Origin of the sequence: Shewanella scandinavica (genome assembly GCF_031932065.1) — a bacterium.
GTDB lineage: Bacteria > Pseudomonadota > Gammaproteobacteria > Enterobacterales > Shewanellaceae > Shewanella > Shewanella baltica.
Genome location: NZ_JAUOES010000023.1, coordinates 1 through 57671, shown reverse-complemented (window position 1 = coordinate 57671; position 57671 = coordinate 1). Strand labels below are relative to the sequence as shown.

Here is a 57671-nt window from a genome sequence, read left to right as displayed (position 1 = left end):
CACGGATAATAACAAAGAATAAAGATAAATTGTGTCATTTTTATTAAAAACTTGACATTTATAGGGGAATTCGCGGGCGCTTTAAGACAGATTTGTTTCATATAAAAAATAAGCTGAATGACTGATTTCTATATATTTAGAGAATTAAAAATAAAAATGAAATAAATTAATTTAAATCGTTCAGTATAAATGACTTAGAAAACATTACAGAAAACAGTGATTGTTCCCATAAAAAAACAAGCATGGGCAATTTTCAATTTACCGCATGCTGCTTTTATCAGCAATTAGACTTCTCTACATTTCAAATCGCTGTAATAACCACTTAGAAATCTCTTTTAACTGTGCAGGGATCACTGAATGTGGCATAGGATAAGTCTGCCACACCACATTATAACCGCCCGTAATTAAGGCTTCTTTGGCTAATGTTCCAGCGGATAGTGGCACGACATCATCCTGTAGACCGTGTTGCTGTAATATGGGTGTATTACGATTCGCTGCGCTTAATTCAGCGGGTAATACATCGCCCGTAGGTAAATAGCAAGACAGCGCCATAATCCCTGCAAGTTGCTCGGGGAAACGCAGTCCAGAGAATAAACTCATGACTCCGCCCTGACTGAATCCTGCTAATACGATACGCTCGCTCGCAATACCCGCCGCGATTTGTTCGTTAATTAATGCAGCAACCCTTTTCTCCGACTCAAGCACGCCTTGCATATCAGCTCTGTCGTGCAAATCCATGCTTTTAATATCGTACCAAGCGCGCATGACGTAGCCGCCATTGATGGTCACGGCTTGCTCCGGTGCATGGGGGAAAATAAACCGGATAGCATGATCGGCAGGTAAGCCTAATGCAGGCACTACGGGGGCAAATCCGGCACCCGAATCCCCTAATCCATGTAACCAAATGACCACGGCTGTAGCAGGCGTCTTAGGTTCAACGACAATACGCTCAAGAGAAACTGACATTCTAAAAATTCCCAATTCGATATTAAACACTCATCAACTAAAAACTGATGATAAATCTATAAGTTAACCACTCTGCACAACGCAGGCGTACTTTATTCCGCATCCATTCCCAGCACATCTTGAATCGCCCGTAACTGGGCATTTGAGTCCAACACTAAGCTCCAACGCACACCGCCACCATCGGCGATTAACATAGGTGGCTGACGTCTCAAACCGATATCCTCAGCACTCGCTTGCAGCACGATACTGGCAACATTGAGCCGCACTTGCACTTCGAACTCAGTGACGATTAACTTACCCTGCGAAAAATCTAACACCATTTTGATAACCGCCCTATGTGAAAACGCCGACATCATAGCAAACTTGTGGTCTTTTACCGATGGCATTTCCTTGCCGGCATACGAGCCATTAAAGTTTGATTACATTTGAGCTAACAGTGAGATAACAAATCCAGTGGATTATCAGGTAAACTTTTGCCCTATATAGATAGAGCCGATAGAAAACCAAGCAGCATTGAGGCTGTTATCGGCCCAAACTCGAACTAAAATACTTCATCATTAGGCTGTTAAATAATGCTTTCACTTCGCCGTACTGTCCTGAGCAGCGCCCTACTTTTTGCGCTGCAACTCCTTCCTAGCACTGATGCCAATAGCGCTCCTAATACGTTAGCCACTGAACCGACTGCCACTGTTGTACAAGCACAGACGCAGCAGAACCAAGATGCACTGACCTACGCCAATTACACTGACGTCAGCGTGAGTCATGTTGAACTAGCCCTTGCCGTCGATTTTAAGCAAAACCGCTTATCCGGTGAAGCCATCCTCGATTTGGCTTGGCATAAGGCGGGGAAACAACTCATCTTAGATACTCGAGATCTGACGATTAACAGTGTGAGTGCTTTGAATACAAAAGGGAAATGGCAAAGCGTGCCCTTCACCTTAGCCAAAGCGGACACTGTAAAAGGCGCGGCGCTGACCATCAAACTTGCCGATGAAGATACCCAAAAAGTTAAAATCAATTACCACACGTCGAATAATCCATCCGGTATTCAATGGTTAACTCCAGAGCAAACCCAAGGTAAACAGTTACCTTTTATGTTCAGTCAGAGTCAGGCGATTCATGCTCGCAGCTGGATCCCACTGCAAGATACCCCAGCCGTACGCCAAACCTATAGCGCGACGATAACTGCCGATAAAGCCATTACAGTGGTCATGAGTGCCGATCGTAAAACCCTGTCGAGCACGCAGACCCTATTCACTATGCCGCAGGCGATCCCAGCTTATTTAATCGCCATTGCAGCCGGGCATTTAAAGTTCGCCCCTTTAGACAACATCTCAGGCATTTGGGCTGAGCCAGAAATCCTCGACAAAGCCAACAAGGAATTTGCCGACACGCCGGAGATGATCAAAATCGCCGCTAAACGTTACGGCGATTACCGTTGGGGACGTTATGACTTGCTTATTTTGCCGCCAAGCTTCCCCTTCGGCGGGATGGAAAATCCACGGCTTTCGTTTATTACGCCAACAGTGATCGCGGGTGATAAAAGTTTAGTGAGTCTAATTGCCCATGAACTTGCCCACTCGTGGTCGGGTAACTTGGTGACCAACGCCACTTGGCGCGATCTCTGGCTTAATGAAGGTTTTACGACCTATGTAGAGAATCGCATTATGGAAGATCTCTACGGCCGCGACCGAGCGCTGATGGAGCAAACCATCGGCTATTCAGAGCTGCTTGCCGAGCTTGCAGAACTCACGCCTAGCGATTCAGTGTTGCATGTGGATCTTGGAAAGCGCTCACCCGACGAGGCCTTCAGCGGTGTCCCTTATGTGAAAGGCCAGTTGTTTTTACTCTTTTTAGAGCAAAAATTTGGCCGCGAGCGCTTCGATGCCTTTGTAAAAAACTACTTCAATCATTTTGCATTTCAAAGCATTACCACGGCGCAGTTCCGTGAGTATTTATCTTTGAATCTATTAAACAAATACCCCAATGTGGTCAGTGTGGCTGAAGTGGACACTTGGATTGAAGGGCAAGGTTTGCCATCATTTTTGGTGCAGCCCAACTCCCACGCCTTCGATGATGTCGATGCCCAAAGCCAAACTTGGCTCGACGGTAAACTTAGCGCAAGCGAGTTGAAAACCAACACTTGGACAGTGCACCAGTGGTTAAGGTTTATCAACGAAATGCCAAGAGTCAATCTAGACCAAACCAAGCTTGCCGAGCTGGATAAGGCGTTCCATTTTACGGGCACAGGCAACAGTGAAATTGCTTTTGCATGGTATTCGCTCGCCCTAGACAACGGCTATTACGCGGTACTACCCGCATTAAAACAACACTTAACCCATATTGGCCGCATGCGCTTAATCGTGCCGTTATACCAAAAGCTTGCAAGCACAAATCAATACGATTGGGCCAAGAGCGTCTATCTTAAGGCTCGCAGCGGCTATCATCCACAAACCCAAGCAAGCCTAGATATGATGTTTGCCGACAAACCACTCGAGCATGAACATAGCCATTAGCCGTTAGCCATTAGCCGTTAGCCGTTAGCCGTTAGCCGTTAGCCATTAGCCGTTAGCCGTTAGCCATTAGCCGTTAGCCGTTAGCCGTTAGCCGTTAGCGCCATAAAAACAAAAAGCCCAAACCTAGGTTTGGGCTTTTGCTATTCAATCTTCTGCCTCGATTCATTCAACTCATACTGAACTTATATTCATCTCACATTGAGTCAGATAAAAGCCAAGTTCGAAGACGAGTCCGAAGCCTGAAAATTAGTGGTGATGACCACCAGCGCCATGGGCATGGCCGTGGGCGATTTCTTCATCACTCGCGTCACGGGCACCAACGACTTCGATATCAAATGTCAGTTCGCGGCCCGCTAATGGATGGTTGACATCCACAGTCGCCATAAACTTACCCACTTTAACGATAGTCACTTGGCGTTGACCTTGGTCAGTATTGACCACAGCAGTCATACCCGGTTTCCACGCAGTCGCGCCCAATAAGTGCTTAACCGACACACGTTGGTGCGCATCAGCATCCGCTACGCGCTCACCGTATGTTTCGGCAGCAGGTAAAGTCACAGTGAATTTTTCACCGATGGCTTTACCATTGATCGCGTTTTCTACACCAGGCATCATGTTGTCATGACCGTGTAAATAGGCAATCGGATCGCGACCTTCGTTCGTCTCAATCACTTCGCCTTTCTCGTCACGCAGTGTGTAGTTAAACTGCACAACCATATCGTCTTTAATGCTCATCGAATATCCTTTGATTTTCTTCGATTTCAATTGTGGGCCGAGCTTAACAAAACTGAGCTTTTCACTCCACTTTTTTATCCGGCCTAAAAGCGCTCAAAACCCGCGGCAAGCGCTCTTTTGCTACCGTAACTACAGTAACTAAAGTGATAGTCCTAAAGCGCTAAACACCTCTGGGCTTGGGAAGCCATCGGCAATCATCTGTTTGCTCCGTTGAAAGGCTTGCAATCCTGCCACAGAGTTACGCCCTAACACGCCATCTGGCTTGCCAACATCAAATCCGGCCTCATTCAGTTTTGCTTGCAATTGCTTAACTTGCTCGCGACTTAAGCGTGGCTGTTCTGGCGGGCTCACTGTCAAAGGTAAGCCACCATTAATGCGATCGGCGAGATGCCCCACTGTGATGGCATAATACTCGGAGCGATTCCAACGCATGATCACATTGAAGTTCTCATAGCCTAAAAAGGCAGGCCCTGTATGGCCTGCTGGCAAATACATCGCGGCTTGAATATCCACGGCGGGCAAAGGTTGACCATTCGCTTGCGTGACATTGAGCGCAGCCCACTCAGATAAGGCCAAGGGCTGCTTTGCCCCTAAATGGCTGTAACTAAAATCCTTTGGTAATAAGACTTCACGGCCCCAGCGTTCATTTCGCTGCCAGCCTAAGTGCTGTAAAAAGTTCGCGGCGGAAGTCAGCGCGTCAGTGGTGCTATTCCATAAATCGGCTTTACCATCGCCGTCACCGTCAACGGCATATTTGGCGTAGGCCGACGGCATAAATTGCGTGTGTCCCATGGCGCCAGCCCATGATCCCACCATCGTGTCATCATCAAACTGATACTTTTCTTTCAGCTTTAAGGCTTGCATCAATTCTATAGTGAAATAATTGCTACGGCGTGGCTCACAGGCCAAGGTCGCGAGCGAATTTAATACCGACATCTTGCCTTTATAGGAACCATAGTTAGTTTCAAGCCCCCAAAAAGACAAGATATATTGCGGCGGCACGCCATATTCTTTAGCTAGTTGATTGAGTAAAACGCTGTGTTTTTTCAGTAAGCGACGGCCTTCATTGACGCGCCATTCGGTGGCGCGCTTACTGAAATAATTATCGAAGGTCTGGCTGAATTCAGGTTGTTGCTGATCGAGCTCAATCACCCGAGGCACAAATTTCAAATTTGCAATGGTCGAGTTAATCGTCGCCTCTGACAGCCCTTCGGTGCGCGCCCGCGCTTGTAGCCCAGTCAAACAACTCGGAAATGCCTCGGCATTCGCTTGTACGCTAGCACTGATATCGGGCATTGGGTTGGCTTCTGCGGCTATGCCACTTGCGTTGCTACTGACTGCGTTAGCACTTGCGCTAGTGTTGGAACTGGCACTCGCCGCTGGCACGCTGGAACAGGCACTCAGACTGACACAGGCGGCAATACTCGCAAACAGATAAGTTAACCCTTTAATTTTAATCAAATCAACAACTCCAATATTTGATTTCACAACAATGACACAGTAATCACACTGCTGTGGCTAAACACGACAATCTTCCTTCTTCGAGAAGGCATTGCCCTAGAGAGATATTCACCTTGGCATAACGAGTTAAAGGTTCTACTACAAAAAAACCTTTAACGGCCAAGGGTATAGAAGACATGTTTCTCCCCCACGGAAAGCCTCTATCTGAGTCACACTTGAACAGTAAAGCACACTGCATCAAGGCTTATCATTGCCAATAATCCTGACCCATAGCGACACGTAACACAATCCTTATCGCCATAAATACCTTGTGGCACCGGCTTATTGCTCAGTTATCCAACACAAGAAAAATCTTAACAAAGAATCCCTTGGTATCGCAGCATGTTACCGTATAATGGATAAGTTAACAGCACACATCAAAGAGACCTATCATGACTGAAATCAATGCGGCTTTGGCTGGCTTTATCAAAAATGTAAAACAACATCAGACGCTTTGGGGTCTAATGGATGAAACTGGCGAAGGCTGGGTCGTTTGTGACTCTTCAGAATTTGAAGACACAGATGTGATGCCATTGTGGTCAAGTGAAGCCACTGCAAAATCCCATTGCAGCGACGAATGGCACGACTACCAACCCGTTGCTATTTCATTAGAAGAATTTCTGGAATATTGGGTGTCGGATCTCAACGACGATGGTGTGTTGATCGGTGTGGATTGGCAGACTGATGAAGATTGCCTTGAACTTGATCCTATTGTTTTAGCAAAAGATTTGGTTGATGTTGAAGAGGTTTAATCCCTTCAATATGCCATTAATGACATCAAGGACTGAGGTGCTCATTCCTTGATGTCTGCTATCCCGCTTATCGATATTCCCTTCGACCAACGTCATACCTGTTGGTTTTGCGGCGAACCGAGCAATCAACGCTTCGAATATATTGCCCACACACATACGCCACATCCTTCGTTAGCCGTGCCCGCCTGCAGCGAATGCTTACGATTAGCCAAACAACATCCTTTGAGCTCAATATGGGATTGTCGTATGGCCGTCAAAGATGCACTGATGCGCATTTATGCAAAACACCTCGCGATTGGGATTAATTGGACCGAAGAAGAACTTGCCGAGTCTGAATTTTCCTGCAAAGTGTTTGAAGGCTTTAAGAAAAGTGCTTGGATGATGTACCAGATTGCCCGCGACCGTATCAATGCACCCGGCTGGCCACTGGTATTAGAAGGCGAAGAAATTGACGACCAAGGTTATAACGCAGGTTTCGAATTTGATGGCGTGACCTTTAACTCAGTCAATGCTGCAATCCAGTACTACTCGACGCAATTCACCTTAGACCCGCAGTTTTTTGCCGAACTGGTGCGCCTCGTCGGCCGAGCAAGATTTAACTACGCCCTACGACTCGCCCGCATCCATATCGCCGCCGCCAAAGAAATGAAACGCCAAGTATTACAAGATGTAGAAGCCGAATTCGCCTCGTAATCGAGCGTTAAATAAAAAGGTAATTTGGTAGGATTTGCACAGAATCGATGGAAAGGTGACGATTGAATGGCTGATATTAAAAGTCTGATATAAACAGGCCATATTTAAAACAGTTATTAAAAGCAATTATTAAAAGCGCTGAGCCTACCGATGACCAACACAAGGCCAATCACCGATAGGTAGAATCTCAAGATGCTTAGTGATTGATTACTTGTCTTAATCTTTCTTGTACCACTTCCACGAGTAAATCCGGCTGGAATTTAGAAATAAACTTATCACAACCGACCTTCTCAACCATGGCATGGTTGAAACTGCCGCTCAGTGAAGTATTCAAGGTAATATATAGATCTGACATAGCTTTATCACCGCGAACTTCAGAGGTCAGTTTGTAGCCGTCCATCTCGGGCATTTCGGCATCGGTAATCATCATCAGTAATTCTTTAGACACTTGCTTACCTTCATCACGCCATTTCTGTAATAACGTCAGCGCCTGCAAGCCATCCGAGGCTTCAATGATTTCTATACCTAGTTGGCTTAAGGTTTCACGCACCTGACGCCTTGCGGTCGATGAATCGTCCACGATCAAGATTTTTCTGCCTGGCATTTCATGGACTAAGGTTTCATCGAGCACACCTTCAGAAAGCCTAATATCGTAGTGAATAATCTCAGCTAGCACTTTCTCTACATCGATAATCGACACTAGTTGCGATTTGCCTTGGTGCTCGATGCGGGTAATTGCCGTCAGATAATTATTGCGCCCCGCCGTTTTCGGCGGCGGCATGATATCGCTCCATGTCATGTTGATAATGTGCTCAACCTTGCCGACTAAGAAGCCCTGCACGCTGCGGTTATACTCTGTGATGATCATATTGGCATCATCATCCGGCGGTAAAGGTTTAAACCCAATCGCCGAACGTAAATCAATCACAGGGATAGAAATGCCGCGAATATTAGCAACACCATAAATATGAGGATGACTCCCAGGCATAGCATTAAGGGGAGGAAGCTTGACCACTTCTTTAACTTTAAAGACGTTGATGGCAAATAACTGCGTGGAATTAATGCTAAAGAGCAACAACTCGAGGCGGTTCTCACCCACGAGTTTGGTACGCTGATCTACGGTTGCAAGTACGTTTGCCATAATGCTGCTTCTCTACTCTTGAGGAAAATCCTTTCCTCACATGCGACGGATTAGCTCAAATTATAGCGGTAAACTCCCATGAAGAACCATGCCGTGAGTCTATTTTATCTAAAAATTACAACCACTCTCGCAAAAGCGCGAATATTCAACCCATTCAAAACGCATATTCAATTTAGGTCAGCGACACTGTCGCCTAACGCTGCACTTTCTGGGCAAGCACCATGCCCGCAAGATCCAAGGCATTTCTGTCGCAGATTATCTCAAACCCCGATTGACGCAGCACAAGTAACCACTCGCGGTGATTAAACCGATTTTGCTGTGGATGCTCAAATAAGCGTCGGCTTAATGGATTACAAATCGCCGCGCGATATAAATCCTCTATCACAAAGTAACCGTTTGGTTTCAGTACCCTTGCAACATCCTTAATGGCCGCCTGCCAATCTGGAATATGGTGGAATACGGCAAAATCAAACACCATATCAAACTCGCCATCGGCAAAGGGAAGACTAGAAGCATCGGCAACCGAGAAACTCAGCCCTTTTAAGCCCTGCGGCCGAGCTTGCCAACGGGACTGTGCCGCTGCAACCATTTCGGGGTCGATATCCACGGCCGTGATATGTCCTGCGCCAAAATGCTCGCGGATCAACTGAATACCATTACCAAACCCACAGCCGATTTCTAATGCACGCTCGCAGCGGGCCATAGGTTTAGGCATCATAGAAGTCAGTAAAGGCGCTTCGAGATGATTTTGTAGCCAAAAACGTATTGGATGCTGAACGAGCTTTTTTTCAAATGGATTTAATTTCATGCCATCCTCTAAATATGGGTAAACTATTGTTGAATAATTTTACTGATCGAACTGCCACTATGGTACGTAATGATAGGAACATAAGTTCACCAGAGGCCACGATGAAATTACCTCTTTTCCCACTACCCATTTGTTTATTGCCCGAAGGTTACACACAACTGCGGGTATTCGAACCTAGATATAAGCGTTTAGTCGCCGAATCGTTAAAGTCAGGCGAAGGATTCGGCTTATGTATGCTCGAAGAGGATGGTAAAACTATTCAGCCCATAGGCACCTTAGTGCATATTATTGATTTTGAAACCCTACCCGATGGCTTTTTAGGGATCAGTATTCAAGGTGCGCAGCGCTTTAAACTCAATGAAATCCGTGTCGAAGACGATGGATTAAAGCGCGGCGATGTTAGCTTTATCGACAATTGGCCTGCTGTACGTATTGCGACCGATGAGCGTTACTTGAGCCAAATGTTACAAAATATCATCAAGGAATATCCGCAACATCTCAAGCACTACCAAGCGGAACAGTTCGAGGATATTGCTTGGGTCTGCCAACGCTGGCTAGAAATATTACCCGTGCAAGCCTCCGAAAAGTACACCTGCATTAATGCCTTAGATCATATTATGACCCGAGACCTATTGAGAGCCGTGATAAAATAGCCCTGTGAATGATCCTTTATTTAAGCCAGTCCGTATTGATTGATAGTTTGACAGTAAAACTGGGCTCAGAAACGAATCAAGCCTCTCAATGTTGTCGTTACTGATGTCAACATCAGGACTAATGACTGGGATAAGAGCGAAAATAATGGAAAATATTCAATCACAAAGCAGGCAAAATCGGTATCATGGCCCTATCACGTCTCTGACTCATTCGGCTATGGATAACGACATTTCCGCTGTTAAAACCTGCGAGCCTCAAGCAGATGCTTTAATCACGTTCATGCTTCAAGTAGCAGATAAGCGTGATAGAGCCGCCTTTGGGCACTTATTCCAGCATTTTATGCCCAAGATCCGCGCCTTTGGTTTGCAAAGACTGAATCAACAAGGCTTAGCCATGGATTTAGTTCAAGAAACTATGACCAGCGTGTGGACTAAGGCCCACCTGTACAATGCTGAAAAAGGCTCAGTGACAACTTGGGTGTTTACCATAATGCGTAATCAGTGTTTCGATATGCTGAGACGAGTACAACACAATAAAGAAGATACCTTTGGCGATGATATTTGGCCATTGTGCGATGCAACCATGGCTCAAGACACACTCACTGATCATAAATTGACGGCGAAACTCCTCCAACATCTTGATGCCCTTCCCCTCGCGCAACGACAAGTCGTGCAAGGTATTTACATGCAAGAACTCACTCAACAAGAGTTAGCCGATGCCCTCAAGGTGCCAATAGGCACCATAAAGTCACGATTAAGACTCGGGCTAGAAAAGTTGAAAAGTTTCTTGGAGACACACAATGATTAAGCATCATCCCCAACCAGAATTACTCGTGAGCCATGCGAATGGGGACTTACCTTTGTCTATGGCCATCGCGGTATCAGCGCATTGCGCGTTATGTGAGACGTGTCGTGAGCAACTTGCCCTATTAACAGAGCAAGCCGCCAATTCAGCATTAAATCCAGATGGCGCTCATGCTCATGCTGCAAATCATACAGACCAAGAGTCGATTCACACTGCGCATATTGAGGCTGAAAACACTCAAGCTACTAATGTACCAGTGATGGATATTGACGCTATGCTGGCGCAAATCATGGCTCAACCTGCGGCAACGGATGTGCCTAGTAACGCTCCTCTGGATGTTCAAGTAAAACAACAGCATTACACAGTACCGTCGGTGTTTCGCCAGCATTTGGCCCGTCCTTGGCAAATCTTAGGCAAAGTCAGTCGCATGCGTTTTGATGTCGATGAAATGAACACCCGCGCGAGCTTATTACACATAGATGCGCAAGGTGAAATCCCCCAACATACCCATAAGGGCTATGAGTTAACCCTATTGTTAGCGGGAGCGTTTTCGGATCTTAACGGTGACTATGTGCCAGGTGATTTTATTGTGCTCGATAGCCAACATCACCACTCACCTAAAACCGTTGACGGTTGCTTATGCTACACAGTGTTAGATGCGCCGCTGCATTTTACCAAAGGCCTAAGCAAGTTGCTTAACCCCATAGGTGAACTGATTTATTAAGCCTGTAGCCAGTGCTTTAACATGACTTATTTACTCCGTTTTAAAATGAGTCCGCTGCTAAATTTTCAATTACTAAATTTTTAGTTACTAAATGACGGCCATTAATCCCATTGAAATAACCTATTTCAGTGGGATTTTTTATTCTATTTGCGTGAGTTTTTTATTCAATTTGCTAGCAGTAACAACATCCTATTCGCCTAAAAAGCCGCAATATGGACACTCTGCATTGCAGCTAGATACAAGATAAGGACATGTTCCATGCTAAGCTTCACTCTTTAAATCAAATGAATAGCCAGAAATAATTCACGTTAACTCAACATCAATCAACAAATAATCACATTGAATAAAAATTAAACTTGCATAAGCTACTTTTATTGATATACTACACGTCGTTTTGAGAAACACCTTGTTGTTTACCTTTTTAAAACCAGCCTGATCATTAGCAATCAGAGTTCGGTCCTCATAAAGAAAGCCTACTACAAGCAAAACCCCATAAGCTCAAGCATTCGATACCACTAAAATCATGTGGTTATGTCTGTGAACTTACTGTTCTCCACACTGTCATAGTATTGTCATTAAGCTATGGTCAACTGGCAGAATCAAGTTAGTCCATTGGCATAATCGACAGCATGTATTATTTATCGATTAAGCATCTCTTGATTAATGAATCAAAGATGGGGTAACCTCGATACTCAATAGAACGAATCTTTCGCAAATTGCTAAGGATATTTTATAGTTACAACTATCTCACCTATGGGTGAATTAACAAAAAGGAGTGTGGCATATGTCATACAAAATTAATGGACATGAAATTACAGTGAACTTCCCTGTAGATTCAATCTCAGTAAATAAAACCTCAATTGCTTTTACCGATCGTCAAGGTAAAAACAGACAGACTTTTTCAAAACGTACAGAAGCCATCAGCTTTATGAAATGGTTATTGTCCGCAAACAAATAAGTCAAAAAATAAATTAGACGATAAGTTAGAAATAAGTACTGTAATACCCCGTTTGCTCAAGTGTATTTAATCGGTTTCCATTCTCTTCGCAGTACCGAACACTTAAGTAAACTGATAGCCGAATGTCACGAACACGCTATCCTTTTTTACGTCATCATGACGAACACATTTGGTTCAGGCTGTATCTCTCTCACACAGATACCTGCCGAACCAAATGAGTCAAATCTAACTTAGATCACCTATTTCCACTGCAGCATCCGCTAATATTCGTTCCCATGAATACTGTTCAGCACCTCATCTATGCCAAAACCCAATACCCAAATCGCCATGCAAAGCTTGATAAGCCAGATCAAAGCGACAATTCCGCTCAATTTAGCGGAAGCACAACTGTGCCAAGGACAATGTTTAGGTTGTTCGAAAAAAATGCTTGAAATGCTCGATGCAGAAATCAGCTATTGGCAATATTCAGATGCGATACCCAGCCTAAAAGATTTAAAAAACCTCGAAAAGATAGGCCAACGTACCTATAAAATCCTTAAGCGAAACCAGTTGCTGCCTTAATCGCTTGTATTTGCATTTAACTATTGATGGGGCGTTTTACTTATACGACTGAACATAAATTCATAACTGAACTGAACTGAACTGAACTGACAATATGATCCTGATAGAAATCACATTGCCAGTTTTATCTTAGCTATTGTCTATAGCCGTTAAAAATTACAACTCTATAGGCTCAACGTCTGGACTCTGCCAACCTTGCGCGAATATCTGCCAAAGAATATTCAGTTAAGAGTTCACCATCGGCAAATACGGGGACAAACTCGCAATTGTTAACATCTTGCCAGCTCGCTTGATCTTTAAGATAAAATTGCCCTTGCTCATCTTTAAACACCGCAACCAGTCCCTTAGCTGATTTTTTAGTACCGTCATCGGTTTTAGGATCTTTAAATATTTCTCTGTCTTTACCATCAACTTTCGCAAAGGTCGCTTTCACCGCGTAACCGTCGGTATCTCGGGTCACGTGTTGATAGGTAAAACTGCCAATCCCAAACACAATATTGGTTGACGCAAAACCTTTGGCCTTTAAGCCGGCACAAATGGCTTCAGCCCGCTCAATGGTGATTGAATCGCCATAAATCAGTCCGACATGGCTATCGAGTAATTTGTAACCTTTGGCAGTTGTGCTGCCCCCAAAGACATCCCACAAACACTTGATAGCGCCTTTATACTCAGGGCTCCCCACAGCTGCTTGTGGATCACCACAAATGATCTTCACCGGACAACCCGTATCAGGCCTAAACACCACTTTGCCCTCACGCGCAAGAATACGGTCTTTTAAGGCAACGGTGAACTCTGTCATCACCTGCCAAAAATCCCAAGAATCAGAAACGATACTGACAATGCCGCTAGGATAAATATCTTCAATCAGACGGCGGAACGTCTCTAATTCATTCTCCATACCACCCGCACACATCACACTGTGCTCCGTTGCGGCCACACTGCCACCGACAAGTTCATGATCACTATCGGCACGGTAATATTGCTCAAGAAAATCAATCGCGGGAATGGTATCTGTACCCGTAAAACTGAGTAAATGGGCGGCGCCGCTCATTACCGCAGCCTCTGCACCATACATGCCGCGGAAACTAAAATCATGGCCCTGCCAATCAACAAATGCGATGTCACCATCGGTTTCTAGCGCGTAAGTCTCAAATATTTTGCGGTATTGCAGCGCGGTTGTGGCACTGGTACACATACCCCACACATTCGCGGAAAGGATGGTTTCGAGGTAATTGGTCAACCAAAAGAACCGCTCATCGGTATTGTACAAAACCAAGCAAGGCACTTTTAGTGGATACACTGAGCCTTCAGGTAATGCCATGATTTTTATTGGTAAATAACCTAAATCATGCAACTCCTCAATATGCTGAGTACCGACATTATTTGGCCCGAGATAGTTATTGATACGGCGGGAGAATTGGCGAATGACCTGATCTTTGGGTTGTTGAAAGAAATCACGGTTCCAACTGTCGATCAAGAAATGCTTGATAAAATACTGCAAGCCAAAAAACACCATTTGGTCTGTATAACCACGACGGGATTTACGGGCGGTCAAGTTACTAAAAATCACTTGAGTATTATCGGGATACTGACGACGGTGGTCGACTTTGTAACCATCAATGGCGGTAACGGGATTCAAGTACATAATATTTTCCTTAATGATTCATATAACTCAAAACAGCATGGCAATCACAGAACTCGCTCGAAATATGTGCAGGGACACCTAAACTATCGGTACAAAATAATCTGTCGATGCCCACCTCGCGCAGAGCCGATTCGCTGGCCTTATCTTCATAATGTGACACGATCAAAATGACGCTTTGGGCCCCCTTTTGCTTTAACTTGATGGCAAGTTCGATAAAGGTTCTGCCACCAGCACAAATGTCATCGACGATTAAGCAGGTTTTACCCGATAAATCATCACAGAACACTTCGGTAGCGATAATATGACCATTGACCACATCACGATGTTTATCGGCCCTGATCACCGGCATTCCCTGTAACGCTTTCGCTAAGCCGAATACTTTCTTATTCGCCCCCGCATCGGGTGAGACTAACACTAGCTCACCCGATAATTGAGCTGCAATCGCGGCGACAAAGCTGTGGTTGTCAATAACTTGCACTCGGTCTAACAATGCGGCGGTGACATCGCTGTGCGGGTCAAAAATGCTGACTGAAGCATATTGCTGCTGATTAATCAGGCTGGCATAGACTTTTACCGATAAGGCCTCGCCCACATTACAGACTCTATCTTGGCGGGCGCCAGGCATATAAGGCAGTAACAGATCGATTTGCTCTGCACCGCTGCGGCGTAATGCATCGGTTAACAACAAGAGCTGCATGATGGAATGATCGCCACGATAGCCGAAGAAAAGTGTGACGCGTTTCGCTGGAGGAACCAGCAGTTGAACATGATTCTCCCCCGCGCCAAATTGAAATAAACGGTAATGAGCCTCATCACTAGCTGCGGGTAACTGATAAAAATCGGCTTGCAGTTGTTGAGCGTTAACAGTGCCTTGATACGCTTGAATGCTTTTAGATGCTTGAATACGTTGAGACATACTAACCTCCTGTCTATGGCAAGATTACCGCAATTAACGGCGCCCTTGTTGTCTACAGAACTAATAGTGTCTTAAAGACATTATTATGTAAAGTTGATTTTTAGACTATTTATGACGAAATAAAAGCCATTGATATACCTAAATCGCATATAGTGTCTTTTAGACACTATGTGCAATTTAGGTAACTGAATAGGAAAAAAGCTGTTGAGTAATATCAAAACCTAAAACATAAGCAGTTGTCATTAGCCCCATGAAAACGCGTTTCAATCTGCAACGACTTTGATCAACATTCTAAATTTCTTAAGAATCGGTACGATGCGGTATCGGGTTTCAAGCGGTATAAATTCGCAGGACGCCCCCGTTCAGTGCGCTTCAATCCGGTATCGATCAATAAATCGGCCTGTTCAACCCGCCGACGAAAAGATTTACCTTGGATAGGCTTACCCAGTAAAACTTCATGTACATGCTGCAGTTCTGGCAAGGTAAAAGGTTCAGACAGTGCAAAGCCTGGCACTAAAGAATATAAGGCTTTCTGTGTTAAGCGTTCCCGCGCTTGCTCAATTAACTGCAGATGATCAAACGCTAATAGCATCTGTAACACATCCTCTAACGGCCACCACTTAACATCACTCACTGAATCAATTTGGATTTGGCAGGCTTGATAACTCATCAAGGCGGTGTAACACACAGTCACGGACCAGCCTCTTATATCACGGCCACTATTACCCACAGTGCATAGCTGCTCAATATAAGGTGGCACTACCGCGGTTTTCTCATGCAGTTTACGTAATACGGTTTGTTCTAAGGATTGATCGCAATTTTCATCTATAAAGCCTCCTGGTAATCCCCACAAACCTAAAAAAGGATGGTTTGAACGTTGCACTAAGAGTACTTTAAGCTGCTGATCATGGTAGGTAAACAATACGGCATCCACTGTCAGTAGCTGAGCCTTGAAAGCCTTAGGATCGTAATTGGCAAGATATTCCGCTTCAGTCATGAGTATTCCCCATCATTCAATATCATAAGCTTAACTTAGGCATGACACAGCTTCAAACACATTATGTCTTAGCGTCACTAAGTAAATATCCTGCACCGTGGGCTTAGCTACTTTAGCCAAATTTACGCTGATAACGCGGCAACATAGTCTCATTCCCCAATAATCCGCCTTGATGCAAATACATCACATGACCTAATTCACTACGCTGTAAATAATCCTCAAGCACAATAAAACCTAAGGGATCGTAGAGTAATTCAAACTGAACTCCTGAGGCACAAACCCGCTGCCACATTGCATAGAATTCAGGGTAGAGTTTACCAAAGTGATATTTTTTGCCGACATTCACTATCTGTGGATGCTCAAGGGTATTTGGATTAAGCATAGAGAATTGCAAACGTAAATAATCATCGCCTCCCACCACAGCACAAGTCACGACGCGAATCGCCGTTTGCTGACGAACAAAGTACTGATTCAAAAATAACGCTGTCGTCCCCGTCCCCGACGGTAAAAAGACCGTTAAATCGACTAAATCATTCGCCTGCGCAAATTGCACTATTTCTTGCGCCAATACATTTAACCCGTATTCAGCGTAGGAACAGCGTCCGCCCTCTGGGATAAACAGTGCCGTCGGTTCATTCGCGAGCACTTGAGCCTCGATAAACTCTTGGCAACTCAATCCCACATTGTCGACTTGCGCATTAAGGTTAGGACTAGCCTTAAGATTTAACAAAACCTGATGTTCAGATTGTGCATGAGTGCACGTCTGCTTTTGCGCCATTAACACACTTAAATCGATAATATTGGCACCATTTGCTAAGGCAGCAGCATAATTGCCCGTGGGATGTTTAACTATTTGACTGGCAATATGATCAACATAAAAGTCACACTGCCAGCCTTTCATCTTGGCCAATGTTGATAGGGAATACAAAGAGTTCGCTAAGGGTGAGCCATGACCTATCACCTTGTTGATGCCGGCAAACTCATGATCTAAAAAATAACCGAATTTACGCGCTTTATTGCCGCTAAACGCTGGATGCAATAAGTCATCACGTTTTAGAAATATTTCTCGACCAGCAAAGGCAAAAATATCGACGGGGGAATTTGCAAACATCAGGCTACTCAAACGATTAAATACTCGGGCTTTTAAGCCATTTTAATGGAATGGCTAGTGTACCCTAAGAAATTAGCAATTTAGCGAAGAAGTAGTGGAAATCACAAATACAGTTTTGAACAATACCCGTAAGCAATTGATTTACTGGTGTTAAAAAATTGGCACGTTTCTCGCTTAGTCATTGACATATATTCAGTTTATCAAAGCTAACGGCATTCATTACAGCTAACGATAAAGGCTAAAAAAGTAACCTAAGGAGTTTTCAATGGCAGTATTACGCTTAATATTCAACATCGCTTGGTTTGTGCTCGGTGGATTTGTGATGGGACTCGCTTGGTGGCTCGCAGGTATCCTGTGTTTTATCAGCATTATTGGTATTCCCTTTGGCCGCGCCTGCTTTGTTATCGGCGAAATGACCTTCTGGCCATTTGGCCAAGAACAAATCAACCGTCGCCACTTGACCGGACGTGACGATTTAGGCACAGGTGCCCTAGGCATGGTGGGAAATATCATTTGGTTTTTGCTGTTTGGGATCTGGTTAGCCATAGGCCACCTGGCCCATGCCTTAGCCTGTTTTGTGACTATTATCGGTATTCCCTTTGGAATACAGCATCTTAAATTGGCGTTACTTAGCCTAACACCGATAGGTCAAACCGTCGTGGCTAAAGCCTGATCGGTAGTGAGTTACCCGTCTTAGCGCTGTTCATTGCCGATGATTTACTGTGGAGAATGGATAGCGCTTTTTCATCCCATACTGAAAATATCGCCTCGTTAAAAGCCATTTCTTCCTCCAGTAAATCGTTGCAACTGTATTGAGTATGGACATATTGAGCATGGGCAGGTTCATCATCCTCTTGAACCTCAGTTTGCGGCTTAGTCGGCGTCGCAATCGCTAACAGGTAATGTGCCAGTTTTGCAGGGGCATCAATGGCCGCATCATGGCCGCAATACGCTAATACTATCAAATCAGTGTGAAAGTGCTGCGCTAAAGCTTTACTCGATGCCATGCTCACCAACGCATCACGGTCACCGCAGAGCACACTTATTGGTACTTCCACGGTCAATGGACACTGATATTGAAAAGCCGCCCACAGTTGCCGCCAGGCATTACGGATAGTTGGCGAGGATTCGCGGCGAAATTCACTCCATTCGGCAATTAAATCGCAATCTCGCCGATGGCGAAAACTGGTTAAACGCACTATCGTCGACTCGATGGGATGTAAGGCTTTACCCCGAGCCCGCAAGCAAAACGCCTTCAATGCATTCAGTGGATTAAATCTTTGATACCAAGGCGATAAATTCGCCGCACTGCTGTTTAATACAAAAACATGCCTTATCTGCCAAGGCCGCTGGTGCGCCATTTCCAGCGCCAACATACCGCCCATAGACAAGCCGAGAAGATAAATGGCTTCTCCATTTTGCACCTGCTCATCCAATTGCTGCCACACGACATGGGCATAGTCAGCAATCTTAAGTGGGCTTAGTTCATGGGATAGCGTCCCATTACCTGGCAAATCCGGTGTCAGTACTCGCAGCCCCTTTTGTCGCAGTCGCTGATCGAAGCCATTCCAGTGGCGCTGATCACGCATTAATCCCCGCAATAACACCCAAGTTGTCATGACTGTGACTCCCCATACCAATACTGCCGCGCGCACTCAGTAAGTTCAGTCAAACGTTCAGGCGTTAACTGCTCTAACGATTGTGCGTAGGCCGCTTCCATCATAAATTGCATCAGCACTGTGTGCCTGCGTAAAATTCTGTGGTGACGATGTGTTTTCTGCGGATTGAAAAAACCTGCAAAATTAAATATTTGTCTGGGATTTTTCTTTATCCAAGCCCAGGATCCCATCTCTAATGTCAAAGGTAGAAACGGTACCTGAGCATGGGGATCGGCCACTTGATGTTGGCGATAGAGGTAATCCCAAATATCCCCATGGGTGCGATAAAACTGACTCTGGGGTGCGAGCCGATAATGGCCATGATGGGGATAACTCTGTTCAAATAATTGTTTTAGATGAAAAATATAATTGGCATTTTCGAAGGCGGTACGCGTATGGGCGTAGGGGAACCAAATATGATCACTCAAGCCAAAGCCAGAGTGAGCATCGAGGGAAATCAAACTGGTGCTGCGGCTCAGCAATTGCTGTACATAGGCAACTAAACCGACGGTTTCAAGCTCCATTCCCCCCATGCCGCGATACCATGGTAGCCGCGACGATATCCGCTGCCCTCCGACCATAAAAGAGACTTTTTCGCTGGATTCTATCGGGGCGTTACGCATCAAATCCACTTGATTACCATTACCCCGCGTTCCCATAAATAAACCAACGGGATTCACCACAGGCACAAAAGCTAACCGCACGCCCGTTAACATCTGCTGTAGGTGTTTATCCCACACCAGCCGCTGCAACAAACTGTTCAGCAATGCCAAGATGACTTGAGAGCCAATACGTTCAACCCCATGCACGCCGCCCACAAAGAGTACTGTCGGACAGGGCTTATCTCCTCCGCCCAGTTCAACACTATAGAGAGGAAAATGTTCGTGACGAAATGGGATGTCGGCAAGAATTTGATACTGCAACTTAAGATGATGAGTATCAATGAGTTGTTGCAGCGTATCTAACTCAAAGGGAAGTTTATTCATGTCACCTTAATCAAAAAATGAGAGAGCAACTCATGCCGTTAAGGTGATGCTAATAGTGAACAAAGACAGAATGATGACAAGCGGAATATCTGATGTAAATTTGAGAGGAATTGGCTGAAAATAGAGGAAAAATAAGGGGTAAAATAGAGAGCACACTAACCTAAATCATGCATTAGTCTTCACGATACAGTAGCTCTCCGATGATGGTTTCGACGTCTATTTGCGCCAAGCCTTGGTCGAAAATATCTCGCCAACGTCGGCCTTCTTCGGTATTACGAAACGCGATATAAAGCTGCTTATTCGCTAAAATTTGGCGGTTGATTTGTAGTTTTTCCGCCAGCGGCTGCAAGGGCTTTTGCTTAAGTAAATAGTGCAGCACGTTGACATCGATTACCGCCGCATCAATACGGCCTGCGGCCACTTTCTTAATATTGTGCTCATCTGAAGTCACCGCTTCAGTCGGCTGAACGCCTGTGGAAATCATGCGATCTAACGCCTGAGTATTCACATAATCTTTCACCACACCTAAGGTATAGCGATTCAGATCTTCGACATAATTCCAACTCACAGGATGGGCTTTTTGCTCCACCAGCCCCAAAGGACCGTCGCCAATCGATTTAGAAAAAACAAACTTTTCAGTCTCGAAGTAGTATTCAGGGAAATAACCCAGATAGTCAGAATTAGGCATACTGGCGAGCTTTACAGCGCGGCTCCATGGGTAAAAATCCACTTCTAATTGGTGCCCCATCACTTTAAGCGCCGCCCGCGCCACGGCAATACTCGCGCCCTGCTCGGCTAATTGCTGCCCAGAATAAGGCGGCCAAAGTAAGGATGTCAGCATTAAGGTATCCGCTTTCGCTGTGCTCAAGCCCATGGAGGAAAGGCAACACGCAAGGAGCATTGAACGCCATCGAACCATTTGGGACTCCTTAGCCTGCAGAATGGATTGACTAGTAAATCATCGACAAATTGAGCTTTAGTTTTTATCTGCCAAGATTTTTTCTCTGGTTTCAGTATAGCCATGAAGCCACTGCGGGGAAGTGAAGTTTTGTTACAATTAGGCTGACGACATAAGATGCCAATAAATGAGCAAAGGATTAGACTGAAAACTGACATACAGTTAGCACACAACTGATAGTCAGCTGACAGTACAGCTTGATTCGATTAACTCACCATAAGGCCAACTCCTATGCGCAAAGTTACCTTTTTCAATCGCGCGCCGTCCTCCCATGCAAAAGGCGCGATAACTAAAGCGGGGATCACTGTGATTGGTGCAGCTTTAACCTTGCTCGGGCTGGTCTTTTTACTCTTACCCGGCCCAGGTTTACTCTTGATTATCTTAGGATTGGCGCTGCTCAGCACACAATATGCGTGGGCAAAGCTGGCGCTGCGTCGCAGTCAGCGAAAGTTAACTCAAAGTGCGGCTTGGCTTGATGGCATGACTCGTCGACTCTTCCGTTAACTCGTTAACTTGTCGGTTAAACGACACCTATAGACTGAATAAAATTCAAGCCGCATTGCGCGGCTTGAAAGTCAAAAAAGCAGGCGAGCCAAATCACATCACTTAAGCATTAATATCTTCATATAACTCTTGATACATCAGCTCACGCATTTTGAATTTCTGAATTTTCCCCGTCACAGTCATTGGATACTGATCCACAAACTTGATGTAACGCGGTACTTTAAAGTAGGCAAACTTCTCGGTGAGGAAATGACGAATATCTTCCTCGGTAATCGCGGAGCCTGAGCGGACTTTAATCCAAGCACACACTTCCTCCCCGTATTTATCGCTTTGAACGCCAAAAACAGCCGCATCCTGCACATCTTTATGGGTGTAAAGTTTCTCTTCAATCTCACGGGGATAGATATTCTCGCCACCGCGAATGATCATATCTTTAATCCGACCCACAATTTGCACATAACCTTGCTCATCCATTTGGCCAATATCGCCAGAATGTAGCCAACCCGCACTGTCTATGGTCGCCGCTGTTTTTTCGGGATCGTTCCAATAGCACTGCATTATGCAATATCCCCGACTACAGACTTCACCGGGTTGATTAACTGGCAACACTTCACCAAATTCATCGACTATTTTCACTTCGGTATGGGGCAAAGCCCGGCCAACGGTGAGCACCCGTTTCTCAACCGGCGAATCGATTTCAGTAATATGATTGAGCGGACTGCACTCAGTCTGACCATAACCAATCAGTACTTCCTTCATATACATGAGATTTTGTACTCGGCGCATCACTTCTTCTGGGCAAGTTGCCCCCGCCATCACGCCGGTTCGTAAAGAACTCAAATCAAAACGCGTAAATTCAGGATGCTCAAGCTCGGCAATAAACATGGTCGGTACGCCATGTAAAGCGGTGCACCGCTCTTGCTCAATCACTTGCAATGTCGTCAAAGGATCGAAGGATTCGCCGGGGAACACAGCCGCTGCGCCTTTGGCTAAACAGACTAAACTGCCGAGCACCATGCCAAAACAATGGTATAAGGGCACAGGAATACAGAGTTTATCGTGGCAGGTAAACTTCATCGCCTCTGCGACTAAATAGCCATTATTCAAAATGTTATAGTGGGATAAGGTCGCACCTTTCGGGCTGCCCGTCGTGCCAGAGGTAAACTGGATATTAATCGAATCATACGGGCTTAATGCTTTGCCGATACTCTCGAGTGCCGCCTTGTCATCGGCGGTCACATCGACGAGCAAGTCATCAAAATTCAACATGCCGACGGATTTTTCAGCGCCCATACGGATCACAAACTCGAGATCAGGAACGGCCTTCGCCTGTAATTGACCAGCAGGGCAAGAAGTTAGTTCAGGTGCCAATTCGTATAACATTTCGAGGTAATTGCTGGATTTAAACTTGTCGGCACAAATTACCGCGCGGCAACCCACGTTACTCAGCGCATATTGCAATTCTTCAGGCCGATACGCAGGGTTAATACACACCATGATGGCGCCAATTTTAGCGGTCGCATATTGGGTTAAACACCACTCGATATTGTTAGGAGACCAAATACCCACCCTATCACCGGGCTGAATGCCAAGCTTCAATAACCCTGTGGCGAGCGCCTCTATTTGATCTAGATATTGGCGGTAGTTCCAGCGGATATGTTGATGATGTACGACAACGGCTAATTGGTCGGGATAGGTTGCCGCAATCTCATCAAGATATTGACCTATGGTTTTCTCAACGAGTTTCGGTGATAACTCGCCTCTAAACTCGCTGACGTTGAGCGGACTGATAACTTGGCTTGTTGGAACAGACATTAAGGCCTCCGTGCATTTATTATTATGATTAGCGAGGTCCAAACTAACCAATCCACGGATCATGTCACAAGCAAAAAAACACTTTATTAGACTAAAGAGTAAGATAATCGATTAGATAACAATCCATTAAAGTGCGGGGTTAGCGGCTGATAAATTCAAGATGAGTGCTCGACTTAGGCACATTTAAGCTTTGCAAGCGCTCAACAATGGCCAGTAAAATCCCTTGGCGGCGCATATTTTCTAATACGCCAGGACTAAAGACCTCAAGTCGCGTCATGGCGGTCAGCAGCAATTTGCATTGTGCTATGCTCGCTTCACGAATGTAGGCGGGTTTATCGACTAAGTAACTGTTGTTATACCAATAGTCCCAAGTGAAATTTGCCAATAACCAACCTTGGGTTGTCAGGTCATTAATAAATTCCAGCATCCGCTCATGGCTTAGGATCACATCACCCGCTGTAAAATCCTTAAGATATTTAGTGTATAAACCACAGTCGGACGTCATTGTTGAAGTTCCCATAACACACCTCACAGGTTTTGATTGCCACTGCTGCCACAACTTATAGGGCACCAATCACAAACCGAGATCGAATTTGACGCTTTGCCTTAGAAACGAGAATTTGCATAAGGCATACCAAATAAGATTGCTGCCCACAGGCTAAGCCACCTTATCTGAACCGAAACTTAATCAAACTCACAATGCTTGATCTGAGTGACGAACTGGGGTGTTCGATAAAATTAAGATAAACTCACGGATATTGAAGCGCTTAACGGCCACTATGAATTAAGGAAACCCAATGAACTACTGGCTTATGAAATCGGAACCCGACGAATTTAGCATAGATGATCTTAAGGCTTGCCCGAACCAAACCGAAGCTTGGCATGGAATACGTAACTATCAGGCGCGTAACTTTATGCGCGATGCGATGCAGATTGGCGACAAGGTATTTTTTTACCATTCAAGCTGCAAAGTACCCGGTATTGTCGGTATCGCAGAAGTCGTGACCAATGCGTATCCCGACAGCACGGCCTTCGATCCCGAATCAAAATATTTCGACCCTAAGTCAGATCCGACCAAACCAAGATGGCTACGAGTGGATATCCGCTTTGTCGAAAAATTTAACGATATTATTCCCTTAAGCCTGATTAAAAACCTGCCGCAATTGGCCGACATGTATTTAGTGTCTAAGGGCTCAAGGCTGAGTATCCAACCTGTGACCGCCGAACAATGGCAAGCTGTGCTAATGTTAACCCGTTGAGTTTAAACATCTCGACTCAGTAACGTTCAGCTAAGGTTCATTTAGTATCGCCTATTGTTGGCCGCATCAAGCATTGCCGCAACACTAGCTCAATGCTCTCTCAATGCCCTTTGGAGCACAGATGAATAAATTCACGTCAATGGTTGTCGCAGGGCTAGTGCTCAGCTTAATGGCGCCTATCTCTGTTTTTGCTAAAGACGACCAAGAGCATAAACACCATAAAAATGATAAAGATTTACCACCGGGATTACAGAAAAAAGTTAACCGTGGTCAACCACTGCCACCCGGCTGGCAGAAAAAACTCCATCGTGGTGATGTGCTTGAGCATGATATTTATGACCGCGGCCGTATCATTGTGCCCTTAGACAAAGATGGGATTATTAGCATTCAAGTTGAAGGCGCATTGATCAAACTCGATAATAACAGCCGTAAAATCCTCGATATCGTCAATATTATTACCGAATAGTCACGCATAACATGTGCGAAATGGCTAATCACGGCAGTTTTATTAGCACGCCCAGTTCTAAGTAGGGCGTGCAAGCATTCAAAACCATGACGCTTGCACAGTTCGCGCCCTTATCTGAACTGCTATGTATCCCGCAATCCCTGGCAAATTAACGGCCGCAGTTACAATTAAGCAACATACTGATATTTATCATATCTTTACTCTCTGATGCTTGGTCACTCATGAGCTGAATGCTAGACTCAGCCAGTGCTAATATGTGTGTAAACTCAGATAAAACTTCTTCGGTGAGGTGAGACGTTATAGTCGAGACCGAAAACTAAGCTCCTGATATCGAAGTATTGATACCAAGTGCTCTGCATAAACTCATACGTATAATTTTGAGTAAGTTAAGCGTTATCAAAGCTCTCTACAACTAAAGCAGCCAAAGCAGCGACTAATGCATAACCTTAACGCCACCCATAGCATATCTATTATTACTCTCCAATGACCGTAGACTGACGCTGGATTTTTGAAAATGAAACACACCTCACTTCAACGGGTTAAGCAGGCGATTATTGCGGGGTTCTGGGCTTCACTTGCCAGTATTTCTGTGGGTTTTCTTTTTAAGCTTTGGTTAGCACAATGGGTTGCCAAAGCCGATCTTGCGCTCTATCACACGGTTATCGATATCATCTCACTGTCGCTGATCCTGATGACAGGATTTCGCTCCTCTATGGTGGTGACCTACTCCCAGACCAAGCAAGATGTGGATATCACTAATATATTCCGCTACAGCTTAATTGCTATGGTGCTACTGACTTGGGGCTTAGTTTTGCCCTACATAAAACACAAACTTCAGCTCAATGTAGAATATTTTCAATTGGTTGGCATTATTTTGAGCATGGGGCTCAAAGTGTATTTTACCAATCAAATTGCTATGTACCGGCTGTATGCCATCTCCAATCGAGTGACTTGGCTTGAGCCGATTGCGCAAGTGAGCAGCTTTTTCTTGTGTTTCTATGCGTTAAAACAAACGGCCATAGCGTCACTCTTTTACAGCATGACATTGTCATCGCTCATCGTTGCCTTATATATGTACTTAAAACGGCGCAAGGATATCGCCACTCCGCCCTTAAGTACGGTGCATTTTGATACGGGTTTACGCAGTTTTATGAAGAAAAGCCTGACAGCGTCTATGGAGGCTGGCGCCAGTATCTTGATGATTTACATCACAGTACTGCTGACCATTGCCTATTTCAGCATAGATGAACTGGGTGATTTCCAAGTGGTGGTGCGGCCAATGATCACTTACCTCACCTTGCTGTTTGTCTTCCCCATCTACCGCTTTGTGCTGCCCGAAGTCGCGGTGTGTGTAAGAGAAAAACGCTTTGACGAAGTCCAACAAATTAAGTCATGGCTGACTAAAGTTTCTTTGTGGATCAGCGGTATTTTTTTTGTCGTTATGGTCTTTGCGAGCAAGCCATTAGTCGCTTGCCTATTCCCCGAGCAATACATAAAAGCGGCCCCAGTATTAATGCATTTCTCCATGTTTTTTATATTCATGATGCTCAATGGCTATCAGTTAGCCTATATCAAAGCCCACGGCTACTTTACCCAAAGCCTACTCATTCGCCTTGCTGGTATCGCAGTGCTGGTCAGTACTTTCTACGCTTATCGCCTATATACCGAGAATGTCGTCGCAGTGATTTTAGCCTTGGGCACAGGCTATTTGATGATGTATCTGATATCGAAACTGGTGGAAAGACGCATTCAGCAGAGTCTTAACAACGGCCAAACACAGCCTTAACGACAGCTAAGAACGCTTAAAACGATGAAGGAAATAACATCTTGCAACTAAAAAGGCATCCCAGAGGATTATCTGGAATGCCTTAAGAAGAGAAAGCATGATTGCAAAATGGTGCTGTGATTGACTTACATCGATTCAGCTTAGGGCTTAACGCCCGTCGAGCATGCGGCCAAGACCACCAAGCACTGAACCTTCACCGCGATCACTGCCACCCGCAGATGGGGCATGGGCGATAATACGGTCTGCCATTCGTGAGAACGGTAAACTTTGCAGCCAAACCGTGCCGTGACCTTTTAGCGTCGCTAAAAATAAGCCTTCTCCGCCAAATACCATAGACTTTAACGAGCCTGCGCGCTCAATGTCGTAATCTATCCCAGGTGTAAATCCAACCAAACAACCGGTATCAACCCTTAAGGTTTCGCCTCTCAATTCTTTCTTAACTAAGGTGCCGCCCGCATGGATAAAAGTCATGCCATCGCCTTGTAGGCTTTGCAGGATAAACCCTTCGCCACCGAAAAAGCCCGTACCTAAACGGCGATTAAATTTCATCGTCACCCGTGTACCTAGAGCCGCCGCTAAAAAACTGTCCTTCTGACAGATAAGCTCGCCGCCATATTCGGCTAAGTCGATCGCAAGGATTGTGCCCGGATAAGGGGCGGCAAAAGCGACTTTGCGCTTTTGGTTGCCTTGGTTGGTAAAGTGAGTCATAAAAATGCTCTCACCCGTCAGCGCCCGCTTACCTGCGCCTACCAACTTGCCAAAAAAGCCTGACTCAGGCTCTGAGCCATCGCCCATTTTGGCCTCAAAGCTAATGTCTTGCTCTAGGTAATTCATCGCGCCTGCTTCGGCGACCACGGTTTCGTTAGGATCGAGCTCCACTTCAACCAACTGCATACTGTGGCCGATGATTTCATAATCCACTTCATGACAACGTCTAGACATACTGTTCCCCTTAACTGTCAGTTCCTTGTTACTAGCCTTTAGATTGACCCCGATGGACGACTCTTTACCTATCGCGGCTCAATTTCACTGTTAATCTAGCGCTTAATCTATGACATAAAATGTCATAATGCGATTATTTTATGCGGTAACTTGTATCAAAAGATGACAAACGGCGACTTATCAACCTAAACCCACACCATTAAACTGCTCAGCCTTAGCAAACTCTTCTAATATCAACTCGGTAAAAAGTTGTCCCGCACGGCCTAACGGCCGCTCTAAGGTCGAGACAAGCTGTGGAATAAAGGTAAAACGGCTGCCACCGACAAAGTCGATTTCAACTAACTCCCCTTTCGCCAACTCTTCTTGCGCTAGAAAATCCGGCAACCAGCCAAAACCTAAACCTTTTAACAAAGCGTTCTTTTTCATGATAAAGCCTGAAAGATAAAACACTTTATCGCCGCCAAATTGCATTTCATCGCGGTAACTTTTATTGGGCGAAGAGTCTTCGATAGTCAATTCCACGTGTTGCTGCAGTTCAGACAAACTAATTCCGCGAATAAAAGACAAAGGATGCGAAGCACTTGCCACCAGCACACTGGTGATGGCTGGCAAAGGTTGCGGATGATAATAGGGGCCAGTGCGATAATCTTTCACTAACATCAAGTCGGCATTATCACGCTCGAATCTGTGTTGTACGCCGCCTAAAAATTCCATATTGAGCTGAATTTTTGTGGGGATTTGATGTTCAGCCATGCGCTTTAAAGCCGTCATAATGGGCTCCATCGGCAAGGCTCCGTCTATCACTAGCTCTAACTTTGGCTCCCAGCCTTCACTGAAACGGCTGGCAAGATGTTCAATGTTTGCAAGGTGTTGCAACAATCTTCGCCCCTCGGCCAAAATCACCCTGCCCTCTTGCGTCAGCTCAGCACGATATTGCTCACGGCTAAAAAGCTGCACGCCTAAGTGCTCTTCTAACTTTTTAACTTGATAACTCACCGCCGATTGCGCCTTGTGTAACCGCTCCGCCGCCTTGGCAAAACTGCCCTCTTCCACCAGCACTTGCAGCACATTAAAAGCATCAATATCGATGCGCATGGTCACTCCTTGGCTCTTATGAACATGTCACGGAAACACTACAATTTGTAAAGATTAGAATACCATCTAATTTTTAGATTGAGATAACGGATTTATTATTCTTTTTTTTGTTCATTCAAGCAACTAAATTGATAACAAGATCACACTAATGCAACTTGCAGCATAACGACCAGCGATGTAGGTAATCCTGCAACGCAATATTGAAGGAATAACCATGCCATTTTATGTGAAACAAGGCCAGATCCCCCATAAGCGCCATATCGCATTTGAAAAGGAAAACGGCGAGCTTTACCGTGAAGAGTTGTTCTCAACCCATGGTTTTTCCAATATTTATTCCAATAAATATCACCACAACATGCCAACCAAAGCGTTGGAAGTAGCACCTTACAGCCTAGGCCACGGTGCCAATTGGGAAGACTCGCTGGTCCAAAACTATAAACTCGATTCCCGCGATGCCGACCGTGAAGGTAATTTTTTCAGCGCCCGTAACAAGATTTTTTATAACAATGACTTAGCACTTTATACCGCCAAAGTCACCGCCGATACCGACGAGTTTTACCGTAATGCCTATGCCGATGAAGTGGTTTTTGTTCACGAAGGCGAAGGCACACTCTACAGCGAGTACGGCACGATTAAGGTCCAAAAGTGGGACTATCTCGTGATCCCACGTGGCACGACTTATCAACTTAAATTCAACGATTACAGCAATGTGCGACTTTTCGTTATCGAGTCATTCTCTATGGTGGAAGTGCCTAAGCATTTCCGTAACGAGTATGGTCAGCTATTAGAATCGGCACCTTACTGCGAGCGCGATTTGCGCGTGCCCACATTGCAAGATGCTATGGTTGAGCGCGGCGCCTTCCCCTTAGTGTGTAAGTTTGGCGATAAATACCAACTCACCACACTTGAATGGCATCCCTTTGATTTAGTGGGTTGGGATGGCTGTGTTTACCCTTGGGCATTCAACATTACTGAATACGCGCCAAAGGTGGGCAAAATCCATCTGCCGCCTTCTGATCACTTGGTCTTTACTGCCCATAACTTTGTGATTTGTAACTTCGTGCCGCGCCCCTACGATTTCCACCCGAAATCGATTCCAGCGCCTTATTACCACAACAATATCGATAGCGACGAAGTCTTGTATTACGTCGATGGCGACTTTATGAGCCGCACGGGCATTGAAGCGGGTTATATGACCTTACATCAAAAAGGTGTGGCCCACGGCCCACAACCGGGCCGCACTGAAGCCTCGATTGGCAAGAAAGAAACCTATGAATACGCAGTGATGGTGGACACCTTCGCCCCACTTAAATTAACCGAACATGTACAAAATTGCATGAGCAAAGACTACAACCGCTCTTGGCTAGAAGACTAGCCCTAAGCCACCAGCGCACCGAAACGGTTGCGTATCCCAACGTAATTAAAGGGATAAAGAGTGTCGGCGGTTGAACTAAAATAATGAGGAAAACATCATGGCAAGCGAACTAAATCCACTGGGCTTATTAGGTATCGAATTCACTGAATTCGCCAGCCCTGATACTGATTTTATGCACAAAGTCTTTATTGACTTTGGTTTTTCACTGCTGAAAAAAGCCAAGAACAAAGACATCCTGTACTACAAACAGAATGACATTAATTTTCTGCTCAACACTGAGCGCGAAGGTTTCTCAGCTAAGTTTGCCAAATCCCACGGCCCAGCCATTTGCTCTATGGGCTGGCGGGTAGAAGATGCTGGCTTTGCCTATCGCGTTGCCGTTGAACGTGGTGCAAAACCCGCCGATGATGCCAATAAAGATCTGCCTTATCCTGCGATTTACGGCATTGGCGACAGCTTGATTTATTTCATCGACACCTTTGGCGCAGATAACAATATCTATGCCGCTGATTTTGAAGACTTAGACGAGCAAGTGATCACCCAAGAGAAAGGCTTTATCGAAGTAGATCACTTAACCAACAACGTCTACAAAGGCACAATGGAACATTGGGCTAACTTCTATAAAAACATTTTTGGTTTTACTGAAGTGCGCTACTTTGACATCAGCGGCGTACAAACCGCGCTAGTGTCCTACGCCCTGCGTTCGCCCGATGGCAGCTTCTGTATCCCGATTAACGAAGGTAAAGGCAGCGATAAAAACCAAATCGATGAATACCTGAAGGAATACAATGGCCCAGGTGTGCAACATTTAGCCTTTAGAAGTCGCGATATCGTAAAATCTCTGGATGCGATGGAAGGCAGTTCAATCCAATGCTTAGACATTATCCCTGAATACTACGACACCATATTTGAGAAGTTGCCGCAGGTGACTGAGAATCGTGAGCGCATCAAACATCACCAAATTTTGGTGGATGGCGATGAATCCGGTTATTTACTGCAAATTTTTACTAAAAACCTGTTCGGACCGATTTTTATCGAAATCATCCAACGCAAAAATAACTTAGGTTTTGGTGAAGGCAACTTTACTGCCCTGTTTGAATCGATTGAGCGGGATCAAATGCGCCGCGGCGTACTGTAAGTTTTCATCCCCCATAAAAAACGGTACGCATTGCGTACCGTTTTTTGTTTCTACGACTATCTAAATCGTCATCTCAATCAGCATCAGCATTGACACCAATCACACGGCATCGACTTTCCTGCATTATTCCACATTGATGGGTTTGATAACCTTACAAGGGTTGCCAGCCGCCACACAGTTCGCCGGAATGCTCTTATTCACTACGCTACCAGCACCAATGACACAATTATCGCCAATGGTCACACCGGGCAACACAGAGACGTTACCGCCAAGCCAAACATTATTGCCGATTTGAATTGGCGCGCCGTATTCCGTCGTTTGCCGTGCGATGGGATCGATAGGATGCGTTGCGGTAGAAATCATCACATGGGGACCAAACATCACGTTATCGCCAATCGAGACTGAGCAAACATCCAATATGGTTAGATTATGATTGGCGTAAAATTGTTTGCCAATATGAATGTTATACCCGTAGTCACAAAAGAAGTTGGGCTCAATATGGGCGCAATGTTGAATATCAAGCAGGCCACGAAGGTGATCCATACGCGCATCAAGCTGAGTCGGTTCGGCCAGATTAAACTGATGGCAAACTGATTTCGCCCGCATCCGCTCAGCCAATAACTCATCATCCCAAGCCTTATAGGGCTTACCCGCTAACATTTTTTGTTTCTCAGTCATCGTATTGTCAACATTCCATCCATGATGACCTAACCCTAACAATCGATTAATGAAAGTTCAAGAACTGCCTTATATGCTATTGAATGAACTACCCATCTTGCTGACAGAACATTTAACTAACAGCCAATGTGAGTCACATTCAAGAACTCGATTTCAATCGAGAGAAAGGTCGTTGCCTTTGTTCGTCATCACAATAGAGTTCTGCAAATAAATACACTAGACACAAACTGTTCAGCGGCATGACAGGATTTGTCCAAATCATTCGGCTGTGACGCCCTGCTTCACCGAAGATTTCAAGCAATAAATCCGAAGCCCCATCGAGCGCTTTAGGATGTTCAAAGCAAGATTGATGCACATTTAACACCCCTTCCAAGCGATAAATTTGTTTTATCCGCGAAAGCTCACCGCAAGCCTGTTTCAATTGGGCAATGGCATTTAGGGTCGCAAGACGACAGGCAGCGTAGCCTTCGCTCACAGTATGATCGGCGCCCAATTGTCCTTGATACTGAAGCTCGCCCTCTAAATAGGGAAACTGACCCGAAGTCATTAACTGACTGCCGACAATTGAATAGGGTTCATAATTCCCAAGAGCCGCAGCAACCTCAGGTAGTTCAAGCCCAGCCGCCACAAGCCGCGATTCAGGTGTGATCATCATAATGTCACCTCCTGATATGAGACTTTCGCAGGATTAAGCAACGGGGCTAACCAGGTCGTCAAATGCTGAGGATTGACTGTCAGCCAGTTCGCAGCGGCCTCATCTTCCGTCATTCCTTGTCGATTAACCGCATAATCGAGTTCTGCAACCATTTGATTCGATAATACTATGTTATCAAGTACCTGAATTTGTGCGGGCGAGAAATTAACCACTAACTCGCGTTCACGGGCGAGCAATACCGCTTTATCTTTTCCCCCGAGTAAACCTTTGGGGTCCTGAAGATCGCGAATACCGTATTGATGGTGTAAAAATTGTGGATGCCACAAAGGAACGATCACCCACTCGTTTACCGCTACGGCAGACTCAAAAGCGGCGACACAGTCGGCCTGAGTGCCTGTTCTAAATTGATAACCCGCCGCCGTTAATCCATATTGCGTCATGATAATTTTAGAAAATCGCGTGATCCCCGCCCCCTCACCAATCCCTTGAATGATCGGCCGCATACGTTGCTGCACGTCAGGCTTGAGTAAATCCTCAATGCTCGACACTTGCTCAGCAGGCACATAATCGGGTACGCCCCAGAGCGCATAGGGCTCATAATGTAGCCCGAGTTGCCGCGTAGCAATTCGCTCTTCGACACCTTGTCGATAAATCCCATGGCTATGGGGCAACCATGCTGAACACAGCATATCCACTTTGCCTTCGCCTAGCTGCTCAAAATTAGCCTCGTGCAATGCATAGCTTCGTTTAACCTCTTTGCCCATAATGCCTATCACATGGGCCACCACAGCGGCGGTGACTCGATGAAAACTTAAGTCCGTCACTCCCATGCGAATCTTCGGCTTACCCTGTGAGCTCTCCATATTTGTACTCGTATTCAATGAATTCATACCTATCACACCTCGAGGAAATAATGCCAATGATGCCAAACTGCCCAATCCCAGCGTTTGTAATAGTTGCCGTCTGAAGGCATTAATCTCCGCCATGTTCAGGCTCCTTGGTGTCTGAAATAGCGAGCCTATCCATCACAATTCCAATGATGGCGTTGTCTTTTGCATAGGGGAATATCATCTCTACTTTGATGCCATTCGGATCTTCAAGGAACAACTGATGCTCACCAACCTCAGGCACGATTCGTTCCTGAAAAATCATCCTCTGCTGGCATAAATGCTGCTGCATCTGCTGTAAATCCGTGCCACGAAACGACAAATGGTCAACACGTCCCGAGCCATAAATATTTCTACTTTCCCCTAAGTAGGCCTCTAGCGCCTGATCGCCCGCTTCCACTAAATGCAGAATGGGTTTATTTGATGCATAGAGCCAATGTCCGGGAAAACCAAACTGTGGCCGCCAACCTAATTTCAATCCAAGGATGTCTTGATAAAACAACAGCGTTTCAACCAGTTTGGGCGTTCTGATAGTAAAGTGATCCAATCCGACTATGTTCATAATGTCATCCTCTGGGTGTCGTGACTCAGTGACTCGGTATAACCAAGTGCGAATCCAAACCGTTTTAATCCGCAAAAATCGTGTGAATAAATTCAGTTAAGATAAGCACTTGGCGTAAGGTTATAAAATTAATTGATGAGATTAATTGTTCGGATTAATTACCACGAACGCCCGCCGCTAACGGCTTAAAACGGAAAATATAATAAGGTGGACTGTTTTCAGCTTTGCCATTATTTAATGGCGCCGATAACGGTAATTGCGCAGCCCCAGAGTACAAATAACCTTGCTTGCCATAACTCACACCGTCGGGCCAAACCATACGTTCATCATGGACATAAGTGCGATACTGGCGAGAATCAGCAGGGATCACGCCAATTGCCCGCTCTCCCACTTCCGTTAGATACAAATTATTCGCTTCATCAATACTTAAGCCACCGTTGTCGGGCTTATCGGCATAAGCCTCCACTTTGGCAGAGAGTGCCGCAGGCGTTAACGAAGGATTGATGAGATCTGTCATCCGCACACGGTAAACTTTGTCTTTATTCATCGGGGCAAAGTAGAGCCATGTTTGGGTTTTATCTAAAGCAATACCATCGGCACCCACATAGACTTCAATCTGCTTTCTATCTTTTGAGTCTTTATCGATAATCAGTGGCCGCTGTAAGTCTGGCATCACACTGTTATCACCCTGTAATAGGCGCCGACTTTTCCCTGTATTTAAGTCCACAACTACCAACGCAGCCTTTTCACCAATGGGACCCGTGCCAATCCCCTCATCAGCAATCACAATCGCTTGGTGTCGAGTTGAGATAACAAAGTCATTATGTTGTGACTCAGGAAGAGAGACTGGCGCGGGCAAATGAATAATGCGATCTAATTGGTTTTTCTTGGTATCCCACGCCACTAATTTAGGCTCAATACGTGGCGCCTGCTGGCCAGAGTCTAATAGCCAAACTCTGTCTTGATCGTCGGTTCGCAGCCCCAACACCCAATTAAGGCAAGTGTCAGGTTCTTTCGCTTTGCCCTGCGGATCATGGCATTGCTGCCAATCCGAATTAGGGAATGGCTTAGTACTACCATCCGCTAAAAGCTCTGCCACCTTAATGTTAGGTTGATAGAAAGGGTGATAACTGAAAATCAATCGATCATCTGATGTGAAAGTAATACCGCCCACAGCCCCATCAAGTTCGGCAAAGACTTCCATTTTTGCCAGCGGCTCAGTCTGTGTCGCCCATGAGTGAGAACACAACAAACTGCTTGCCAGTAGAGTAAAAGCCTTTGATAACATGGGGTATGTAATGCGCGTAGATAATATGGTCATCTTCATTCCTCCTAACGTGGGCCAGCTAAAAGCGTTAAACTTGCTTCGCCTAATCTATGCTGCCAAAGATAGAATCCCACCAAAGCGGGTGTTGATCCCTTGTCTATCGGCAACTGCGCCACATCCAAAGCATGCACTGTCCATACATAGCTGTGTTCACGTCCCTCTGGTGGACAAGGTCCAAAGAATCCAGGTTTACCTAAATCGGTATTAGCTTCAATGGCACCACTGGGTAGTGCTCCGCCATTCACACCACCTGCGAGAGTCGACACCTGTGCCGGAATGTCATACACAACACGGTGCCAAAAACCACTGCCAGTAGGCGCATCTTTGTCATATAAAGTGACAGCAAAGCTCTTGGTACCGGCAGGTACATTTTGCCAAGTTAATCGCGGCGCAATATTTTCGCCCGAACAACCAAATTGATTCCAAAAATACTCAGGAGGGAAGCTTGAATTATCGGCAAGATTACTTTGTAAACTAAACACTTTGGTACTGTTGTCAGCCATAACGTTATTAATGCTGGCAGCCAAAATAACACTCAGTAAGAAGGTATATTTACTTGCGGATAGAGATGATTTGATCATATGCAGAATCCATTATTAAACTGTTCTATAACAGTTATTGATAATTAATTTAAGAATGGGGTTAGCATATCAATCAAATAAATATTGATAAGTCGTGTCTCACTGATATGAGTTTCAAAAATTATTAGATAATCTAAACATGCTTCAGCGTTATTTTTCGATTATAGTATTGGCGGCACGAGTGAATGAATAACGGTAAGCCGCAAGATAACGATAATTAAGCGAGTAACCTAATGACCGAACAAGAATGCGCTATGACTCAGACAAGCTATCAGCCTTGGTTCCCCGCAGAAAGAAAGCTTAAACCCCATCCTGATTTGAGCTGCAGATTAGAGGGATTATCGTTGACCTTACTGTGGCAAGAGCCTAATGACAGTGCGTTCTCGATGGAAATTCACTTCCCAATGATCGCAGGAATTCTGGTGATTGATGAATCAAGTTATCAAACTTGTTCAAATAGCATCCATGTTAATCTTAATGATGATTTAGGCAGTAATATCAATAATGAAAAAATCAATACGCCATTCCCTATCGATACCGATTTAAATATGACAAACCCATCCAGGTCCGATTATTTTTCTTTACCTTGGCCAATATGGAAGTCGGTAAAAAATGCACGTCGTCCTTATTATGGCGAATTAGGCGAACATATTTACCAGAGTCTATACAGTTATTATATTGTGGGTGCCGATAGCGTGTATTTGATCGATACTGAAACAAAACCTGAAATCAAAATCTTATCTTGTTAGCAGCAGGATGACTCTGCACATAATTCACGCCAGTGCACTAACCGCTCACACCCCAAATGGGTAACCGACAAAAAATATCGTTCGCTAACACAACCGATTACATTTATGTGTTGTCAGGCCAAAACAAGCGCATTGGCTAAACCCGCAGTTTTCATTATACTATCGGCCTTCCCATCTTCACCCAAGACAGACCAAACCATGCCAGATTTTGCCTTACTTGCAGTGTTTATCCCGACCTTCTTCTTTGTTTCTATCACCCCGGGCATGTGTATGACGCTCGCCATGACCTTGGGCATGAGCATAGGTGTGCGCCGCACCCTGTGGATGATGCTGGGTGAACTGGTAGGCGTAGCGTTAGTGGCGACAGCCGCCGTGATGGGCGTTGCCAGTATCATGCTCAACTATCCCGAAGTCTTTCAAATCTTTAAATGGGTTGGCGGAATTTATTTAGGCTTTATCGGCGTACAAATGTGGCGCGCCCGCGGTAAGATGGCCATGTTAAGCGATGACGACACTAACCCCAGAGCCAGCAATGTTACCTTGATCTCCCAAGGCTTTATTACCGCCATTGCCAATCCTAAAGGTTGGGCATTTATGGTGTCGCTACTACCACCTTTTATCAATGCCGAGCGCGAAGTCGCGCCGCAGCTGCTCGCACTGCTGAGCATTATCATGGTGACCGAGTTTACCTCTATGCTCGCCTACGCCAGCGGCGGCAAAAGCCTGCGTATTTTCCTAAGTCGTGGCGATAATATTCGCTGGTTAAACCGCATTGCAGGCAGCCTGATGATAGGTGTGGGCGTGTGGTTAGCCCTGAGCTAACATTCATAGCTAACCGTTTGAATTAACAGCTTAGATAGAACTGCTTAGGTTGTACTATATAGGTTGAACATGCACGACATAAATGAGAGCCCAATAATGTCCCGTTAACTCGGTCTTTTATTAGGGCTCTTTTTTGTAGGGCAAAACAGCTCGCATCTGCGCCATATATTGCTGCATTTGCTGTGCTTCTTGCTCTACAAAATCGGCAATCGCCGCCCTAAATCCTAAGTGGGTGATATTATGGTAGGAATACATTTCAACAGGTTCAAAGCCGCGCAGCACCTTATGCTCCCCCTGTGCGCCCGCATCAAACATCTGGAACCCATGTTCAATACAGTATTGAATACCTTGGTAATAACAGGCCTCAAAATGCAAGCCGTCGAGCTCAACCGTTGTCCCCCAATAACGGCCATATAAGCATTTTTGCCCTTGAGTATTCTCGCCTTTGAGATACAAGGCGCCGGCTACCATCTCGCCCTTGGCATCTTCGACCACCAACAGTAAGACTTGCGCGGCGAGTTGTTCCCCCAACAGCTGAAAAAAGGTCGGCGTTAAATAGCCGCGATGACCGGAGCGCTTAAGGTAAGTTAATTGATAACATTGGATAAACGTCTGCCATTGTGAAGCGGTAATGTGTTCACCTTCGACAAAGTGAAACTTAAGATTAAAAGGCTGTAACTGCGCCCGCTCCTTCAAGATATTCTTACGTTTGCGCGAACTAAAGCCCGCCAGAAAATCATCAAAGTCGCGATAACCGCGATTATGCCAATGGAACTGCGTGCCTAAGCGTTTTAACAGCGGATTGGGCAAGCCTTCAAATAACGGCGTTTGGCTTGGGGTAACAAATAAGCTATGCCATGAAGAAATCGGGCTGTCGCCCTGATCTTTAACGCTTTGCATTGACCCATCAAGATCAGCTTCATCAACAACGGACTGATTAAGCTCTGACTCATCAAAAACCGCATCACCTTGCTCTAACACACAAGGCTCTGACGCAAACAGCTCTGATGTTAGCCGGCGATTCAATGTCAGCAGCAGTAATTGCGCCACGCGCAGTTGCTCAACGCTATCTAATGCAGAATGAATGCCCATCCTTCGCCCTTGCACTGGGGTAAAAGGGATTGCATTCACCCATTTGGGATAATAATCGAGTCCATGGCGCTCATAGGCTTCGGCCCACGCCCAATCGAACACGTACTCGCCGTAGGAGTGAGACTTTTGATACAAGGGCATCACCGCCACAAGCGATAATGGCTTGAAGTGCTTGGCCGTTTGCCGGCTTATCAGTGCACCGTCAGCCAAAGGCGACAAGCTTTTATCGGTACTGGCGACATCATTTAATCTGTCACCCACATCAAACACGCATAAATGCCGCGGCGTCCAACCCGTTGCAGCGCAGGCCGAATGGCTCTGCTCTAGCGCCAACAAAAACTCATGGCGACAGAAGGGATTCGCCTCCCCCATAACGGCATTCCACGCACTGGCCGATATGTCCGACATTGAGCTCGCAAAGGCCAAGATAAGCTGTCTCATTGGGTAAATTCTCGTCCTTTACGGATCTTAACTAATATACAAGGTTGCAATTAAGCCTAATTCTCGGCACATTGCATAGCCATAATGAAAATAAATTCAGGATTGAGTATGCGTCCAACAAGACCTTTTAGACCTCTTATTCTCGCCATTGCCATGGCGCTTCCCCTACTATCATCACCCAGTCTGCTTGCCGAAGAATCGTCAATTTTCAGCCAGATGGCCACAGCACAACCTGTGTGGGCCAAGCATGGCATGGTTGCCAGCCAAGAAACACTCGCCAGTCGCACTGGCGTTGAGATCCTAAAACAAGGCGGCAATGCCGTTGATGCGGCCGTGGCCGTGGCCTTCAGTTTGGCAGTCACTTTACCGCGTGCCGGCAATATCGGTGGCGGCGGTTTTATGCTGGTGCATATTGCTAAAGAAAACAAAACTATAGCAATAGATTACCGTGAGATGGCGCCATCTAAAGCCAAAAAAGACATTTTCCTCGATGAGAATGGCGATGCAGTGGAAAAGCTGAGCCGCGAACACGGCCTTGCTGTGGGTGTCCCAGGTACCGTGATGGGCATGAGCTTAGCACTTGAAAAATATGGCACTATGACACTCGCCCAAGTCGCTGCACCCGCAATTAAAATGGCGCAGGAAGGCATTAGCGTCACGCCAGATCTTGCCGAATCTCTTGCAGGCCTAAAACGCCGCATGACCCAATGGCCAACCACGGCTGCTATCTTCTACAAAGCCGACGGCAGCGATTATCAAGTTGATGATATTCTTAAACAACCTGAGCTTGCCCATTCATTAAGTCTGATCGCTGAAAAAGGCACCAAAGGATTCTACGAAGGTGAAACCGCCACTAAACTCATCAATGCGGTGAAAGACGCTGGCGGCATTATGACCTTAGACGACCTTAAAAATTATAAGGTTGTAGAACGCGAACCCGTGCGCGGCGAATACCGTGGCTACGAGGTCGTGTCTATGCCACCACCATCATCGGGCGGCGTGCACATCATAGAAATGCTTAATGTGTTGCAACAATTCCCGATTGATAAACTCGGCCACAATACGGCGCAGACGATTCATTTGATGGCAGAAACCATGAAGCATGCCTATAGCGATCGCAGCGAATACTTAGGCGATCCCGACTTTTATAAGGTGCCCGTCAAAGCCTTAACCAGTAAGGACTACGCCCAAAAAATCGCCAGCCAAATCGCGATGAATAAAACAACGCCAAGCGCCGAAATCAAGCCAGGTAAACTCGCGCCCTATGAGAGCGACCAAACCACTCACTTCTCGGTAGTGGATAAATGGGGCAATGCGGTTTCAAACACTTACACCTTAAACTTCAGCTACGGCTCAGGTTTAGTGGCCAAGGGTACTGGCATTTTGCTCAATAACGAGATGGATGATTTCTCGGCCAAACCCGGCGTGCCAAACGGCTACGGTTTAGTCGGCGGTGATGCCAATGCGGTCGAAGGCAATAAGCGCCCATTGAGCTCCATGAGCCCCACTATTGTGATGAAAGATGGCAAGCCCTTCCTCGTCACTGGCAGCCCCGGCGGTTCACGCATTATCACCACCACACTGCAGATCATCATGAATGTGATCGACCATGGATTAAACATCGCCGAAGCCAGTAATGCGGCGCGGGTGCACCATCAATGGCTGCCCGATGAACTGCGAGTTGAATCCAGCTTAAACCGCGATACCATTTCCCTGCTCGAAGCCAAAGGCCACAAAGTGAAAGTACAGTCCGCTATGGGCAGTACACAATCAATCATGGTCACCGAACAAGGAATTTTTGGCGCGTCTGATCCTCGCCACTCAGGTAGCGAAGCCATCGGCTACTAGCATCTCCATGATGCCAATGTTAGTGAAAGAGATGAGTGAGTGAAATAGGTAAATGAGATAAAAGGATTTATGACCTATTCGAACTAGGTCATAAACTCTGAGTAAAGCTTGTCCTTCCGCTCAGTGAATGCAAACTTTCGATTAAAAAAGCCCAGCTATACATCACTGTATAAGCAGGGCTTTTTATTGTGTGGCAACAAGTAATCGTACTGAACATAGCTGGCTTTTAGACCTAATAGTTTAGGCAAACTGTACTGGGTGGCCTGTTATTTCAGTCGCCTGTTATTTCAGTCGTTAGGATCGTAGCGTTGGCTGGTATCCACTCATATAGGCTTGCCATGACATTCACTCTCCGACACGCAGCTAGTCCGTCCTTGGATGCTCGACCGCCCCGTCCATGGGGCGGACGGTCGTCTCGCTAATCACCATGGCTCACCTTTTTGGCACTAATGTAACCTGTCTGTATGAAGGAGATACCCAGCACGCTTTTGGACAAAAGCGTGTTAGAACATTGAATCTAACTAACCTACCGTCGATTATAAAAAGTAGGTTAGTTTATTCGAAAGGACAGACTGCTTTATTTATTATTGTCTTTGCTATCACCTGTTTACATATACCAGATTATAGTACAACTGAAGTATGGCCTACAGTTTCTAAAGATTATATACGTCATCAACATCTTCTTCTGTCTTATTAGAAATTTTATCAAGCTTTCTATCTAATTCAGTCTCAGCATCACTCAGTTCTTCTTCTAACGCCCTACAAACCTTTTGAATAAACTTATCATCGGAATAGTATAATTCGACAATATTTTTTGCTGGATACATATTCAATTGGCGATGGGTAGTATGAGAGGGAACTAGTTTCTCATTTATGATAGACAAGTCGTTTTTGCACAATAATATATCAACCTGTTCAGAAATTTCATCTATAACATCCTCACCAAGCAATAATATGTAGATAAAAAGGTTAGAGTATGACGTTTCAATCAGCCTACCTCCAAGGGCTACACTTTTGGACTCAATAATTATTTCAACTAGATGAGTGAAATTAATCTCCCTTAATGAATAGATGTCGAGATACTTGTACGGTGCTATACATTTATTCTGCAGCAAGTATGGTATAATATAAAATTCATACATATATACTTCATCAATTTCACAAAGAAATTTAATCACTTCTCTCATTCTAAGACCGAAGCTGTTGTCACTTAAACATTTAGAATAGAATACCTTCTTTTTACTATGATGCAATGAAGTAATATACTTTGCAGCGTAAAACTCTTGAAAACTGCGATGGATATATTTATATTCATCGAAACCATCTTTAACTAGGATATTGCAAGCACTCTTTAGGCATTTAAAAACTGCGTCTAATTCGCTTGATTCGAAAGATTGGTTCTTTAGCGACTTTAAACACACATCATCAAAATCAAACTTTGTAAAGTTATACTTCTCATCTATTGTCAAGTAATAGGACAGATTGTTAACAACGCTTAGTATTTGAACATCTTCAAGATTTGTTTTTATTTCTCGACGAATTTGCTTACCGGATTTAGTGTTATCGTGAATAGAAAGCAAAGTGTTAAATACACGATTATAAAACTCCGACATTGTTTTAGGGATACTCTTCCATCTTTTGTATGTAAGAGAGACAAGAACAGCTAAAATTGGAGTTTTAATTGCACCAGAGGCAAAACTGCTAGAGAAGATGGCACTAGTCGCATTTATTGCGTCCGCTTTTGATTCACATACTTGTTCCAATATTTTTTTCACCTGCATTCTATCCAGATCAACCATCTGGTAATGATTTCCCAAAGAATTTCGTGAAATCTGCAAGTTTGGCCTTGTTGTAACAATTAGGTTTATGTTTTCATAATTTTGGCAAAACTGAACAATTCTCTGCTCGCAAATATCCATAAGATCTGATGGCAATTCGTCAAAAGCATCAAGCAATACTGTAAATCGTCCCTCTCTAAGCAACTTGGTTACAAAGCTAATATCGACTTGCAGTCCGCACTGATTAAGCCATTCGCATAATTGGATTTCAATCCTATCATCCTTAAAGTACTTTAATTCGAAGAAAATTGGGATTTGTTCGGATAATTCATCAACAATGAGAGTTCTCATTAAGTGACGCAGGAAGGTTGATTTTCCATGTCCAGCTACACCTGAAACCGCACTGAAACCACGCCCCCGACTTAGAAGAGACTCTACTTTGAATTTATTTCCTTGCGCAGTTTCTATATTTATAGGTACATATATATCATCAATATATGTTTTTTGGTCTGGATTATTAATCGTAAAGAAATATAGATATCCAATTATCTTGCTCTGATATTTTATTAGTTCTCTCTCACCTACATGCTCCTGCCACTTATTATTAATTTTTTTCTTTAGAAAGTTTGTTAATGCTTCGGCCTCTTTACCTGCTACATTCTTAATTGCCGCTGCTGTTGCCGTCTCAATGCTATCCATATAATTTCTTTCCTATGACTATTGCGGTCAACAATATAATGGTTTGTGATAAAACAACAGAAATTTTATTAACATTTTAGTTTTTTGTACCATTCGCTAAATTCATGACAAAATCTGAGTTAAAGTTAGTTAGTATTCTTCACGTCATTGGATTTTATTTCTTTGACACAGCCTCTGAGCTGTAGAGCTTTTTTGAAAAAATAATATTGCGTGGTTTCTACGTATTTCATTGAAAATCCTTTGTCATTGTTGTAATCCTTCATATTTTTTTAAGTTTAGCTGATTTAATGAGGATAATATACTCAACTGAGCCTCTTTTGGGCTCCGCGCAGCGGCTTAGTTCTACGTTTGGTTAAGGGGCGGGCTTTAAGCCCGTCCCAATGAGCGAAGCGAATGGTTTGAACCAGTTGTTACAGCATACTGCCCCGGACCTGAAAGATATTGCCTTCGGGATCATGAGCATCACAGACTTTATTGCCTTGAAACTCCCACTCGTGTTCTGGGCTATTCAGCTCGCCACCTAAGACGGGATGCTTAGCTTACATCAACGTCTGAGCACGCTTAATAAAGACACATCTAACACTCAACATCCTCCCTACCAGTAGTCCGCAGGATTTCATTAAGTTTGTGGATCTGTTTTGGATGCAATTTAACATCCAGAGAGAATAACCGCTGTGTCAAAAGCCTTATCACAAGAGCTTCACCGGGGTGACTTCCGGTAAAAGGTTGTCCTTTAAAGGTCAGGCAATGAAACACTCTTGGTTAGAGTGAGTCACCAGTGAGAAGTTAAAATATTTTTTTGGCATCCCTTGAAACCTGATTTCACACCCTCATCTACTAAAGTGAGGATATTCCCTCATTAAAAATAAGGTTAACTATTATGGCTCTTAAACCAGGTCCAAAACCGATTGCTGATTCTACTGGTAAAGTTGATCAACGCAGACGTGACAATAAAAACACCCCCGGCAACAACCCCGATTTAAAACCTAGCAAGTCTTCGAAAAAATGATATGTAACACTGCCGATATAGGCTGCTTTCGAGTAGCCTATATTTTCCAGACTCTATGTTGTTAGCGTTTAAGTACACCTTTCTAAACCCTCAAAATACAGCCTCTCATACTCTGCTGGCGCCAGAATCGCCACAGTCAAAGTAGCCACTTGGTCATCAATCATGACTCGAGAGCTGTCAGCGAACTACGCCGAAACACGGAATGGGGCAATATCTTTTTAGCTATACGAACAGCAGAAGTGTTAGTTAAGATTGGCATTGTTGCAACTGTGACCGTTGGCGGCATGGATGCCGTCGTCGAGCCCTCAGGGACGAGTTTATGGCGAGTCACAGGGGAAACAATGACAATTCATGCAGCACAACTGACGATATAACTCACTAGCTTTGAGCCTTTCTGCCTTTGAGTATTTAGAGTTGAAATGGCGGAAATCTAAGATTTAACCGCCATTGTTCAATTAACCCTTAATACTTGGCTTAATACTTGATACAGACTTTATTGCTACCCAACACTTTTGTGCCATCCCAAAATCACTTTCACAAAGAGCGCTATTTAACCGCCGATAGCTCGATAAACGCTGCGGTGTACATTTTTAGATTCAGCATAAATTGCTTATGGGTGATGAACTCTTTTTCAGTATGGCCTGTGTATTCCACGCCCGGCATGGCAGGGCCAAAGCTTAAGGCATTGGGGAATAATTTACTGTTGGTTGAGCCGCCAATTGCAACGGGTTTAGGATCGACTATGCCAGTGAAGTGGGCAAACACGTCGAGCAGAGTTTGTTGCTGCGGCGCGTCCTTCATCACCATAGGCTCACCCCAATAACTTTCGATATCAACAAGCTGCACTTGGTATTTATCCTGCCACAAGACTAGGGCTTCACGGACTTGCTTAGCGAGTAACTCTGGTGTTTTGCCGACAGGGCGACGTAAGTTAATAGTCACCTCAGTACCCTTCTGCGTTTGCACAACCACAGTTGGGGCTAAGGTCAGCGGTCCCATAAAATCATCTTTATAAGCTAAGTCACCAAACTGCTCGGCGTAAATGCCTAAACCCACCAGCTCGTCCATGGCGGCAACGGTTAAGGAGGCGCTGGTTTGCGGCCAAGGCTCATCCTGCAACTCGGGACTTAACAATGCCGCTAAATGGGTCACAGCATTGACTCCATCTTCAGGAGTGGATGAATGGGCGGCTTTACCGTCGGCAAAAATATGCAAGTTGCACTGTTTATCGACACAATGGTTTTCAAAACGGTATTTCATCCCCTGCTGCGCGGCTGCTCTGGTCTGTAACTTTGTCAGCAATGCAGGTGAAACCGCCTCAATTTCTGCTTCAGCCTGCTGCGGTACTTGGCTGGCAAAATAGCCACCAGAGAAAGCCGTTAACGTGGGCGCTTGAGTTGAAGCCTCTGCTTTCGCTTCTATATTGGAGATCGTAATATTGGGCACTGTAAAGGTAATCTTGCTCCAGCCTTTCTCGGCGGTAACCACGGGGTATTCGGCATCAATAGTAATGTTCATGTCCGCTGGCGTGTAGCTGGCTAAAAAGGTTTTCAGTGGTTCCCAGTCGGACTCTTCAGCAAGATAAACCAAGAGTTCAATGCGTCTATCTCGCTTAATGTGTTTATCTTTAATCGCCTTCATCGCATACATGGCAGTGACAATGGCGCCCTTGTCGTCCTCTGTGCCGCGGCCAATCAGTTTGCCTGGCTCCGATTGAGTATCAAGCAGATAAGGGCTCTGCGCCCACAAAGCAGGATTAGCTGGTTGCACATCGCCGTGGGTGACTATGCCTAACTTTTTAGGTTCATTGTTCACAGCCGAATTGGCATCTAAGCCAATCAATACCACATAACCATGATCGGCATAATCTAACCCGAGCTCCTGACTGAGTTGCTTTAAACTCGACTTAAAGCCCACAAAGGCGGGATTGGTATCTGGCGTTTGCCCTTCAACCGCTTGGGTATTAAAACTCACCAACTGAGTCAAACTCTGCACCATAGCCGCATCGTATTTTGCGACCGCATAATCGGCGACCTTTAGTGCATTTGGGCTTAACTGGGGGACGATTGTGTTAGTCGCTGTTGTTGCTGGCGCTGGCGCCGCAATGCACTGCGGCATAACCCAGCTGGACGCAGTCAGTAATACCAAGGATAACGCTCGACGTACGCGAGCATGTTGAATACCAGATTGAGACATAGAAGATCCTATTATTGTTATTCGTGTTTTAGGACCGTACTGCAAGAGACGGTTGAAAATGGATTAAGCTGGTTTAGTGCAAGGTGTGGCTTACACCAGTCATCTACGACGTGTTTGCGGCTATTATCTTCGACTACAGCCTTGAGCAATGATGTTGCCAATAAAGCGCCGAGACGCGATAACATCCTCAGCCAGTTTGCCATATTATTTTGCTTAAAAGCCTGAAACAAAACATTTGTTACAAACTAAACACAAAATCGATGGAACCCCTAGTCCGATACATGTTAAACAGTCACATTAAGATAAATTAATGGTTTTAGCCGCGCGTAGACTTCAATATTTGCTGAAATCCATGGCCATCATCAAACAATCACCCATAACAATAATCGACCTAACGGGGAAAAAATAATGAAGGGACTAACCCTTAAACCGCAAGCCCGCACGGCTAAGCTCACGCTAAGTGCCATCGCTTTAGCCTTAACTTTGGGCGCATGTAGCACACAACAACCCGAAGCCAGTGTTCAAGCAAGCGCAGCGCCCAATGCCGTGTCAGCGCAGATTATCAGTCAGAATGCGACCAATCCATTCTTCAAACCCTATGATACGTTTATGGAAATTCCGGCCTTTGATAAGATCAAGCCAGAGCATTTCCTCCCAGCCTTTAAAGCGGGCGTAGCTCAGCAACACGAACAAATTCAAGCGATTGTTGATAATAAAGCCAAACCCACCTTCGCCAATACCATTGAAGCCATGGAGTTTTCTGGCGATCTAGTGACGCGCGTTTCTAATGTCTTCTTTAACCTGACAGGCGCCGATACTACGCCAGCATTGCAAGCACTCTCCAAAGAAGTGTCGCCTATGTTATCGTCCGCCGAAGACGATATCCTGCTCAATGACAAACTGTTTCAAAAAGTCAAAGCCGTTCACGACGCGAAAGACAGCCTAAAACTCAGCACGGCCCAAGCCAAATTGTTGGAAGATACCTATAAATCTTTCACCCGTGGCGGCGCTAACTTAAGCGAACAAGATAAAACCAAACTGCGCGCATTGAACGAAGAGATCGGTAAACTCAATTTAGCCTTTGGTGACAATCTATTAGCCGAAACCAATGCCTTCGAATTAGTGGTTGATAGCAAAGCCGATCTCGCAGGTTTACCCGCTGATGTGGTTGCAACCGCCTTTGAAACCGCGAAAAAACGTGGCCATGAAGGCAAGTGGGTATTCACCACTTCTCGCCCTTCTATCACGCCGTTTTTAACCTATGCCGATAACCGCCAGTTACGTGAAAAACTCTACAAAGGTTATATCGAGCGCGGTAACAACAATAACGCCAACGATAACAAGATTATCCTCGCGAAGATTGCCGCCCTGCGTGCTGAACGTGCTCAACTGATGGGCTATAAAACCCATGCGGATTTCGTGTTAGAAGAACGCACAGCTAAAACGCCAGAAAACGTCTATGGCTTACTCAACAAAGTATGGCCAGCGGCATTGGCCCAAGCCAAAGCGGAAGTCGCGGATATGCAAGCCATGATTGACGCACAAGGTGGTAAATTTAAGCTGCAAGCGTGGGACTGGGATTACTATGCTGACAAAATTCGTGTCGCTAAGTACAGCTTTAACGAGCAACAAACCCGCCCGTATTTCTCACTCGACAGTACATTAAAAGGCGTGTTCTACACGGCTAATCGTTTATACGGTTTGACCTTTAAAGAGCGTACCGACTTACCCAAATACAATGCAGAAGTCCGTACTTGGGAAGTTTACGATAAAGACGGCAAGCTGATGGCCATCTTTATGGGTGACTATTTCACCCGCGACAGCAAACGTGGCGGCGCTTGGATGAACTCTTTCCGCAAGCAATACCATATGAATGGCGTTGATTCTAAACCTATTATTGTTAACGTATTGAACTACCCTCGCCCAGCGGGCAGTGAGCCAGCGCTGCTGACCTTCGATGAAGCCAGCACCCTATTCCACGAATTTGGCCACGCCCTACACGGCATGTTATCGAACGTGGAATATCGCTCACAGGGTGGCACCGCCGTACCTCGCGATTACGTTGAGTTCCCATCGCAAGTGAATGAAAACTGGATGACTCAGCCAGAAGTGTTAGCCCAATTTGCCAAGCACTACAAAACCGGCGAAGTGATCCCGCAAGAGCTAGTGCAGAAAATCCAAGCGGCCAGTAAGTTCAACCAAGGCTTTGCCACCGTTGAATACATGGCAGCCACTAAGCTCGATTTAGATTGGCACACACTAACCGACACTACGCCAAAGGATGCGGCCAAGTTTGAAGCAGACTCGTTAGCGGCAATGGGACTGATTGAAGAAATTAGCCCACGCTATCGCAGCACTTACTTCTCGCATATTTTCGCGGGCGGTTATTCAGCAGGCTACTACAGCTACCTGTGGTCGGATATTTTAGGCGCGGATGCTTTCGAAGCCTTTAAAGAAAACGGCATTTTCGACAAGGCCACTGCGGACTCCTTCCGTAATAATATTCTGTCGAAAGGCGGCAGCGATGATCCTATGCTGATGTATAAAAACTTCCGCGGTAAAGAAGCCGGCATAGAGCCGCTGCTGCGTAGCCGCGGATTACTGGCCGAGTAACATCACCAATCATCATTTACCAAAGGCAAGATAAACAACGGGAGCTTCGGCTCCCGTTTTCTTATAATTTTATTCAGCAACTTATACAATAACCTATTAATTGGCTGAATATTTTAGTACTGTGTTGCCGCATATAAGGATATTTTTAAAATTATCAATGGAAATGATTATGTCTAATGCCCTAGTAAGCTCTCCATTTCAAGCAAATAAAGAAAAACTGCTCACACTGCGATTACAGAACGAACTCAATACCACTCGAATATTCAAAGCTCTGGATGCTTCCCAAAATACAATTGGTGCCGAAGTGGTTTTTATAGACCATGAATATTCCCTATGATTCCTTTATGCCACTAATATCCCATTCGATTAATATTACGAGAATGTAAAGATACAGTAAGTACCAGCTTTAGCCTTAGCCTTAGCCTTAACCTTAGCAATAAGGCGTACAGGTAGAAAAATCAACAACCTAACAATAGTCAGCTATAAGGAATTCAGAGTCTATGTCAGATAATTTTTTTGAGAAACATGACTTATCTATCGGCGTGTTTGTCGCTGGTATTGCAGTCATCATGTTCCTTATGTTTGGTGCGGGTGCTATCGGCCCTTTACTTTTCCATACTATTGAAACGCTATTCGGTAAATTAACAAACGAAGAGTTTGGTATCCTTTTCGCATCAAGTATAGTGATCATGACCCTGAGTATTGTTATACCAAACGTATTAATTATACGAGGTAGACCTCGAGCAGTTAAAATCAATAAAATAAACGTCTATTTTCAACTCATTTGTTACTTACTGTTTTTATTAGTACTTGAACACAAACAAACCTGGATTTTTCTCTGCTTTGTTATTTTTCCGTTATTAGCGAACTGGTTAATGTCGTCTGCTAAATATTTAACCTTCCTTGCCTTTTACGAAACTCTACGCAAGGATCCAATCGTGTTTAGACAAAGCTTAGCAAAACGAATATTTAAGTAAGCACAGTAAATACAAGCTCTATTATCTAATATTAGTTTAAGTATATTTATCATTAGAAAACATTAACAACACGCCATAATATAACCAAAAAATATAATGGGTGACGATAAGCAATTAGGTGTCGATGTCAGATAAATTTTGAAAAACATAAATTTTCTATCATAATTGTCGACAAGGTTACTACGGATCTCATCCGTAATCATATCCTTTTTAAAGGCGGATTCGTAAAGGTTGGTACGTTTCCGCTTCACATGTTAACCCACTTTAATTCACCGCTTAGGCGACATTAAATCTTCAATAGAGTTATATGATGAATATTGAGATGGTAGAAAAAGCAGATCATCTTAGTCTGCTCGATATTTGGGAAGCATCGGTAAGAGCAACCCATGACTTTTTAGCAGAAGAAGATCTACAACAATTAAAGCCGCTGATCCTCGAACAGTATTTTGATGCCGTTCACTTAAAGTGCGCTAAAAATGACAATGGAGAAATACTCGGATTCTGCGGGGTACATGATGGCAATATTGAAATGCTGTTCATCTCACCTGACGCGCGCGGAAAAGGTATTGGTTCCATGCTAGCGACACATGCCATTAAAGAACTGGGAGCCACAAAGGTGGATGTTAATGAGCAGAATCAACAAGCATTAGGTTTTTACCAACATATTGGTTTTTCAGTAACGGGTCGCTCACCCGTTGATGGACAGGGTAAACCTTATCCGTTGTTGCATATGGCGTTATATTCCATTGAGGGATTGTAGATGTATTCTGATTCAATCGATGAGAATAGGGTTGGAGAGTATCCAGCGGAAACAAAAATGATGAATAAATCCGCCCCGACGTCAATAAAAAAGGCTTGCTAGGTTTCCCTAACAAGCCTTTGGGCCTTTTTACAACGAATCGATTAGTCGACTAAACCGCGGCGCTTTAACAGTGCATCTGTTGTCGGTTTTTTACCGGTAAAGTGAATGTAATCTTGCATGAGATCTTCACTATTACCTTTAGATAAGACTTCCTTACGGAATTTGTCACCATTATCGGCTTTCAATCCACCATGCTCGCCCATGTAGGCAAAGGCATCGGCGGCAAACACTTCGGTCCACAAATACGCGTAATATCCAGCTGAATAACCACCGGAGAAGGCATGGCTGAAGTAGCTCGACTTATAACGCGGGGGAATTGGCGCAAAATCGAGGCCGTGTTTAGCTAACACTTGGTGTTCAAACTTCTCTACATCGCTAATTTGAGTATCGGCGCTGATAGAGTGCCATTCCATATCTAACAAGGCAGCCGACAGATACTCAACGGTATCAAAACCTTGGCCAAACTTATTTGAGGCTAAGATTTTATCGAGCAGTGCCTTAGGAATTGGCTCACCCGTTTTGTAGTGTTTGGCATAGTTAGCAATCACAGCAGGATCGATATTCCAATCTTCGTTAACCTGGGATGGGAACTCAACAAAGTCACGTGCGGTTGATGTGCCAGCCACGCTTGGGTATTTCACCTGCGAGAATAAACCGTGAACCGCATGACCCATTTCATGGAACATAGTGGTCACTTCATCGAAGGTCATTAACGTTGGGCCATCGGCTGGCTTAGGAATATTCAGCGCGTTATAAACAACGGGCTTAGTGCCAAGCAGACCGCTTTGGGTGACGAACTCATCCATCCACGCGCCGCCGCCTTTGCCTTCACGGGCATAAGGGTCAAGGTAGAACAAACCGATAGAGCTGTTGTCTTTATCAAAGACTTCAAAGGCTAAGACATCGGGATTCCACACGGGTAAATCGGTACGCGGTTTTAAGCTGATGCCATACAGTTTATGCATCGCGAAAAACAACCCGTCTTGCAGCACAGTATTAAACTCGAAATAGGGCTTGATGCTGCTTTCGTCGAGATCATATTTCTCTTTACGCACTTTGTCGGCGTAATAAGCCCAATCCCAAGGTTGAAGCTCGAAATCACCGCCCGCCTTTTTGATTTCAGCTTGAATATCAGCAGCTTCTACTTTGGCACGTGCTAAGGCTTTTGGTGCTAAATCGTCGAGGATTTCATACACAGCGGCTGGGGTTTTCGCCATTTGATCGGCAACCGCATAGGATGCCCAAGTATCGAATCCCAATAAGTTGGCTTTTTTAGCCCGAATTTGCGCCATTTTAACAATCAATGGGCCATTAGTTGCAACAGCTCTGTGCGCCGAGATTTCCCACACTTTTTGGCGCAGTTCACGGTTGCTCAGGCTAGAAAGCACAGGCTGGCGAGTCGTGTTCACTAAGGTAATCAAATAGCCCTCTTTTCCAGCAGCTTTAGCGGCAGCGGCTAAGGTGGCGATTTCGCTGTCAGATAAACCAGCTAACTGGGCTTTATCAGTCACAACAATCACATCATCTTTAAATGATTTTAAGCTGTTTTGTGAAAAGTCCGTCGCTAAGGTTGCAAGCTCGGCGTTAAAGTCGCGCATTTTAGCTTTATCTTCAGCCGACAATTTCGCGCCAGCTCGAACAAACTGCTCATAGTAGTATTCAACTAGACGCTGATCTTCCGCATTTAAGCTGCTTTTTTGTTGATATACCGCTTCAACACGGGCAAATAACGTCGGATCGAGATAAATATTATCGCGATGGGCAGATAGCTTAGGTGCAAGATCTGCTTCGGTTTTCTGGAAATCATCATCAGAAATCAGACCGGCGAGATTAAAGAAGGTCCGCGACACCCGCGTTAATAATTCACCTGAGGTTTCCATCGCCAGAATGGTGTTGTCAAAACTGGCCGCTTGCTTGTTATTCACAATGGCAGCGATTTCAGCATCATGGGCTTTAATGCCTTGCTCGAAGGCAGGAGCATAATCTGCAGTATGGATAAGGTTAAATTGTGGCGCTTGATCCTGCAGTGGACTCTTGCTCAGCAACACATTGGTTGCTTCTGCTTTAGCAGCAGTTTGAGTCGCTACGGCATTTTTAGCTTCATTGGCACTGGCGGCTGGCTTGTCTGAACAAGCGCCAAGTAACAAAGCCGCGGCCACGGCTGTGGTTATAACGGACTTACGCATATTAACTCCCTTGGATGTTGCTGCCCTTTCGTTTGTATTTTTAAGGTGAAAGGTGCGCGCTAACGGATTTTGGCTTTCAGTTTAAAACAGTCTGAGTCAACGAACGCTTGTTGCTACGGTCGTCAATTTCGATGAACTACCTTAACAAGTTACGCGCATTTCAGCCAAGTTTTACCCCGCCACTGCGGCGCTAATTTGTATCACTTTATGTGTATTTCGAGTCTACAGGTACCTATGCCAACGCTAAGCTACGCCTAATGTGCTGCGATCCTTGCTAAGTGCTTGCAAGCAAAGGTGATGAGGATTAGCTAAAATTCAATGTAAAAAGAATTATTTAAAACAATCCAAGTGGATTTTTAAGCCAAATATCCTCAACATAAAAAACGATATAAGCAAATAAAACACCGTTTCTATAACAAATATTAATTCTTCTTAATAAACTTTTTGCTGTGATTATTTAAACCTCAATGTAACAAATACACAGGCCAAATGGCTCATTATTTAGGCAGACGCACTCTAAGTCACAATTTGAAACAGCTTTTCTCCGATTAATGTCACATTCAGATCATCAAATGTCTTTATAATTCCCGCTCGTTAACTTAGCGACAAATTAACCTAACAGTTAAATGACGCTGAATTAACGGGATGATGGGCATGCTCTTTACGGAACATGCGTTGGGGTCAAATAAATATAAATAGAGACAACTATGTTAAATAAGAAAATACTCGCAGTGATGATCACTGCCGCCCTTGGTGTCAGCGCCTGTAATTCTGATGACGACAAAGTCGTTCAAGCCGATTTACGGGTACTCGAAACCACAGATCTGCATACAAATATCATGGATTTCAATTACTACAGTGGTAAAGACGATCCCACAATCGGTCTTGCCCGCACTGCAAGCTTGATCCACGCTGCACGCAGCGAAGCCAAGAATAGCGTCCTCGTCGACAACGGCGATCTGCTACAAGGCAGCCCTATGGGCGATTATATGGCCAAAGTTGGCCTGCAAATGGGCGATGTTCACCCTGCTTATAAAGCCATGAACCTATTAGATTATGAAGTCGGTAATATCGGTAACCATGAATTTAACTATGGTTTAGACTTCTTAAATAAATCCATTAGTGGTGCAGATTTCCCTTATATCAACTCAAACGTTTATTGCGCCGACGATAAGGGTTGCTGGAAAGAGGTGAAAAAAGGTGAGCATTTATTCACCCCTTATATCATTAAACAAAAAAATATTATCGACAGCGAAGGTAATAATCAAACCATTAACATTGGTTATATTGGCTTTGTGCCACCACAAATTCTATTGTGGGATAAGCAAAATCTGACGGGGAAAGTTACGGTTGAAGATATCGTTACCACCGCGAAAAAATATGTCCCAGAAATGAAAGCCAAAGGGGCCGATATCATTATCGCCATTCCACACTCTGGCATTGGTTCGACGGAAAATCCTGGCGATCCTATGGCTGAAAACGCCACTTACGCTTTGACTTATGTTGACGGTATCGATGCGATTCTATTCGGCCACAGCCACTCTATCTTCCCAGATACTAAGTATGCCGACTTACCCAATACCGATGTCACTAAAGGCCTACTGAACGGCGTCCCCGCAGTGATGCCAGGTCGTTGGGGCGATAACTTAGGGGTGGTTGACTTTAAACTTGAGCGTAGAGATGACAAGTGGCATGTCCTTAGTGCGAAAACGCAAGCACGCCCTATCTATGATGGCGCAAATAAAGCCCCATTGGTTGAAGCGGATGCTGCTATTCACGATGCAGTCGCAGCAGAGCACCAAGGTACCCTCGCCTTTGTGGATGAACCTATCGGTGTCGCTGCGGCGGACATGTATAGCTTCCTTACCTTAGTGCAGGACGACCCAACGGTACAAATCGTTTCCGATGCGCAAATCGCTAACGTTAAAGCGAAATTACCTGCAGCATTAAAAGGGCTGCCAGTACTGTCAGCCTCTGCACCTTTTAAAGCGGGCGGTCGCCACGGTACAACCAGCGATGCCGATCAATTTGTGCAAGTCGATAAAGGTCCACTGACCTTCAAAAACGCCGCCGATCTGTACCTGTATCCCAATACTATGGTGGCAGTCAAAGCAACGGGCGCCGAATTGAAAGATTGGCTTGAGTGCTCAGCCAATCAGTTCAATCAAATCGACCCAGCAAAAACCACCCCACAAGAGTTAATCAACTGGGATGGCCATCCAACCTATAACTTCGACGTACTCGATGGCTTAACTTACAAAATTGATGTCACTCAACCGAGTAAGTTTGACCGCGATTGCGCCGTCGTTAATGCCAACGCAAACCGTATCGTTGATTTAAGCTATAAAGACGAAAACGGTAAAGTCATCACAGGTGAAGAATTTGCCGCGAAAGAGTTTATCGTCGCCTCAAATAACTATCGCGCCTTTGGTGGTAAGTTTGCCGGTACGGGTAGCGACCATGTCGTCCTTGAACTGCCCGATACCAACCGTGAGGCGTTAGCGGCTTATATTACAGCGCAATCTCAGTACAACGAAACCACGGGTAAGTACGAAGGTATGGTCAATCCAAGTGCCGATTACAACTGGGATTTCAAAACCATCACTACCAACGTCACATTAGACGTTCGCTTCGAAACCCAAGACAGTGACAAAGCCGCTGCCTTTATCGAAGCCAATAAACAACGTGAAATGAAGAAGATCAGCAACGATGAACTGGGTTTCGCCGTTTATAGCATCAACCTAACCAAATAAGCGTTCAATCCCGCAATATCATGCTCAAAAAGGCTCTTCGTGAGCCTTTTTTATTCCCTACCGATTAAATTAACGCTAATCTGCGCGCTATAAACAGTGTGTCGCCATTTAGTTCATCTTGCTCCACACTAAAGGTTAAACCTGCTTTGTGTCGTCAGAAATCTACCTTATTATTTAGCGGCGTCCTCGCAACAACAGAGAAAGCTTATGAAATATCAATCAATCTTATGTGCCACCGCGTTAATGCTGGTTGCAGTGCAGCCAGCAACAGCCGATGTTAATCTCAATCTGCCTAAAAATGCTGAAGTGTTAACGCTCAATGGCAAGCCAGCCGTAAAGAGTAGCAACCTCGTTTTAGCCGATGGTATCAATCAAATTGCCTTCCGTTATGCCGCGCAATACAGGCAACAAGCTGACTCAGTGCATTATCTATCCGACGTGCTCATCGTCCGTTTTGATGCGTCAGCACAAACACTTACCCTGACACTTCCCGCCATCAACTCAGCCAGAGATGCCAAGAAATTTGATGAGTCACCCAAGCTGGCACTATCAAATGCTCAAGATGAAGCAGTGAGTTTTACCAGCGATAAATTGATTAAGAATGGGATCCAACTGGGACGGGATTTCGAACACGAGATACTGCAGTACAACCTTAGCAATCATCCGGCTTCATTAAATCTCACTATGAATACCGCGACAACACAACCAAACGACGCTATTGCACCAATATTGGCAAGCCAGCCACACATACGCCAAGCACCCGCCGTCGTATCCACAAGCTTGATCGCGCCAGCAGTAATGTCATCATCAGCCGTAGCAGTCAATGACAAGAGCAAACCAACCACTTCTGTGCCTCCTACAACCACACCTAGCCAAGCTGAAATCAGTCAAATGCTTGATTACTGGTACAAACAAGCCAACGACAGTACCAAAGCCAGCTTCAAAGCCAAAATCAATAAAGAATAACCCATAGAACACGCCCGCGTTGTAGAGGATATTTGTCCTCTAACCACAACTATCTATTTCAGACCGCCAGCTGAGTATCACTATGAACTGGCGGTATATTACAGTTCATAAAATGAGAACTGAGTAAAACTTAAGCTCATTAAAAAGAGCCCAGTAAACCATTCCCACTTCACAGCTTAATGTCATTTCAACCAATAAAACCCTTTCAAAAATACTAAAACGTGCACATTTTAGACACAAAAAAGCCAGCTTATTCAGCTGGCTTCGTTGCATCTCAATGAGATAATTAGGCGCTTGGCGATGACCTACTCTCACATGGGGAGACCCCACACTACCATCGGCGCGTTTGCGTTTCACTTCTGAGTTCGGGATGGGATCAGGTGGTTCCACAAGGCTATTGTCACCAAGCAAATTCTGTTTATTACCGTGTCCATCTCTGGCTCACGTTAATAATAATTCGGAAAGCTGATTTGCTTTGTTTGAGTCTTTAACTTTATCAAGTGTCGATATTCTGTCTAAGTTCGCTT

Annotated in this window: 53 protein-coding genes and 1 rRNA gene; 25 read left to right on the top strand and 29 right to left on the bottom strand. The window is 44.9% G+C overall.

Going from position 1 to position 57671, the window contains the following annotated elements; all coding sequences use genetic code 11:
- Nucleotides 1–294 precede the first annotated feature (294 nt).
- Entirely contained in the window at nucleotides 295–966 is a 672-nt protein-coding gene (locus tag Q4Q50_RS17555; RefSeq protein WP_006086183.1) for an alpha/beta hydrolase, read from the bottom strand.
- Between the two features lie 92 nt (nucleotides 967–1058).
- On the bottom strand, nucleotides 1059–1286 hold the full coding sequence (locus Q4Q50_RS17550) for a DUF3389 family protein (RefSeq protein WP_006082094.1): 228 nt from the start codon (nucleotides 1284–1286) through the stop codon (nucleotides 1059–1061).
- Nucleotides 1287–1538: 252 nt separating this feature from the next.
- Between Q4Q50_RS17550 and Q4Q50_RS17545 the strand changes: the two genes are divergently transcribed.
- Nucleotides 1539–3482, top strand: coding sequence for a M1 family metallopeptidase (locus tag Q4Q50_RS17545; protein WP_311900443.1), 1944 nt, complete (start codon nucleotides 1539–1541; stop codon nucleotides 3480–3482).
- Between the two features lie 246 nt (nucleotides 3483–3728).
- Here the strand turns inward: Q4Q50_RS17545 and Q4Q50_RS17540 are convergent, their stop codons facing one another.
- The 3 genes from Q4Q50_RS17540 to Q4Q50_RS17530 form a co-directional block, all read right to left on the bottom strand.
- Nucleotides 3729–4217: an FKBP-type peptidyl-prolyl cis-trans isomerase gene (locus Q4Q50_RS17540; RefSeq protein ID WP_006082096.1), complete on the bottom strand. Its 489-nt coding sequence runs from the start codon at nucleotides 4215–4217 to the stop codon at nucleotides 3729–3731.
- A 138-nt stretch (nucleotides 4218–4355) separates the two neighbouring features.
- Complete coding sequence (locus Q4Q50_RS17535; RefSeq protein ID WP_311900442.1) at nucleotides 4356–5678, bottom strand: lytic murein transglycosylase; 1323 nt, start codon at nucleotides 5676–5678, stop codon at nucleotides 4356–4358.
- Nucleotides 5679–5721: 43 nt separating this feature from the next.
- Nucleotides 5722–5856 (bottom strand): hypothetical protein, encoded by a 135-nt coding sequence (locus tag Q4Q50_RS17530; protein WP_259580676.1) that lies wholly within the window; start codon nucleotides 5854–5856, stop codon nucleotides 5722–5724.
- A 253-nt stretch (nucleotides 5857–6109) separates the two neighbouring features.
- Here Q4Q50_RS17530 and Q4Q50_RS17525 point away from each other — a divergent pair, with 253 nt between their 5' ends.
- Both Q4Q50_RS17525 and Q4Q50_RS17520 read left to right on the top strand, forming a co-directional pair.
- Complete coding sequence (locus Q4Q50_RS17525) at nucleotides 6110–6469, top strand: DUF2750 domain-containing protein (RefSeq protein WP_006082098.1); 360 nt, start codon at nucleotides 6110–6112, stop codon at nucleotides 6467–6469.
- A gap of 51 nt (nucleotides 6470–6520) precedes the next feature.
- Nucleotides 6521–7162, top strand: a complete 642-nt coding sequence (locus Q4Q50_RS17520; RefSeq protein ID WP_259571776.1) for a hypothetical protein — start codon at nucleotides 6521–6523, stop codon at nucleotides 7160–7162.
- 196 nt (nucleotides 7163–7358) lie between these two features.
- Here the strand turns inward: Q4Q50_RS17520 and Q4Q50_RS17515 are convergent, their stop codons facing one another.
- Nucleotides 7359–8303 (bottom strand): chemotaxis protein CheV, encoded by a 945-nt coding sequence (locus Q4Q50_RS17515; protein WP_106650828.1) that lies wholly within the window; start codon nucleotides 8301–8303, stop codon nucleotides 7359–7361.
- 193 nt (nucleotides 8304–8496) lie between these two features.
- The gene (locus Q4Q50_RS17510; RefSeq protein WP_311900441.1) at nucleotides 8497–9111 is read right to left on the bottom strand and encodes a class I SAM-dependent methyltransferase; all 615 of its coding nucleotides are present in this window, start codon (nucleotides 9109–9111) and stop codon (nucleotides 8497–8499) included.
- Between the two features lie 101 nt (nucleotides 9112–9212).
- Here Q4Q50_RS17510 and Q4Q50_RS17505 point away from each other — a divergent pair, with 101 nt between their 5' ends.
- The 5 genes from Q4Q50_RS17505 (at nucleotide 9213) to Q4Q50_RS17485 (ending at nucleotide 12812) form a co-directional block, all read left to right on the top strand.
- Nucleotides 9213–9764, top strand: a complete 552-nt coding sequence (locus Q4Q50_RS17505) for an LON peptidase substrate-binding domain-containing protein (protein ID WP_311900439.1) — start codon at nucleotides 9213–9215, stop codon at nucleotides 9762–9764.
- Between the two features lie 145 nt (nucleotides 9765–9909).
- A complete protein-coding gene (locus Q4Q50_RS17500; RefSeq protein WP_311900438.1) occupies nucleotides 9910–10572 on the top strand; it encodes a sigma-70 family RNA polymerase sigma factor in 663 nt (220 codons plus the stop codon).
- Entirely contained in the window at nucleotides 10565–11293 is a 729-nt protein-coding gene (locus Q4Q50_RS17495) for a ChrR family anti-sigma-E factor (RefSeq protein WP_311900437.1), read from the top strand. Before Q4Q50_RS17500 ends, Q4Q50_RS17495 begins: the two co-directional genes overlap by 8 nt.
- Nucleotides 11294–12077: 784 nt before the next feature.
- The gene (locus tag Q4Q50_RS17490; protein WP_006082106.1) at nucleotides 12078–12251 is read left to right on the top strand and encodes a hypothetical protein; all 174 of its coding nucleotides are present in this window, start codon (nucleotides 12078–12080) and stop codon (nucleotides 12249–12251) included.
- Between the two features lie 300 nt (nucleotides 12252–12551).
- Nucleotides 12552–12812: a hypothetical protein gene (locus Q4Q50_RS17485; protein ID WP_311900436.1), complete on the top strand. Its 261-nt coding sequence runs from the start codon at nucleotides 12552–12554 to the stop codon at nucleotides 12810–12812.
- 172 nt (nucleotides 12813–12984) lie between these two features.
- Here Q4Q50_RS17485 and Q4Q50_RS17480 read toward each other — a convergent pair whose 3' ends face one another.
- The 4 genes from Q4Q50_RS17480 to Q4Q50_RS17465 all read right to left on the bottom strand — a co-directional run bounded on the left by Q4Q50_RS17480 (nucleotide 12985) and on the right by Q4Q50_RS17465 (nucleotide 17481).
- The gene (locus tag Q4Q50_RS17480; protein WP_311900435.1) at nucleotides 12985–14457 is read right to left on the bottom strand and encodes a nicotinate phosphoribosyltransferase; all 1473 of its coding nucleotides are present in this window, start codon (nucleotides 14455–14457) and stop codon (nucleotides 12985–12987) included.
- A gap of 10 nt (nucleotides 14458–14467) precedes the next feature.
- Nucleotides 14468–15373: a ribose-phosphate diphosphokinase gene (gene prs / locus Q4Q50_RS17475; RefSeq protein ID WP_311900434.1), complete on the bottom strand. Its 906-nt coding sequence runs from the start codon at nucleotides 15371–15373 to the stop codon at nucleotides 14468–14470.
- Nucleotides 15374–15656: 283 nt separating this feature from the next.
- Nucleotides 15657–16370, bottom strand: a complete 714-nt coding sequence (locus Q4Q50_RS17470; protein ID WP_311900433.1) for an NrtR DNA-binding winged helix domain-containing protein — start codon at nucleotides 16368–16370, stop codon at nucleotides 15657–15659.
- A 112-nt stretch (nucleotides 16371–16482) separates the two neighbouring features.
- A complete protein-coding gene (locus Q4Q50_RS17465) occupies nucleotides 16483–17481 on the bottom strand; it encodes a pyridoxal-phosphate dependent enzyme (RefSeq protein WP_311900431.1) in 999 nt (332 codons plus the stop codon).
- Nucleotides 17482–17746: 265 nt separating this feature from the next.
- Here Q4Q50_RS17465 and Q4Q50_RS17460 point away from each other — a divergent pair, with 265 nt between their 5' ends.
- Entirely contained in the window at nucleotides 17747–18154 is a 408-nt protein-coding gene (locus tag Q4Q50_RS17460; RefSeq protein ID WP_106650835.1) for a YccF domain-containing protein, read from the top strand.
- Here the strand turns inward: Q4Q50_RS17460 and Q4Q50_RS17455 are convergent.
- The 3 genes from Q4Q50_RS17455 to Q4Q50_RS17445 all read right to left on the bottom strand — a co-directional run bounded on the left by Q4Q50_RS17455 (nucleotide 18144) and on the right by Q4Q50_RS17445 (nucleotide 21044).
- Complete coding sequence (locus Q4Q50_RS17455) at nucleotides 18144–19100, bottom strand: alpha/beta fold hydrolase (protein ID WP_311900430.1); 957 nt, start codon at nucleotides 19098–19100, stop codon at nucleotides 18144–18146. The two genes, Q4Q50_RS17460 and Q4Q50_RS17455, sit on opposite strands and share 11 nt — an antisense overlap.
- Complete coding sequence (locus Q4Q50_RS17450; protein ID WP_311900429.1) at nucleotides 19097–20125, bottom strand: M14 family zinc carboxypeptidase; 1029 nt, start codon at nucleotides 20123–20125, stop codon at nucleotides 19097–19099. Before Q4Q50_RS17450 ends, Q4Q50_RS17455 begins: the two co-directional genes overlap by 4 nt.
- Before the next feature lie 172 nt (nucleotides 20126–20297).
- Nucleotides 20298–21044, bottom strand: coding sequence for a substrate-binding periplasmic protein (locus Q4Q50_RS17445; protein WP_107404331.1), 747 nt, complete (start codon nucleotides 21042–21044; stop codon nucleotides 20298–20300).
- A 270-nt stretch (nucleotides 21045–21314) separates the two neighbouring features.
- Here Q4Q50_RS17445 and Q4Q50_RS17440 point away from each other — a divergent pair, with 270 nt between their 5' ends.
- Entirely contained in the window at nucleotides 21315–21587 is a 273-nt protein-coding gene (locus tag Q4Q50_RS17440) for a PGPGW domain-containing protein (protein ID WP_071939308.1), read from the top strand.
- Between the two features lie 102 nt (nucleotides 21588–21689).
- On the opposite strand, the gene Q4Q50_RS17435 is transcribed toward Q4Q50_RS17440, so the two are convergent.
- Nucleotides 21690–23402, bottom strand: a complete 1713-nt coding sequence (locus Q4Q50_RS17435) for an AMP-binding protein (RefSeq protein ID WP_311900428.1) — start codon at nucleotides 23400–23402, stop codon at nucleotides 21690–21692.
- Between the two features lie 139 nt (nucleotides 23403–23541).
- On the bottom strand, nucleotides 23542–23922 hold the full coding sequence (locus tag Q4Q50_RS17430) for a DUF6508 domain-containing protein (RefSeq protein ID WP_006082114.1): 381 nt from the start codon (nucleotides 23920–23922) through the stop codon (nucleotides 23542–23544).
- Nucleotides 23923–24199: 277 nt separating this feature from the next.
- Between Q4Q50_RS17430 and Q4Q50_RS17425 the strand changes: the two genes are divergently transcribed.
- The 3 genes from Q4Q50_RS17425 (at nucleotide 24200) to Q4Q50_RS17415 (ending at nucleotide 26913) form a co-directional block, all read left to right on the top strand.
- Nucleotides 24200–24661, top strand: a complete 462-nt coding sequence (locus Q4Q50_RS17425) for an EVE domain-containing protein (RefSeq protein ID WP_300479957.1) — start codon at nucleotides 24200–24202, stop codon at nucleotides 24659–24661.
- A gap of 121 nt (nucleotides 24662–24782) precedes the next feature.
- Nucleotides 24783–25127, top strand: coding sequence for a hypothetical protein (locus Q4Q50_RS17420; RefSeq protein WP_106650843.1), 345 nt, complete (start codon nucleotides 24783–24785; stop codon nucleotides 25125–25127).
- Nucleotides 25128–25641: 514 nt separating this feature from the next.
- A complete protein-coding gene (locus Q4Q50_RS17415) occupies nucleotides 25642–26913 on the top strand; it encodes an MATE family efflux transporter (RefSeq protein ID WP_311900426.1) in 1272 nt (423 codons plus the stop codon).
- A gap of 147 nt (nucleotides 26914–27060) precedes the next feature.
- On the opposite strand, the gene Q4Q50_RS17410 is transcribed toward Q4Q50_RS17415, so the two are convergent.
- Complete coding sequence (locus Q4Q50_RS17410; protein ID WP_006082118.1) at nucleotides 27061–27855, bottom strand: TIGR00266 family protein; 795 nt, start codon at nucleotides 27853–27855, stop codon at nucleotides 27061–27063.
- A 180-nt stretch (nucleotides 27856–28035) separates the two neighbouring features.
- A complete protein-coding gene (locus tag Q4Q50_RS17405) occupies nucleotides 28036–28950 on the bottom strand; it encodes a LysR family transcriptional regulator (protein WP_012587408.1) in 915 nt (304 codons plus the stop codon).
- Between the two features lie 214 nt (nucleotides 28951–29164).
- Here Q4Q50_RS17405 and Q4Q50_RS17400 point away from each other — a divergent pair, with 214 nt between their 5' ends.
- Complete coding sequence (locus tag Q4Q50_RS17400) at nucleotides 29165–30325, top strand: homogentisate 1,2-dioxygenase (RefSeq protein ID WP_311900425.1); 1161 nt, start codon at nucleotides 29165–29167, stop codon at nucleotides 30323–30325.
- Nucleotides 30326–30422: 97 nt separating this feature from the next.
- Entirely contained in the window at nucleotides 30423–31463 is a 1041-nt protein-coding gene (gene hppD, locus Q4Q50_RS17395) for a 4-hydroxyphenylpyruvate dioxygenase (RefSeq protein ID WP_011847092.1), read from the top strand.
- Between the two features lie 123 nt (nucleotides 31464–31586).
- Here the strand turns inward: hppD and Q4Q50_RS17390 are convergent, their stop codons facing one another.
- The 6 genes from Q4Q50_RS17390 to Q4Q50_RS17365 all read right to left on the bottom strand — a co-directional run bounded on the left by Q4Q50_RS17390 (nucleotide 31587) and on the right by Q4Q50_RS17365 (nucleotide 36153).
- Nucleotides 31587–32141, bottom strand: coding sequence for a sugar O-acetyltransferase (locus Q4Q50_RS17390; protein WP_311900424.1), 555 nt, complete (start codon nucleotides 32139–32141; stop codon nucleotides 31587–31589).
- Nucleotides 32142–32280: 139 nt separating this feature from the next.
- A complete protein-coding gene (locus tag Q4Q50_RS17385) occupies nucleotides 32281–32796 on the bottom strand; it encodes an Atu1372/SO_1960 family protein (RefSeq protein WP_311900423.1) in 516 nt (171 codons plus the stop codon).
- Nucleotides 32793–33782: a glycine betaine ABC transporter substrate-binding protein gene (locus Q4Q50_RS17380; RefSeq protein WP_311900422.1), complete on the bottom strand. Its 990-nt coding sequence runs from the start codon at nucleotides 33780–33782 to the stop codon at nucleotides 32793–32795. The genes Q4Q50_RS17385 and Q4Q50_RS17380 overlap by 4 nt, the downstream gene beginning before the upstream one ends.
- Entirely contained in the window at nucleotides 33769–34245 is a 477-nt protein-coding gene (locus Q4Q50_RS17375) for a VOC family protein (protein ID WP_311900421.1), read from the bottom strand. Before Q4Q50_RS17375 ends, Q4Q50_RS17380 begins: the two co-directional genes overlap by 14 nt.
- Nucleotides 34246–34399: 154 nt before the next feature.
- Nucleotides 34400–35566: an L-dopachrome tautomerase-related protein gene (locus tag Q4Q50_RS17370; protein WP_311900420.1), complete on the bottom strand. Its 1167-nt coding sequence runs from the start codon at nucleotides 35564–35566 to the stop codon at nucleotides 34400–34402.
- Nucleotides 35567–35577: 11 nt separating this feature from the next.
- The gene (locus tag Q4Q50_RS17365) at nucleotides 35578–36153 is read right to left on the bottom strand and encodes a YbhB/YbcL family Raf kinase inhibitor-like protein (RefSeq protein ID WP_311900419.1); all 576 of its coding nucleotides are present in this window, start codon (nucleotides 36151–36153) and stop codon (nucleotides 35578–35580) included.
- 233 nt (nucleotides 36154–36386) lie between these two features.
- On the opposite strand from Q4Q50_RS17365, the gene Q4Q50_RS17360 reads away from it, so the two are divergent.
- Both Q4Q50_RS17360 and Q4Q50_RS17355 read left to right on the top strand, forming a co-directional pair.
- On the top strand, nucleotides 36387–36902 hold the full coding sequence (locus Q4Q50_RS17360; RefSeq protein ID WP_311900418.1) for a hypothetical protein: 516 nt from the start codon (nucleotides 36387–36389) through the stop codon (nucleotides 36900–36902).
- Between the two features lie 198 nt (nucleotides 36903–37100).
- Nucleotides 37101–37724, top strand: coding sequence for a LysE family translocator (locus Q4Q50_RS17355; protein ID WP_311900417.1), 624 nt, complete (start codon nucleotides 37101–37103; stop codon nucleotides 37722–37724).
- Nucleotides 37725–37844: 120 nt separating this feature from the next.
- On the opposite strand, the gene Q4Q50_RS17350 is transcribed toward Q4Q50_RS17355, so the two are convergent.
- The gene (locus Q4Q50_RS17350; protein ID WP_311900416.1) at nucleotides 37845–39257 is read right to left on the bottom strand and encodes a GNAT family N-acetyltransferase; all 1413 of its coding nucleotides are present in this window, start codon (nucleotides 39255–39257) and stop codon (nucleotides 37845–37847) included.
- A 108-nt stretch (nucleotides 39258–39365) separates the two neighbouring features.
- Between Q4Q50_RS17350 and ggt the strand changes: the two genes are divergently transcribed.
- Nucleotides 39366–41105 (top strand): gamma-glutamyltransferase, encoded by a 1740-nt coding sequence (gene ggt / locus Q4Q50_RS17345; protein WP_006086156.1) that lies wholly within the window; start codon nucleotides 39366–39368, stop codon nucleotides 41103–41105.
- A 653-nt stretch (nucleotides 41106–41758) separates the two neighbouring features.
- Here the strand turns inward: ggt and Q4Q50_RS17340 are convergent.
- Nucleotides 41759–43582: an NACHT domain-containing protein gene (locus Q4Q50_RS17340; protein ID WP_126491708.1), complete on the bottom strand. Its 1824-nt coding sequence runs from the start codon at nucleotides 43580–43582 to the stop codon at nucleotides 41759–41761.
- A 380-nt stretch (nucleotides 43583–43962) separates the two neighbouring features.
- Between Q4Q50_RS17340 and Q4Q50_RS17335 the strand changes: the two genes are divergently transcribed.
- A complete protein-coding gene (locus tag Q4Q50_RS17335; RefSeq protein WP_172599573.1) occupies nucleotides 43963–44106 on the top strand; it encodes a hypothetical protein in 144 nt (47 codons plus the stop codon).
- 724 nt (nucleotides 44107–44830) lie between these two features.
- Nucleotides 44831–44965, top strand: a complete 135-nt coding sequence (locus Q4Q50_RS17330) for a hypothetical protein (RefSeq protein ID WP_259563962.1) — start codon at nucleotides 44831–44833, stop codon at nucleotides 44963–44965.
- A gap of 172 nt (nucleotides 44966–45137) precedes the next feature.
- Here Q4Q50_RS17330 and Q4Q50_RS17325 read toward each other — a convergent pair whose 3' ends face one another.
- On the bottom strand, nucleotides 45138–46787 hold the full coding sequence (locus Q4Q50_RS17325; RefSeq protein ID WP_311900415.1) for a dipeptidase: 1650 nt from the start codon (nucleotides 46785–46787) through the stop codon (nucleotides 45138–45140).
- Nucleotides 46788–47195: 408 nt separating this feature from the next.
- Between Q4Q50_RS17325 and Q4Q50_RS17320 the strand changes: the two genes are divergently transcribed.
- From Q4Q50_RS17320 to Q4Q50_RS17310, 3 genes are all read left to right on the top strand, one after another.
- Complete coding sequence (locus tag Q4Q50_RS17320; protein ID WP_311900414.1) at nucleotides 47196–49400, top strand: M3 family metallopeptidase; 2205 nt, start codon at nucleotides 47196–47198, stop codon at nucleotides 49398–49400.
- Nucleotides 49401–49900: 500 nt separating this feature from the next.
- Nucleotides 49901–50377, top strand: coding sequence for a hypothetical protein (locus Q4Q50_RS17315; RefSeq protein ID WP_311900413.1), 477 nt, complete (start codon nucleotides 49901–49903; stop codon nucleotides 50375–50377).
- Between the two features lie 310 nt (nucleotides 50378–50687).
- The gene (locus Q4Q50_RS17310; protein ID WP_012587398.1) at nucleotides 50688–51137 is read left to right on the top strand and encodes an acetyltransferase; all 450 of its coding nucleotides are present in this window, start codon (nucleotides 50688–50690) and stop codon (nucleotides 51135–51137) included.
- Between the two features lie 143 nt (nucleotides 51138–51280).
- Here the strand turns inward: Q4Q50_RS17310 and Q4Q50_RS17305 are convergent, their stop codons facing one another.
- Nucleotides 51281–53425: a M3 family metallopeptidase gene (locus Q4Q50_RS17305; RefSeq protein WP_311900412.1), complete on the bottom strand. Its 2145-nt coding sequence runs from the start codon at nucleotides 53423–53425 to the stop codon at nucleotides 51281–51283.
- A 707-nt stretch (nucleotides 53426–54132) separates the two neighbouring features.
- Here Q4Q50_RS17305 and Q4Q50_RS17300 point away from each other — a divergent pair.
- On the top strand, nucleotides 54133–56178 hold the full coding sequence (locus tag Q4Q50_RS17300; RefSeq protein ID WP_311900411.1) for a bifunctional 2',3'-cyclic-nucleotide 2'-phosphodiesterase/3'-nucleotidase: 2046 nt from the start codon (nucleotides 54133–54135) through the stop codon (nucleotides 56176–56178).
- Nucleotides 56179–56385: 207 nt separating this feature from the next.
- The gene (locus Q4Q50_RS17295) at nucleotides 56386–57144 is read left to right on the top strand and encodes a DUF2057 domain-containing protein (RefSeq protein WP_311900410.1); all 759 of its coding nucleotides are present in this window, start codon (nucleotides 56386–56388) and stop codon (nucleotides 57142–57144) included.
- Between the two features lie 292 nt (nucleotides 57145–57436).
- Here the strand turns inward: Q4Q50_RS17295 and rrf are convergent.
- Nucleotides 57437–57552 (bottom strand): 5S ribosomal RNA (gene rrf, locus Q4Q50_RS17290).
- Nucleotides 57553–57671 lie beyond the last annotated feature (119 nt).

Coding starts and splice junctions, on each gene's coding strand:
- Q4Q50_RS17400 (WP_311900425.1), top strand. CDS start 29,165: ATGCCATTTTATGTGAAACAAGGCCAGATCCCCCATAAGCGCCATATC.
- Q4Q50_RS17455 (WP_311900430.1), bottom strand. CDS start 19,100: ATGACAACTTGGGTGTTATTGCGGGGATTAATGCGTGATCAGCGCCAC.
- Q4Q50_RS17380 (WP_311900422.1), bottom strand. CDS start 33,782: ATGGCGGAGATTAATGCCTTCAGACGGCAACTATTACAAACGCTGGGA.
- Q4Q50_RS17520 (WP_259571776.1), top strand. CDS start 6,521: ATGTCTGCTATCCCGCTTATCGATATTCCCTTCGACCAACGTCATACC.
- Q4Q50_RS17310 (WP_012587398.1), top strand. CDS start 50,688: ATGAATATTGAGATGGTAGAAAAAGCAGATCATCTTAGTCTGCTCGAT.
- Q4Q50_RS17415 (WP_311900426.1), top strand. CDS start 25,642: ATGAAACACACCTCACTTCAACGGGTTAAGCAGGCGATTATTGCGGGG.
- Q4Q50_RS17430 (WP_006082114.1), bottom strand. CDS start 23,922: ATGGGAACTTCAACAATGACGTCCGACTGTGGTTTATACACTAAATAT.
- Q4Q50_RS17480 (WP_311900435.1), bottom strand. CDS start 14,457: ATGTACTTGAATCCCGTTACCGCCATTGATGGTTACAAAGTCGACCAC.
- Q4Q50_RS17540 (WP_006082096.1), bottom strand. CDS start 4,217: ATGAGCATTAAAGACGATATGGTTGTGCAGTTTAACTACACACTGCGT.
- Q4Q50_RS17525 (WP_006082098.1), top strand. CDS start 6,110: ATGACTGAAATCAATGCGGCTTTGGCTGGCTTTATCAAAAATGTAAAA.
- Q4Q50_RS17460 (WP_106650835.1), top strand. CDS start 17,747: ATGGCAGTATTACGCTTAATATTCAACATCGCTTGGTTTGTGCTCGGT.
- Q4Q50_RS17370 (WP_311900420.1), bottom strand. CDS start 35,566: ATGACCATATTATCTACGCGCATTACATACCCCATGTTATCAAAGGCT.
- Q4Q50_RS17335 (WP_172599573.1), top strand. CDS start 43,963: ATGAGCGAAGCGAATGGTTTGAACCAGTTGTTACAGCATACTGCCCCG.
- Q4Q50_RS17315 (WP_311900413.1), top strand. CDS start 49,901: ATGTCAGATAATTTTTTTGAGAAACATGACTTATCTATCGGCGTGTTT.
- Q4Q50_RS17385 (WP_311900423.1), bottom strand. CDS start 32,796: ATGATGATCACACCTGAATCGCGGCTTGTGGCGGCTGGGCTTGAACTA.
- Q4Q50_RS17425 (WP_300479957.1), top strand. CDS start 24,200: ATGAACTACTGGCTTATGAAATCGGAACCCGACGAATTTAGCATAGAT.
- Q4Q50_RS17515 (WP_106650828.1), bottom strand. CDS start 8,303: ATGGCAAACGTACTTGCAACCGTAGATCAGCGTACCAAACTCGTGGGT.
- Q4Q50_RS17355 (WP_311900417.1), top strand. CDS start 37,101: ATGCCAGATTTTGCCTTACTTGCAGTGTTTATCCCGACCTTCTTCTTT.
- Q4Q50_RS17490 (WP_006082106.1), top strand. CDS start 12,078: ATGTCATACAAAATTAATGGACATGAAATTACAGTGAACTTCCCTGTA.
- Q4Q50_RS17530 (WP_259580676.1), bottom strand. CDS start 5,856: ATGTCTTCTATACCCTTGGCCGTTAAAGGTTTTTTTGTAGTAGAACCT.
- Q4Q50_RS17375 (WP_311900421.1), bottom strand. CDS start 34,245: ATGAACATAGTCGGATTGGATCACTTTACTATCAGAACGCCCAAACTG.
- Q4Q50_RS17300 (WP_311900411.1), top strand. CDS start 54,133: ATGTTAAATAAGAAAATACTCGCAGTGATGATCACTGCCGCCCTTGGT.
- Q4Q50_RS17470 (WP_311900433.1), bottom strand. CDS start 16,370: ATGACTGAAGCGGAATATCTTGCCAATTACGATCCTAAGGCTTTCAAG.
- Q4Q50_RS17465 (WP_311900431.1), bottom strand. CDS start 17,481: ATGTTTGCAAATTCCCCCGTCGATATTTTTGCCTTTGCTGGTCGAGAA.
- Q4Q50_RS17545 (WP_311900443.1), top strand. CDS start 1,539: ATGCTTTCACTTCGCCGTACTGTCCTGAGCAGCGCCCTACTTTTTGCG.
- Q4Q50_RS17295 (WP_311900410.1), top strand. CDS start 56,386: ATGAAATATCAATCAATCTTATGTGCCACCGCGTTAATGCTGGTTGCA.
- Q4Q50_RS17495 (WP_311900437.1), top strand. CDS start 10,565: ATGATTAAGCATCATCCCCAACCAGAATTACTCGTGAGCCATGCGAAT.
- hppD (WP_011847092.1), top strand. CDS start 30,423: ATGGCAAGCGAACTAAATCCACTGGGCTTATTAGGTATCGAATTCACT.
- Q4Q50_RS17420 (WP_106650843.1), top strand. CDS start 24,783: ATGAATAAATTCACGTCAATGGTTGTCGCAGGGCTAGTGCTCAGCTTA.
- Q4Q50_RS17505 (WP_311900439.1), top strand. CDS start 9,213: ATGAAATTACCTCTTTTCCCACTACCCATTTGTTTATTGCCCGAAGGT.
- Q4Q50_RS17435 (WP_311900428.1), bottom strand. CDS start 23,402: ATGTCTGTTCCAACAAGCCAAGTTATCAGTCCGCTCAACGTCAGCGAG.
- Q4Q50_RS17550 (WP_006082094.1), bottom strand. CDS start 1,286: ATGGTGTTAGATTTTTCGCAGGGTAAGTTAATCGTCACTGAGTTCGAA.
- Q4Q50_RS17350 (WP_311900416.1), bottom strand. CDS start 39,257: ATGAGACAGCTTATCTTGGCCTTTGCGAGCTCAATGTCGGACATATCG.
- Q4Q50_RS17360 (WP_311900418.1), top strand. CDS start 36,387: ATGACCGAACAAGAATGCGCTATGACTCAGACAAGCTATCAGCCTTGG.
- Q4Q50_RS17325 (WP_311900415.1), bottom strand. CDS start 46,787: ATGTCTCAATCTGGTATTCAACATGCTCGCGTACGTCGAGCGTTATCC.
- Q4Q50_RS17440 (WP_071939308.1), top strand. CDS start 21,315: ATGCGCAAAGTTACCTTTTTCAATCGCGCGCCGTCCTCCCATGCAAAA.
- Q4Q50_RS17305 (WP_311900412.1), bottom strand. CDS start 53,425: ATGCGTAAGTCCGTTATAACCACAGCCGTGGCCGCGGCTTTGTTACTT.
- Q4Q50_RS17365 (WP_311900419.1), bottom strand. CDS start 36,153: ATGATCAAATCATCTCTATCCGCAAGTAAATATACCTTCTTACTGAGT.
- Q4Q50_RS17340 (WP_126491708.1), bottom strand. CDS start 43,582: ATGGATAGCATTGAGACGGCAACAGCAGCGGCAATTAAGAATGTAGCA.
- Q4Q50_RS17500 (WP_311900438.1), top strand. CDS start 9,910: ATGGAAAATATTCAATCACAAAGCAGGCAAAATCGGTATCATGGCCCT.
- Q4Q50_RS17445 (WP_107404331.1), bottom strand. CDS start 21,044: ATGGTTCGATGGCGTTCAATGCTCCTTGCGTGTTGCCTTTCCTCCATG.
- Q4Q50_RS17410 (WP_006082118.1), bottom strand. CDS start 27,855: ATGTCTAGACGTTGTCATGAAGTGGATTATGAAATCATCGGCCACAGT.
- Q4Q50_RS17555 (WP_006086183.1), bottom strand. CDS start 966: ATGTCAGTTTCTCTTGAGCGTATTGTCGTTGAACCTAAGACGCCTGCT.
- Q4Q50_RS17510 (WP_311900441.1), bottom strand. CDS start 9,111: ATGAAATTAAATCCATTTGAAAAAAAGCTCGTTCAGCATCCAATACGT.
- Q4Q50_RS17320 (WP_311900414.1), top strand. CDS start 47,196: ATGAAGGGACTAACCCTTAAACCGCAAGCCCGCACGGCTAAGCTCACG.
- Q4Q50_RS17405 (WP_012587408.1), bottom strand. CDS start 28,950: ATGCGCATCGATATTGATGCTTTTAATGTGCTGCAAGTGCTGGTGGAA.
- Q4Q50_RS17390 (WP_311900424.1), bottom strand. CDS start 32,141: ATGACTGAGAAACAAAAAATGTTAGCGGGTAAGCCCTATAAGGCTTGG.
- Q4Q50_RS17450 (WP_311900429.1), bottom strand. CDS start 20,125: ATGAATAAACTTCCCTTTGAGTTAGATACGCTGCAACAACTCATTGAT.
- Q4Q50_RS17485 (WP_311900436.1), top strand. CDS start 12,552: ATGCCAAAACCCAATACCCAAATCGCCATGCAAAGCTTGATAAGCCAG.
- prs (WP_311900434.1), bottom strand. CDS start 15,373: ATGTCTCAACGTATTCAAGCATCTAAAAGCATTCAAGCGTATCAAGGC.
- ggt (WP_006086156.1), top strand. CDS start 39,366: ATGCGTCCAACAAGACCTTTTAGACCTCTTATTCTCGCCATTGCCATG.